Origin of the sequence: Dryocola boscaweniae, from assembly GCF_025215095.1 — a bacterium.
GTDB classification, from domain to species: domain Bacteria; phylum Pseudomonadota; class Gammaproteobacteria; order Enterobacterales; family Enterobacteriaceae; genus Dryocola; species Dryocola boscaweniae.
Window position 1 is genome coordinate 1 of sequence record NZ_JALHAP010000068.1, and the last position, 57671, is coordinate 57671.

Here is a 57671-nt window from a genome sequence, read left to right on the forward strand (position 1 = left end):
GTCGTAGCGTGAAACGAGATCAAGAGCCTGTCCAATATGCATAAAAAAATCCGGAAACGGGTGAGCATTTCCGGATTCTTACACAGCCACAGGATCGGTCAACCGATCCTTAACTGATCGGCATTACGCCTCCGGGCGGCGTTTTTTTTTGGAATCCGAGCCGAAAAATTCAAAATATTCTTTTATTTAATTTAATTTCCCGGCCAGGGGTGTCGCTCTTGGTTAATAACGACGATTTAGTACCCTCATTCAGAATCAAGGAGATTCACCATGGCATTATCTATTTTCACCAGCGCGTCATCGATGGCTTCCACCAACGCCCTGAATAAGTCCAACAGCATGCTGTCCACGGCGATGGAACGTCTGGGCACCGGCAAGCGCATCAACTCCGCAGCCGACGATGCAGCAGGCCTGCAGATTGCTTCCCGCCTGCAGGGCCAGACCAACGGTATGGCGGTAGCACAGCGCAACATCTCTGACGCCACCGCCATGCTGCAGACCGCTGAAGGCGCGTTTGATGAAGTGAGCAACATCATGTACCGCATGAAAGACCTCGCAACGCAGTCTGCGAACGACACCAACACCACCAAAGATCGTGAAGCCATCAATGCTGAACTGACCGAGCTGAACAACGAGCTGAACAACATTATGGGCAACACCTCCTTCGGCGGTGAAAAACTGTTTGGCAGCGTGAGCGGCGGCACTATCACTACCGCATCCGGTAAGCTGGGCAAAGAGATGAACTTCCAGATCGGCTCCAGCAAAGAAGAGAAAATGAGCGTTAACCTAAGCGGCGGTTTGAACAAAGTCGTGGCGTCTATGACCGCCGTTACCACCGGTTCAACCGCCAGCGGCGCGTTTAATATCTCAACGGCCAGCGGCGCGCAGGACCTGATTGGTAAACTGGAAACCGCTCTGTCAGATGTCGGTTCCATCCGCTCCGGCCTGGGTGCCAACATCAACCGTCTGGGCCACACCGCGGCGAACCTTGCGAACATGAAAGACAACACCGAGCTTGCGCTGGGCAACGTTCAGGATGCCGATTTCGCAAGCGAGGCGTCCTCCATGACCCGCAACCAGATGCTGGCGCAAACCAGCATGTCGATGCTGAAACAGTCCAACAGCATGTCCGGGATGGTGATGTCCCTGCTGGGCTAAGCCTTAGCAACGTGATGCACAAAACACCGCTGTAGGGCGGTGTTTTTATTTCTGACCTTCCCCCTTCCTCTTTCCGCAGCCAGCGGAAGTTAAGCTTCCCTGCCGCGGTAAGTATGTTGATTTTATTAATATAAAAAGTTGGCACGCTACTTGCTAATACTCAGGTGTAATTGCTTTTAAGCGTCGCGCCGGTGTGCCTGGAGAATCGATATGTCTGACTTAACTAGCCTTGATCCGCAAACCCTTGCCACCCAACTGGCCGGGTACGACATTCTGGCGATGCAAACCGCGCTGAAAAAGCAAACCAGCAGCCTGCAGTCGCAGCAGAGTGCGCTCACCGCGCTGCGCACAGCCATGACTACGTTCCGTTCCGCTCTGACCGCGCTGAACAAAACGGATAACGGCATGCTGCAAAACACCGCGACGACCAACGTAGACGGAATTGCGACGGTAACCGCGAATTCATCAGCGCAAAAAGGCAGCTACAGCATTTTTGTTGAGCAACTGGCGTCGCAGCATCAGATGGCCTACGACAATTTGTCCGATGCGGATATCAAGAACGCCACCGGCACCATGAGCATCACCATTAACGGTGAGTCAGTGGATATCGAAATGGACGATCTGGAAAGTCTCTCCGATTTGACCAGCGCCATTAATAACTCCGAAGACAATCCTGGCGTCACCGCATCATTAATCCGTACTGACGGAAACGTCAGCCTGATGTTCAGCAGCGATGAAACCGGCGCGAAAAACGTGGTTGAAATTGATGCCAGCAAAATGGACGGCGCAAGCGCCGACAAATTCGCGGCGGCTAATCAGGAAGTGATTACCCAGGCGGCGGATGCCGTTTTTCGACTGGGCGATAGCACAAAACAGTACACCAACAGCAGCAATACCCTCGATAAGTTGATTGACGGCGTCACCATTGAGCTGACCAAAAAGCAGGAAGAAGGGGATGCGCCGCTGCGTATCAATGTCGGCACGGACAGCACGGCAACTAAAGAGCAGGTACAGAGCTTCGTTGACGCCTATAACGCCATGCGCAGCTCGCTGGGCACCCTGACGGCCAGCGGCAGCGATGGATCTGATCGCGGCGCCTTTGCGGGCGATGCCGGCATTGCTGCTCTGGATCGCGAACTGAATGACGTGTTGCGCACCCAGTTTGGCGGCAAAGACATGACCGCTTTTGGGATAACCGCGGATAAAGACGGCAACCTGACCGTCGACAGCGAGAAGCTGGATGATGCGTTGAAGGCCGATCCGGCTGCGTTGACCACGCTGTTTAACGGCAACGACGGGCTTATCAAAAAGATGGATAAGTCGATGGATAAGTACCTCAACTCAACCAACGGCCTGTTGAAAGGGCGCCAGGAAACGCTTGACCGTCAGCAGAGCGAGATTGACAGCAAAACGGACAAAATTAATACGCGTTATGAAACCTCGTACAACCGCTATCTCAAGCAGTTTACGCAGTTGCAATCCATCATGACGCAGATGAATAACACCATGAGTATGTTTGGCTTAGCCTAAAGGAAAATAACGTTTTATGTATGGTTCTGAACAGGATGGCTTCGGCCAGTATCAGCAGTCGGATTTGGCCATTCAGGCAGCCGCCGCCAGTCCTCATCAACTGGTGCTGATGCTTTTCAACGGCTTAATGGATGAGCTGGTGCGAGCGAAAAGCCATATCGCCGCGAAACGCTACGAGCGCAAGGTGCAGAGCATCAATAAATGCATCGACATCCTGAACGCGCTCACCAGCGCGCTGGACTATGAGAAGGGCGGCGAGCTGGCGTTAAGCCTGGCCAATCTCTACGACTATTGCGTTTATCGCCTGTATGACGCAAGCCACAAGCTGTCCGTGGATTACATCACCGAGGTGGAGAATATTCTCGGCAACTTACAGGAAGGCTGGGAAAAAATGGGGCGGCAAAATGGATGATCTTCAGATCATTCAGTATCTGGGCCGCGCCCTGTCGCAGGCGGCCAGTCAAAGAGACTGGCCGCAGGTGCAGGAAGTGGATAAGCAGATAGCCGCCCTGTTAAGCGCTTTGCAAGGTAAACCACTGGCCGATGAAAAACGCGCCGCGCTCAAATCGCTGCAGCAGATCCATCATCAGGTCAACAAACTCTGCCAGCAGCAGAGCGATGAGCTGGAGCGGAAAATGGCGCTTGGGCGTCGTAATCGCGAAGGCGCCGTTGCGTATGCCGCATTTATGGACGATGAGGATTTACGCTGATGGATATTCCAGCCTCAGGCGCGGCATTAGCGCTTAGTTCGACGGGCGCAACCTCTGCTTCAGGCTCGCCGGTTATCGCTAATTTACCTGCGCAATCAACCAACAAAGAACAGATAGCGCAGGGGACGCAGGCGAGCGAACCTGCTCCGGTTGATCGGCAAACGGCATTTAACGATGCGTTGCTCACCATTATCAACGGCCTTCTGCAAGGGCAGGGGAAAGAAGGCAAGCCGCTGGTGGTGGCAGGCGTAGCCGAAGACAAAAGCGACGACAAGCAAGATGAAGATACGAGCGCGACGCCGTCGGATTTAAGTGCGGCGCCACAGCAAATACTGGATGCCTTGTTGCTGGCAAGCCAGCAGCCGATGAAACCGGTAACGATGAACAATACACCCTCGCAATCCGGCGAAGCGCTGCTGATGAACCACCGTTCCGGGGGCGGCGTCGCGCCATTTGCCGCAGCGGCGCAGCCCCAGAGCGCGATGCCCGCGCCTGTGGCGGTAAACGAGCCGGCCGCGCAGCCGCTTCCGGCGTTAACCCGGGGAATGCAAAGCGTCATGCCGCAGCCGCTGGTGACAACGCTCAATGAAGGCGTTGCGGCATTGCCGACGGTCGCTTCGGGACAACACGCCACGGTATCAAACACCGATAAAGCCGCGTCATTTCAGACGCAGCTTGCAACGGTGAAGCTTGAGGGCGGCGACGATCGCCTTGCACAACAACTGCATGCGGCGCTTGGCGAACGTTTGCAGGTACAGGTGAAAAACCAAATCCAGCACGCCACCATCCGCCTTGATCCGCCTGACATGGGAAAAATCGATATTTCTGTGCAGATCGAAAATGGCCGCATGCAGGTGCATATCAACGCAAGCCAGGGCGAGGTTTATCGCGCGCTCCAGCAGGTAAGTAACGACTTACGTCAGAGCTTAACGGAACAGAACTTTGTCCAGGTGAACGTGCAGGTTTCCTCGCAGTCGGGCCAGCAGGGCGGGAAAGAGCAGCAGTTCGCCGATTCACATGCCGCCGTGCTGGCCGCGGCTGAACCAGAAAGTGATCCGCAACAGACAGACCGTCGCGAAGATGACTCCGTATTACTGACCGTTTAACGCAAAGAATATTATGACTGTAAAAACTTTTTCTTTAGCCCTGGTCATCGCCCTAGTGGCTGCGCTTTTCGCCGCCGGGCTGACCATTGTCGGCACGCACCTTCTCAACAATAAAGAGGGTGTCAGCGCTTTCACCGACATTTTCAATTCCACCGATGAAAGCGTGGTGGAGTTCGTTGAAATCAAAAATGTCATTATCACGCTGAAAAGCGACAGCAGAAAAGAACGCTATCTGCTGCTTGAGCTGGCGCTGACAACCGACAGTCCGCAAAACGCTAAACGCACCGAAGACATGATCCCCGCTATTCGCGGCGCGACCGTAAGCCTGCTTTCAGATATGAATTACGACGCGGTTCGCAGTATGAGCGTTAACGAACTGCGTGAAAAATTACTCGTTGCCTACTCGGCCCGTTTCAAAAGCCTGAACAGCAGCATGCCTTTTAAAGACGCGATCATCAGCAAGATGGTCTTTCAGTAAGTAGCCAAAACGATTGAACGAGATGATGGATTTTATTGCTGACGATGCGCTGACGCCGGCTGAGGAAGCGCGTTACATCAACGCTTACCTGCCGTTAGTGCATCGGGTCGTCAAGCAGCTAGCTTATCAGACCAGCAGCGTGATGGATAAAGAGGACATGGAGCAAATCGCTCTGATGGGCCTGCTTTCCTCGTTGCGCCGCTACGGGCATCCGGATGAACAATTCGCGGCCTATGCGGTGCATCGCATACGCGGCGCCATTCTTGATGAGTTGCGCCAGCTTGACTGGCGGCCGCGTCGCCTGCGGCAGAAAACCCACAAACTCAATGACGCCATTCGCGAGATTGCTCGTGAACTGGGGAAAACGCCCAACTTTGAGGACCTGGCCGCGCGCCTGGAGATAAGCGCCGATGAGTATCAGGAATACCTGCTGCTCGACTGCGCGAAGTCGATGGAAAGCCTCGATGAGCTACTTGGCAGCGAAAACTACGCGGGGGCTTTAAACAGCCGTCCGCTGGAAGAAGAAGTGATGGCCAGCCGAACTTTGCGCAGCGCACTGGCAAGTCTGGACGAGCGTGAACAGTTAATTCTGACGCTCTACTACCAGCATGAAATGAGCTTAAAAGAGATAGCCCTGGTACTGGAAATAACCGAAGCCAGGGTCTGTCAGCTCAACAAGAAAATCGCGCAAAAGATACAGAGTTTTTTTTAGGTTGGAACCCCATGCAGAAATTATTAGGTCTGATTATTATTTTTGGCTGTGTTATTGGCGGCTTCATTATGTCCGGTGGACGTCTGGCATCATTCTGGCAACCCGGTGAAATCGTTATTATTTTAGGCGCGGGCATCGGCGCGATGGTGCTGGCGAACCCGAAGGCGGTGCTGGTGGAAATGTACCGTCAGTTTCGCGGCGTGTTGCGTAAAAACGAGCATACCGATGAGTACCAGCGTCAGATTTTGATGCTGCTTTATGAGCTGCTGGAGCTGGTGCAGGACGGCGGGCTCAAAGTGCTGGATGAGCATATTGAAGTGCCTGAAAGCAGCCCGTTGTTCCAGAAGTATCCGCTGATCCTGCGCGATAAAGCGTTGATTACCTTTATCTCTGATAACTTCCGCCTGATGGCGATGGGCAAGATCAACGAACACGAACTCGAAGGCATTCTGGAGCAGGAGCTGGTGGCGATGGAAGAAGATCTGCTGCTGCCGTCCAGTTCTTTGCAGCGTACCGCAGAAGCGATGCCGGGCTTTGGTATCTGTGCGGCGGTGCTGGGCATTATCATCACCATGCAGTCCATCGACGGCTCTATTGCCGTGATCGGCGTGAAGGTGGCGGCGGCCCTGGTGGGAACATTCCTTGGCGTATTTATTTGTTACTGCCTGATGGACCCGGTGGCAAATGCTATGCAACAGCGCACCAAGAAACAAATGGCCGTGCTGGAATGCGTGCGTACCGTGCTGGTCAACCATGTCGCGGGCAAACCTACGCTGCTGGCGGTGGATGCCGGACGCAAAATGCTGCCGATTGATAGCAAGCCGACTTTCGCCACGCTAGATGGCTGGGTGAATCAAATGGCGGGTGAAATCTGATGCGCGGCAAACCTAAAGGCCATACCACCATTATCAAACGCTCATCGCGCAAGAGCCATGATGCGGTTCATGGCGGCGCCTGGAAGGTGGCCTTTGCCGACTTTACGCTCGCGATGATGGCGCTGTTTATGGTGCTGTGGATCATGGGATCGGTAACGGAAGAAGAGCGTAAAGAAGTGGTTTCGCTGCTTAACGGCGAGTCTATTTTTGATGGCCACAGCATCACACCCGTCACGCAGCCGGACGGTTCTGGCGGGCAAACTTCCGTTCTTGCAGGCAAACCCGAGTCTGCAGAACATGATGATTCGGCCATCAAAAAAGACCTGGAGGCGTTAAAGGAGCTTTCCGCCGCGGCGGCAAAAAGTGAAAACCTTAAAGACGTGAACCTACGCTCGGAGCAGGAAATTGAAGACCTGGCGCGCGTTATCATGAAAATCACTTCGGCTTACGATGCCCAGTCCAATTTGCAGATTGAAATTGTGCCGCAGGGGTTGCGCATTCTGGTGCAGGACGACCAGAAACGCGAAATGTTTCAGCGCAGCAGCGCGGTGCTGACGCCGTTCTTTAAACGTCTGCTCGGCGAGTTTGCGGGCGCGCTGAATTCCATCGACAACAAAATCATTATCACCGGGCATACCGATGCCACGCGCTTTCGCGACCAGGAATTGTACAACAACTGGAACCTTTCCGGGGAACGCGCCATGCAGGCGCGCAAAGTCCTGACCAAAGGCGGCCTCGAAGCGGGCAAAATTTTGCAGGTCAGCGGCATGGCCGATCAGATGCTGCTCGACCCGGCACATCCGCTGAGCTCGGCCAACCGCCGCATTGAAATTATGGTGCTGACGCATTCCGCCAGCGAATCGCTCTATCAGTTCTTCGGCCAGCACGGTGAGAAAATCATTAAGCCGTTAGCCGAAAAAATTACCCAGGCTGCCCCTGCGCGCAGCCATTAGCGTTTAGTTCAACTTCAGGTAACCCGTTTTGTTCGCTTTTTTACGCCCTGTATTTATCTCTTTGTTGCCGCCTGCACCCGTTTTCTCCCGGTGCATGGCGGGATTTTTTATTCTGCTGCTTTTGAGTTTTTCTGTTAGCGCCTCCCCCGTTAAGAAAAACAAAAAGCCGATTAAAAATCGGACGGTTGCTACACAGCCGCAGAATAAAGAAGCCCGCGATCGGATGCTTAATCGCGCGAAGCTCCTCGCAAAAAAGAAAAAAAGCCTGAAAGTTGTGCCGCTAACGCCTGAGCAGAAGCGTCGCGAAGCGGCCCAAAAACTTGCCCTGCGTCAGCAAAATCGCCAGCAACTGGCAATGCATAGCCGCTGGAAACCGGGTTATTTCGGCAGCTCCGACAGGTTATTGCTGTTACAAACCGAAGAGCTGATGGCCGAAATGGTTAGTCCGCGCGTCGAATCAACTCTGCACAAAGTCGTCCATCGTCTTAAGCAACAGCTTGGTAAACCCTATGTCTGGGGCGGGCAAACTCCTTCCCAGGGCTTCGACTGCAGCGGCCTGATTTACTATGTCTACAATCAGCTACTGAGCCGTAAACTGCCACGCACCGCCAACGGCATGTTCCAGGACCGCGGGCTTAAGCATGTGCCTAAAGAAGCGTTACGCCGTGGCGATCTGATATTTTTCCAGATTAAATCACGCGATAAAGCCGATCACGTTGGGGTGTATTTAGGAGAAGGGCAATTTATTGAGGCGCCGCGCACCGGTCTGAATATTCGCATCAGCCAGTTCGAAGACGACTACTGGCAGGATCATTATCTGGGAGCCAAAAGGGTTATTACGGAAGAGTCGGTTTTATAATCCACCGATACCAAAATCAGGGTGAACGGGAATTCCGCCGTTCACCCATATGCATGGCTAATTATGTTATGTGTCTGCGGCACATTCGCTGCGCAAGGGGCGGGCCTTAACGATGGAATTCGCCGGCCGCCTCCGGCTGAAACTCTAACCCCAGCACTTCGAGATGGGTCTGGTTACCGTTCGGCAACGTCCAGTCAATGGAATCTCCTACGCGCAACCCCAGCAGTGCAGCACCTACCGGCGCCATCACGGACAGTTGGTTATCGCTGTCCGTCAGACTGGCTGGGTAAACCAGCGTGCGCACGTGCACTTCTGCGGATGTCAGATCGCGGAATTTTACGCGGCTGTTCATGGTGACCACATCCGCAGGGATGTTTTCCGGGCTGCACATCTCGGCACGGTCCAGCTCTGCGTTCAGCGCCTGCGCCACCGGAAGGGTAGCGTACTGCGGCTGTTCCAGCAGGCGGTCGAGACGCTCGGCATCGAGGTCGTTAATGATGATGGCAGGTCTGGACATAATTCTCTCCGTGTAAAAAACAGGCACTCATGTGCGTGGCTTAGAAACCGTACAAAGAAAAACCCTCACCGTAAACGGTGAGGGTCGAGACTGATGACAAACCTCCCGGCGTCACAAACTAAAGGAGGTCGTCATTTAAAAAACAAGGAAAATCACTTCGTTGATTTTCGGCTGATCAACCACAAAGAAGGAAAAACCACGCTTTTTCCTTCTTTGTCAAAAAACTGAACCCTCACCGTAAACGATGAGGGTCTGGTCTTTACCGATGATACTTAGCTTAACCCCTGGTTAAAAGTGACCGGGGTCACAAACATCTACCACCAGGTGATTACAGGATGATACTGCCTGCCAGCGCAAACAGGAAGGCGATAGTGCCGATTAGGGTTTCCATTACCGTCCAGGTTTTCAGCGTGGTCTTCTCGTCCATCTCAAGGAAGCGGCCCACCAGCCAGAAGCCGGAGTCGTTAACGTGAGACAGTACGGTCGCGCCGCCGGCAATCGCGATGACGATAAAGCACAGATCGAACTGGCTCAGGCCGGTCGTCGCGGCAACCATCGGTGAAACCAGCGCGGCGGTAGTTGTCAGCGCAACCGTGGCAGAACCCTGGGCTACACGCAGAGCGGTAGAGATAACAAAGGCGGCAACGATAACCGGCATACCCGTATTGGACAGTACGCCCGCCAGCGCATCGCCAATGCCGCTTGCACGCAGAACGCCGCCGAACATACCGCCCGCGCCGGTCACCAGGATAATGCCGCAGATCGGGCCGAGCGCGCCGTCGCACACTTTTTCCAGGTGCTTGCGAGTATGGTTGCGGCTAAAGACCATCAGCGCAAAGAAGACGGTGATCAGCAGCGCGATAGGGGTTTTACCCAGCATACGCAGTAACTGAACGACGGTATTATCGGCGCTTACCCAGCCCAGAACAGTCGCGGTGTTCAGGCCAGTGTCGAGGAAGATCAGCACCAGCGGCATCAGCAGGATAGACAACACCATGCCAAACGACGGCGGCTGATGGTTAGGATCGGCTTCTACCGAGCCCAGGAAAGACGAAGGCAGCGGAATATTGAATTTTTTACCCGCGTACAGGCCGTACAGATAGGCGCCTAAATACCAGGTCGGCAGCGCGATAATCAGACCAACGACCACCAGCAGGCCGATGTTAGCGCCCAGCAGTTCACTGGCGGCAACCGGCCCTGGATGTGGTGGAACCAGCGCGTGCATAACGGCAAAAGCACCCGCTGCCGGGAAGGCGTATTTCAGCGTGGAACCGCCAAACTGTTTCGCCACGCTGAAGATTATCGGCAGCATTACTACCAGTCCGGCGTCAAAGAAGATTGGGAAGCCGAACAGTAACGACGCAATACCCAGAGCGAAAGGCGCGCGTTGCGGGCCAAATTTACCGATGAGCGTATCCGCCAGCACCTTCGCCCCGCCGGAAATTTCCAGCAGGCGGCCAATCATCGCGCCAAGACCGACCAGCAGAGCAACGCCCGCCAGCGTGCCGCCAAAACCGGTCAGCAGCGTCGGCACAACTTTATCAAACGGCACGCCGGTGACCAGGGCCACGGCAATGCTCACCAGAGTTAAAGCTAAAAAAGCATGCACCTTAAAGCGCATGATAAGTAAGAGCAGGAGAATGACTGCACAGGCTGCGATTCCCAGCAGAGTTCCTGCGCCGTAACTAGCTGTCATTTCGGTCATAATAATTATCCTCGGGCCGAATCTTCAGGTGAAAAGCTATTAAGCATAATTCACGCCTTTTCTGATACCGGTAACATGATATCGGTAACATTGCCGATTCGGGAACGGGGCCAGTCGTATTTGTTAACATTTTGCGAGCAGGGTCAAACAATCGAAATAAACCGCCCGGAATGAGATCCAGCGAATTGCTCATCGTAAATAAACCTGCCAGGCGACAGATTTGCATTACCCTTTATGGGCACATCTCGCTTGCGTGCTAACCGCGGTTTTCACCTGTTCAGGAGATATCATGAGCCATTACGACAAACTCACGTTAAAAGACGGCAGCTCGCTCTATTTTAAAGACTGGGGCGAAGGGCAGCCGGTGGTTTTCAGCCACGGCTGGCCGTTAACGGCAGATGCTTTTGAAGATCAGATGTTTTTTCTTGGGCAGAACGGCTTTCGGGTCATTGCCCACGACAGGCGCGGGCATGGCCGCTCATCCCAGACCTGGGAAGGCAATCACATGGATCAGTACGCTGACGATTTAGCGGAGCTGACGGCGCACCTGAACCTGAAAGATGCGGTGCATGTCGGGCATTCCACCGGCGGCGGAGAAGTGGCGCGCTACATAGGTCGCCACGGCACCAGCCGTGTGGCAAAAGCGGTTTTGATCGCAGCCGTCCCGCCGATTATGATCAAAACGGACTTTAATCCGAACGGTGTACCTGAAGATGTGTTTGACGGTATCCGTGAAGGCGTGCGCGCCAGGCGCGCAGATTTTTTCAAAGAGCTGACGATGGCGTTTTATGGCTACAACCGCCCCGGGGCGAAAATCTCCGAAGGCGTCAGAGAAAGCTTTGTTGCGCAGGGCATGCAGGGCGGCATCAAAGCGCTATATGACTGCATCAAAGCATTCTCGGAAACCGATCTGCGTGAAGATTTGAAGAAAATGACCATTCCCACGCTTGTTATCCACGGCGACGACGACCAGATAGTCCCGTTCGAAACCTGCGGGAAAGCCACGGCTCGGATGCTGCCGGACTCACAGTTCAACGTTTACGAGGGCGGCTCCCACGGGATTTGCACCACCGAGAAAGATCGTATAAATGCTGATTTGCTGGCGTTTTTGCAAAGCTAATAAAAAGGCGGGTAACCCAGGCTTGCCCGCCTTTTTATCACAGGTCCTTACCCGCCACCGGCAGCATAATCTCCCGTAAAATCTCATAACGCTGCTGCGGCGAAAGCCAGACCGCACCCAGCAGCTTCCGTTTTTTACCTTCCCGTTCAAACTGTGCTTTTAGCTCTAACAGATAGCGTTTAGTTGTGCTCATGATGACCTCCTCAGGCGATACAAAAAGCCTAACTTCATAAACACGGAACAAAAACTGAAGTCATGGTTTTTATACTTCAGTATTTATTCGGCTACATAGCGCGTTCCGGCCAAAAGCGAAAGAAAAAAGGTATATCCGTGCAGTAGCTCCAGATTTTGCACAAAGATTAGGCTGCAAGCTTGCCGCTGGGTCAGATCGTTAACTAACGTTTTGGATGGCATGGTTATTTTTACGCCACCCTTGGTTACGTCTGACAGAAGAGGACAAAATGAAAAAGCTGACGTTAAGTCTTATTACCTTAGCGCTTGCGGGCGTCACCAACGCCGCGCTCGCCGATACCCTGCGTATGGAATGCCCGATTTCGCCCGGCGGTAAGGAATACTGCAACTACGTCAAAGACCGTTTCGAAAAGCAGACCAACAACAAGCTGGAATTTATCGAATTCCCGGCGGCCTCTGACGAAAAACTGGCGCTGCTCCAGCAGTTGTTCGCCGCCAAAGATGAAAAAGCGGTGGATTTGTTCCAGTCCGACACCATCTGGGTGGGGCTGCTTGATAAGCAAACGCTGGATTTAACCGACGCGGTTGGGGATATGAAAGACGACTTCTTCCCCGGCCCGTGGGCGAACGACACGGTGAACGGGAAAGTGAAAGCGATCCCGGCTTATCTGGATACCGGCGTGCTTTATTACCGCAAAGATCTGCTGGAAAAATACAACGAACAGCCGCCGAAAACCTGGGAAGACCTGACGCGCATCGCCACTAAAGTTCAGGAAGAAGAGCGCAAGGCCGGACATAAGAACTTCTGGGGGATGATCTTCCAGGGTAAATCGTATGAAGGGTTAACCTGTAACGCGCTGGAGTGGATTGATTCCTACGGCGGCGGCACCTTTATCGACGAAAAAGGGAACGTGACCGTAAACAATCCTAAGGCCGCAGCGGCGCTGGATATGGTCGCGGGCTGGATTGGCAAAATCACGCCGAAGGGAGCGCTTGGCTATAAAGAAGAAGAGTCCCGCGCCGTGTTCCAGAACGGCGACGCGCTGTTTATGCGCAACTGGCCTTATGCTTATCTGCTCTCGCAGGGCGCGGACAGCCCTCTGAAAGGCAAAGTGGGCGTGGCCCCGCTGCCTGCCGGGCCGGATGGCAAATCTGCCAACGCCCTGGGCGGCTGGCAATGGTCAGTTAACGCCAATACCAAAAACAAAGATGCGGCTATCGCCTTGCTGAAAATCCTCACCGACGCCGATTCGCAAAAAATGCAGTTGAAATACCTTGGCTTCGCTCCGACGCGTTCCGCGCTGTATGAAGACAAGGCCGTGCTGGAAACCGCGCCGCATCTGACGATGTTCAAAGAGATCTTCGCCAATGCGGTGCCACGCCCGGCCACGGTGACCAAAAGCCAGTATCCGCGCGTCTCGAACGCTATTTTTAACGTGACCTTCAAAGTGCTCAACGGCGCCAGCGACGGGAAAGCTGCCGTTGCGGATCTGCAAAAACGCCTGGAACGCGTGAAAGGTAAGGACTGGCGCTAATTGGCACATCTCGGCTATCAACAGCGGCGCCGCCGTATCGCATGGATACTGGTGGCTCCCGCACTTGTCTTACTTGCACTGGCGGCGGGCTGGCCGCTGGTGCGTACCTTCTTTTTCAGCTTCACCAATGCGATGCTCGATAACCCGTCCGAGTATGAAATGGTGGGGCTTGCGAACTACTACGCCAGTAACGGCGGCGATAGCAGCGGCGTGCTGGTTGATTCGCTCTGGTGGCAGGCGGTGGGCAACACGCTGTGGTTTACCGTGATGTCGGTTGGCCTTGAGCTATTGTTCGGCATGCTGCTGGCGCTGCTGATGAACCAGAAGTTTCGCGGCCAGGGGCTGGTGCGCACCGCTATCCTGGTGCCCTGGGCTATTCCGACCATTGTAAGCGCCAAAATGTGGGGCTGGATGTTCCACGATCAGTACGGCGTGGTGAACGATCTGCTGGCGAAAATCTTTGGCTACCAGGCGCATCTGGCGTGGATTGCCGAGCCGTCGCTTTCCATGTGGGCGGTAGTGATCGCCGACGTCTGGAAAACCACGCCGTTTATGGCGCTGATGCTGCTGGCGGCGCTGCAGCTTATCCCTAACGATCTCTACGAGGCGGCGCGGGTGGATGGCGCGAGCGCGTGGCAAAGATTCAAGCGAATCACCCTGCCGCTGATCATGCCCGCAATGGTTGTGGCGCTGATTTTCCGCGTGATGGACGCCATGCGCATCTTCGATCTGATCTTCGTGCTGACCTCCAACAGCGAGGCGACGATGTCCGTTTCCGGCTATGCGCGCGAGCAGATCGTCTCCTATCAGGACATGGGCGTGGGATCGGCGGCGTCGGTGCTGGTGTTTATGATGGTGGCGGGCATTGCCGCCTGCTTTATCCGCGTCTCACGCTTAAACGAGAAGGAGAAGCGGTGATGAAAACCACTCGTCGACAGCGTAAGTTCGCGCAAAATCTGGTGATTTATGCCGGAGCGACTTTTGCCGTGCTGTTTTGCGTGTTTCCGTTTTATTACGCGATCGTGACCTCGTTGCGCACCGGTCAGGAGCTGTTTTTGCCGGCTTATTTGCCCAGCGGTTACCACTGGCACAACTACGTGGTGGCGCTGGTGGATAACGGCATCGCCCGCAGCCTGCTGAACTCCGTGCTGGTGGCGACGATTACCGTTGGTATTTGTCTGCTGGTTTCCATCACGGCTTCTTTTGCGCTGGCGCGCGTACAGTTTCGTGGCCGTAAGTTTCTGCTGTTCACCATTCTATGCGTTTCGATGTTTCCGCAGGTTGCGGTACTTACCGGCATGTTTGAGCTGGTGCGTTTCCTTGGGCTGTACGATTCGCTCGGCGCGCTCATTCTTTCATACACCACGTTTTCGCTGCCGTTTACCGTCTGGGTACTAACCACTTTTATGAAGTCGATTCCGGTAGAACTGGAGGAGGCCGCGATTGTGGACGGGGCGAAAACCTGGACCATTATCCGGCGTGTCTTCGCCCCGATTCTTGCGCCTGCGCTGGTCACCACCGGGCTGCTTGCGTTTATCGGCGCGTGGAATGAATTCATGTTCGCGCTGACGTTCATTATTTCCGGGGATAAACGCACCGTGCCGGTGGCGATAAGCATGTTCAGCGGCGCATCAACGTTTGAACTGCCCTGGGGCAGCATTATGGCGGCCTCGGTGGTGGTGACGCTGCCGATAATCGTGCTGGTGCTTATCTTCCAGAAACGTATCGTCAGCGGCCTGACCAGCGGAGCGATTAAGGGATAACTATGGGGCAACTGGTACTCGATAAAATTCATAAGCGCTATGGCACCTCATCAGAGGTGATTAAGCCGCTGGATTTGGTTGTTAACAACGGGGAATTTGTGGTGGTTGTGGGGCCGTCCGGCTGCGGCAAATCCACGCTGTTGCGCATGGTGGCCGGGCTTGAAGAAATCAGCGGCGGCGAAATGCGCATCGACGGCGTGTGCGTTAATGACGATTCCCCGTCCGAACGCGGCATCGGCATGGTTTTCCAGTCCTATGCGCTCTATCCGCATATGACGGTATATCAAAATATGGCTTTCGCGCTGGAAATGGCGAAGCTGCCGGAGAAGGACATCGACGAAAAAGTACGTGAAAGCGCGCGTATTTTGCAACTGGAGCAATTGCTGGACAGAAGGCCGAAGGATCTTTCCGGCGGTCAGCGGCAGCGCGTAGCGATTGGCCGGGCGATTGTGCGCGAGCCGAGCCTGTTTTTGTTCGACGAACCGCTGTCGAATCTGGACGCCTCCTTGCGCGTGCAGATGCGCATGGAAATCGCCGCGTTGCACAAGCGTATCAACGCCACCATTCTTTACGTCACCCACGATCAGGTTGAAGCCATGACGCTTGCGGACAGGATTGTGGTGCTCAACCAGGGGCAAATCGAACAGGTGGGCACCCCGCTTGATCTTTACGATCGCCCGGCGAACGTCTTTGTGGCGCAGTTTATCGGTTCGCCAAAAATGAATTTGATTCCAGGCGTGCTGGCGCACGGCAGCGAGCAACGCAGCGAGGTGATGCTTGAGAACCGTCAGCAAATCAGTCTGCCGATAGCCAGCCACGGAGACGGGCAAGCCGTACGGCTGGGTATTCGTCCGGAACATATCCAGCTTACCGAGCTCGCCCACGCGGATGTCGAGGGCGAAGTGCTGTTTGTGGAACATATGGGCAATGAAACGCTGCTCTATGTCAATAGCGGTTACGGTAGCGAACCGTTAGTGATGCGCCATACTGAAAGACTCGAAATTAAACCCGACCAGCGTATCGGCCTGCGTTTACCGCCGGAGAGCTGCTATTTGTTTGATGGCGAGGGGCGGGCTTTTATGCGTCTTTAAAAGGTGGATGGCGCTGCGCTTATCCACCCTGCGAATGCACGCAGACGTAGGTCGGGTAAGCGTAGCGTCACCCGACAAAAAGGAGGGAACAGGTGGAAAAAAAATGGTGGCATAACGCGGTGGTGTACCAGATCTATCCGCGCAGCTTTATGGACAGCAACGGCGACGGCATCGGCGATCTCGCGGGCATCATCAGCAAACTCGATTACCTTCAACAGCTCGGTATTAATTTAATCTGGCTCTCGCCGGTTTACCGCTCGCCGATGGACGACAACGGTTACGACATCTCCGACTACGAAGACATTGCCGCCGAGTTTGGCACGATGGCGGAGATGGAAGAGCTGATCCGCCAGGCGAAACAGCGTGATATCCACATTCTGATGGATCTCGTGGTTAACCACACATCCGATGAACATCCCTGGTTTATCGAAGCATTAAAATTCCCGAATAACCCGTATCGCGACTTCTATATCTGGCGCAAACCGGCGGCAGACGGCGGCCCGCCGAATGATTTTCGTTCCTACTTTGGCGGCAGCGGCTGGGCGTATGACGAGGCCAGCGGCGAGTATTATCTGCATCAGTTCTCTAAAAGACAGCCGGATCTCAACTGGGAAAACCCCCGCGTACACGAAGAAGTTCACGCCATGATGAACCGCTGGCTGGACAAAGGGATCGGCGGTTTCCGCATGGATGTTATCGATTTGATCGGTAAAGAGGTGGATAAGCAGGTAATGGCGAACGGCAAAAATCTGCACATGCTTATTCGCCAGATGAACCGCGCAACGTTCGGCAAAGGGGATTACGTGACGGTAGGCGAAGCCTGGAGCGCCTCGCCGCAGGATGCGCTGCTCTACAGCGCGAGCGATCGTGAAGAGCTGTCGATGGTTTTCCAGTTCGACCATATCAAGCAGTTCTGGGATGAACACGCCGGCAAATGGCGCAGCAAGCCGTTTGTGCTGGCAAACTTCAAGGCGGTTATCGAAAAATGGCAAACGGCGCTGGCCGACCGCGGCTGGAATTCGCTGTTCTGGAGCAACCACGACCTGCCGCGCGCCGTGTCGAAATTTGGCGATGAAGGCGAGTTCCGCGAAGCCTCCGCCAAAATGCTGGGCACCGCGCTGCATTGCCTGAAGGGCACGCCTTATATCTACCAGGGCGAAGAAATCGGCATGACCAACGTGCGCTACACCACCATTGATGAGTACCGCGATATCGAAAGCCTGAATCTCTATAGAGAGCGCCTGTCGGGCGGGGTTAGCCACGATGAGATGATGACCGGGATTCACGCTAACGGGCGGGATAATGCGCGCACGCCGATGCAGTGGGACGATAGCCCGAACGCCGGGTTCACCACCGGTATGCCGTGGATTACGGTCAACCCCAACTACCGTGAAATTAACGTCGCCGCAGCGCTGGCCGAGCCGGATTCTATTCTCTGGCATTACCAGAAGCTGGTGGCGCTGCGTAAGCAATATCCGATTCTGGTTTACGGAGATTTCAGGCCAATCCTGAAAGAGCATCCGCAGGTATTCGCCTGGCTAAGAACGCTTGGTGAAGAACAATTGCTTGTGGTGAACAACTTTACCCGTGAGCACCTCACGCTTGATATTCCGCAGGCTATGCAGGCCTGGCACGGCGAGTGTCTTATCAGCAATTACGCGCCGCGCAATCAGTTGGCGGTAAGCCTTGAGCTACAACCTTATGAATCCTTTGCTTTATTAATCGGGAGGTAACGATGGCGAACTGGTGGAAGGAGGCGGTGGCCTACCAGATTTATCCGCGCAGTTTTAAAGACAGCAACGGTGATGGCATTGGCGATCTGAACGGCATCACCGAAAAACTCGATTACCTGGAAGACCTCGGCATCGATCTGATTTGGATCTGCCCGATGTACAAATCGCCTAACGATGATAACGGCTACGATATCAGCGATTATCAGCAGATTATGGCCGAGTTTGGCACCATGGAGGACTTCGACAGGCTGCTGGCAGGCGTTCATGAACGCGGTATGCGGCTGATTATCGATCTGGTGGTGAATCACACTTCCGACGAGCACCCGTGGTTTCTTGAGTCCCGCTCCTCGCGCGACAACCCAAAACGCGACTGGTATATCTGGCGCGATGGCAGAAACGGTGCGGAACCTAACAACTGGGAAGGGATATTTAAAGGCTCGGCCTGGGAGTTCGATCCGCTAACCGAACAATATTTCCTGCATCTGTTCACCTGTCGCCAGCCCGATCTTAACTGGGAAAATCACGACATGCGCGCAGCGGTTTACGACATGATGCGCTGGTGGCTGGATAAAGGCATCGACGGCTTCCGTATCGACGCTATCGCCCATATGAAAAAAGAGCCGCGGCTTGCCGATGTGCCTAACCCGGACAAGCTGCGCTATGCGCCGTCAATGAAAAGCCATCTGAATTACGACGGGCTGCTGGATTACGTGGATGACATGAGCCGCAACGTGCTCAAACATTACGATATCGTCACCGTTGGCGAGATGAACGGCCTGTTCGCGGATCGCGCCGAGGAGTGGGTAGGCGAGCATCGCAACAGGCTGAGCATGGTTTTCCAGTTTGAACACGTGCGCCTGTGGGAACCGGAAGAGGGCTTGCGGCCGGAACCTGCCGTGCTGAAGAAAATCTTCACCGCCTGGCAGGAGGCGCTGGAAGGAAAAGGCTGGAACGCGCTGTATGTCGAAAATCACGATCTGACGCGTATTACCTCGCGCTGGGGCGATACCGAACACCACTGGCGGGAAAGCGCCACCTGTATCGCCGCGCTCTATTTCCTGATGCAGGGCACGCCGTTTATCTATCAGGGCCAGGAAATCGGCATGACCAACACCCGTTTTGGCGGGATAGAAGATTTTGATGACGTGTCAGCGAAAAATATGTGGCGTGAATTAGCAGCCCAGGGCAGAAGCGAAGAGGAGATTATCGCCTTTCTGACCAATACCGGGCGCGATAATTCCCGTACGCCGATGCAGTGGAATACCTGGCCCAACGCAGGCTTTAGCGATGGCGAGCCCTGGTTCCAGGTCAATGCCAACTACGAAATGATCAACGTCGCCACCCAGCAGCAGGATCCTAATTCGGTGCTGAACTTCTACCGTGCGCTGATCCAGTTGCGCAGGCAGGAGCGAACGCTGATTTACGGGCGCTACGCGCTGGAGCTGCCGCAGCACGAACAGATTTACGCCTATCGTCGCGAGCTTGCTGAAGACACGTTTTTAGTGCTGTGCAATATGTCATCCAAAGCCGCCAACTGGTCGGAAATTGAGTTGTCGCTTAAAGGGGCGCATTGCGTATTAGGTAATTATCCGCAGGTGGATGAGGATTATCGGCTGCACGCCTGGGAGACCCGGGTTTATAGATTCTAAGGAGCAGGGCGGGTAAGCGTAAGCGCCACCCGCCAAATCCCTATTCTTTAATCAAATCCACATCAATCTTCGCCACAATTTTTCTCAGCGCGGCGGGCGCGCCAGGCGTTGCCATCGGGCGGTGAAGTTCGCCGGGGAAAAGAATCACCAGCTCGCCTGGCAGCAGTTTAATTAGCGTTTCGCAGCCCATGCCCTTGAAGAAGCCGATGTCGTTTTGCTCATCGAACTCGCCGTCCGGCTGTTGCTGCTGCTCAAGCGTTGCCGCGCCGATTAACTCTTCGCCTTCAAGTAGGATATGCACGTCGATGTAGCGGGCGTGTAATTCCGGGCGCTGCTCTTCCAGCGGTTTGGTTTTGCCGTCAAAAACTGAGAAATAGATCAGTTCGCCTTCAATGGGATATTTACCGTTGGCAAGCTGCTGCGGTTTATTGGCGATAATTGCCTGTAGCGCGTGGCGAATAACCTGCGGATAAACCGGGTTGTGCGCCGCATGGTTTAATTTGTCGATAATCATTGGCTCTTCCTCAGACCGCAACCAGCATGCCGCCATCTACAAACAGCAGATGACCGTTGACGAAGTTCGACGCTTTGCTGGAGAGAAACACGGCGGCGCCAATCAGTTCCTGCGGGTCGCCCCAGCGTGCGGCGGGAGTGCGTTTGCATAGCCACTGCGTGAAGGCTTCGTCTTCGACCAGCGTTTTGGTCATGTCGGTTTTGAAATAGCCCGGCGCGATGCCGTTGACCTGAATATTGTAACGGGCAAGCTCCACGCACATGCCGCGGGTAAGCATTTTTACCGCGCCTTTCGCCGCGGCGTACGGCGTGATGGTGTCGCGTCCCAGTTCGCTTTGCATGGAGCAAATATTAATGATTTTACCGGCCTCGCGTTTCACCATGCGTCGCGCGACGGACTGCGAAACTAAAAATACAGCGGTCTGATTAACGGCGATAATATCGTTCCATTCATTAACCGGAAATTCGGTAAACGGATGGCGGCGTTGAATGCCGGCGTTATTAATCAGGACATCAATCGGGCCAATTTCCCGTTCGATATTTTCAATTGCTGATTCTACGGCTTCCGGGTCGGTAACATTAAAAGCGGATGTCCATGCGGTATAGCCGCAATCGCGTAATTTCATTGCCGCATGCTCGGCGCGCTCGGCGGTAATATCGTTGATAATAATTTCCGCGCCCTGTTCGGCAAGACCCTGGGCTAATAAAAATCCAATGCCCTGCGCGGAGCCGGTAATTAATACGCGCTTATCATCGAGCGTAAATAAGTTATTCATATTGGGATTCCAGTATTTGTTGCGTGGTAATCAATGCCTCCTATCAAAGCGGTTCGGGCGGTTCAAAACTGTGAAGCAGATCACTATGAATCGTGTTACGCCCGTATGATACCTGGAGTGTGAAGCGCAGCGGCTTTTCTTTTGTCGGCGTTGCGGGGCATAATCCTTTTTCCGCGTGGTTATCAGGAAAGTCAGATGAAGTACCAGCGCATTACCCTGCAGGATATCGCCGCCCTGGCCGGGGTTACGAAAATGACCGTCAGCCGCTATTTGCGCACGCCGGATAAGGTCGCCCCGGAAACCGCCGCCCGCATTGCCGAAGTGATGGCGGAAGTCAATTATGTGCCGGACCCGGAAAACCGGGCGCTGGCAAGCAATATGCAGCCGCGTATCGGGGTGATTATTCCCTCCTTTAATAACCAGATTTTTGCCGATTTACTGGCGGGCATCGAATCTGTAACAACGCGTGCGGGCTACCAGACGCTGGTGGTTAACTATGATTACGACCGCGAGCGTGAAGAAGAGCAAATCGCCACTGTGCTGGGCTTTAACGTCGCGGGATTAATCCTGACCGAAACGGTGCATACGCTACGCGCCGAAAAGTATTTAACCGCCGCCGCTATTCCGGTTGCGGAAGTGATGGATCTGGTGGCGGACAGCGGGCGCATTAACGTCGGCTTTGATAATTTCCGCGCCGGTTTCGATATGACCAATATGCTGATCGCCAGCGGCAAAAAGCGCATCATCTATTTTGGTTCAATGGCCGACGTGCGGGATATCAAACGTTATGAAGGCTATCGCAAAGCCATGGCGGACGCGGCTCTTATGGACGGACGGCTGTTGCCGAACAAGGTTTCGTCTGTCAGCGTGGGCACCGGCATGATGGCGATGGCGCGTCAGATGTACCCGGATATGGACGGCATTCTTTGCACTAATGATGACCTTGCCGCTGGCGTTTTGCAGGAGTGCCTGACCGAAAATATCCGCGTGCCGGAACAGGTTGGCATTGCCGGATTCCACGGGCTGGAGATCGGCCAGGTTACGGCGCCCAAGCTTGCAAGCGTGGTCACGCCACGCTTTGAAATGGGGAAGGTAGCCACTGAGATTTTGCTCAAGAAAATCAATAAGCAACCCACCATTGAACAGGTCGATTTGCACTATCGTTTGTCGCTTGGCGGTACGCTATAGCCCGCAAAGTGCTGAAGCGATCACGCTAACGGTAACAGAGTTTTCTAACATAAATTCACGTGACCTGTGTCGCAAAACCCTGCGCTTAAAACGGTTTTGATGTTAAGCAGAAATTTTGACTTAGCTGACTTAACCGGGGGAACCATGTCACAACCTGCCCAACACGTCTTACTTATTGCTCCTGTGATGGATGCGCTCCAGCAACGGCTTGACGCGCAATACAGCGTTCATCGCCTTTATCAGCAGCCGGATGCCGCGGCCTGGCTTGCGGAAAACGGCAAGCAGATTGGTGCCGTGGTGACGCGCGGCGATATTGGCGTCACCACCGCCGTGCTGGAAAATCTGCCGCAGGTTGGAGTTATCGCTATTTTCGGCGTTGGCACCGATGCGGTGGACCTTGAATATGCGCGCCGCCGTGAAATTGCGGTGACGATAACCGCCGGCGCGTTAACCGACGACGTTGCCGATTTAGCCTTTGGACTATTGCTCAGCAGCGCCCGTAAGCTCTGCCTGGGCGACCGCTTTGTACGCGAAGGACGCTGGTTACAGGAAAGCCTGCCGCTGGCAACGCAGGTTAGCCGCAAACGCATCGGGATTTTCGGCATGGGCAACATTGGCCGCGCCATTGCCCGCCGCGCAGCCGGGTTTGATATGGAAATCTATTACACTGACCGCAAGGCTGACGCGGCGCTGCCGTACCAGTGGTGCGAAGACGTGCTCAGCCTTGCGGAAAACAGCGACTTTTTCATTGTTGCCGTTTCAGGCGGAAAGGAAAGCCTGGGAATAGTGAACCGCCAGGTTTTCCAGGCGTTGCCTGGCCATGCGCTGGTGATCAACATCGCCCGCGGCAGCATTATCAACGAGCAGGATTTAATTGCCGCTTTGCAAAATGGCGATATTGCCGGAGCCGGGCTTGATGTTTTCGCCCAGGAGCCGCAGGTGCCTGCAGAATTTATCGCAATGGATAACGTGGTATTACAACCGCACGTTGCCAGCGCCACGCACGAAACCCGTCAGCGCATGAGTAATATCGTTTTCGAAAACGTTGAAGCTTATTTCAACCATAAACACCTGCCGCACCGTATTAATTAATTTACCGGCGCCCTTTATTAAAAAGGGCAATGACTTTTATTGTCATGGAAAAATACCATGGAAAAGAAAATTCCCGGCACTCGTTGGTGGCGCGTGGTCGCGCCTATTTTAATCGCCTGTATTATTTCCTTTATGGACCGGGTGAATATTAGTTTTGCGCTGCCCGGCGGTATGGAAGCCGATTTAGCTATTACCAGCCAGATGGCTGGCCTCACCAGTGGGATATTTTTTATCGGTTATCTGTTTTTGCAGATCCCCGGCGGGCGGGTTGCCGTTAACGGCAGCGGTAAAAAGTTTATCGCCTGGTCGCTGGTGGCCTGGGCCGTGGTGTCCATTGCTACGGGATTTGTGACTAACCATTATCAGGTGCTGGTGCTGCGTTTTGTGCTCGGCGTTGCCGAAGGCGGCATGCTGCCGGTGGTGCTAACGATGATCAGCAACTGGTTCCCGGAACGTGAAATCGGCCGGGCCAACGCCTTTGTGATGATGTTTGCGCCCATTGGCGGCATGGTTACGGCACCGATTTCCGGGGCGATTATTCAGGGCCTGGACTGGCGCTGGCTGTTTATCATCGAAGGGCTGCTGTCCATTGTGGTGCTGGCGGTATGGTGGGGGCTGATAAGCGATCGGCCGCAGGAAGCGCGCTGGCTGCCGGCGGATGAACGTGAATATCTGCTGGCGGAGCTGGAAAGCGACCGCCAGGCGCGCAGCCTGAAGCAGCCGGTGAGCAAAGCGCCGTTGCGCGATGTGTTCCGTAACAGCGGATTGATGAAGCTGGTGGCGCTGAACTTCTTCTATCAGACGGGGGATTACGGCTATACGCTGTGGCTGCCCACTATCCTGAAGAATCTGACCGGCGCGAACATGGCTGGCGTCGGGCTGCTGGCAATTTTACCGTTTGTGGCGACGATTATCGGCATCTACGTCATTTCAATGCTCAGCGATAAAACTGGCAAACGCCGTCGGTGGGTAATGATTTCACTGCTGTGTTTTGCGGCCGCGCTGCTGGCCTCGGTCGTGCTGCGCCACAATATCGTGGCTGCCTATATCGCGCTGGTGGTGTGCGGATTCTTCCTGAAGGCGGCGACCAGCCCCTTCTGGTCTATTCCGGGTCGTATCGCTTCGCCGGAAGTAGCCGGCGGGGCGCGTGGCGTGATTAATGGTCTGGGAAATCTGGGTGGTTTTTGCGGGCCATGGCTTGTAGGGATGATGATTTATCTTTACGGGCAAAACGTAGCGGTTTGCGCGCTGGCAGGCTCGCTGGTGATTGCCGCCCTGATTACCTTAACGCTGCCGAAAAACTGCGATCTGACGCCGGAAAATACCCCTAAGTCAGCCGCAGATGAGGCTCGCGTTGCCGGATAATCAGTAACCCACAGAATCCAGGCGGAACTGCTTAGCGCAGTTGCCTGGATTTTTTTGTGTGGCGAAAGAGGCGTGGCTTAAGGGATCGTTAATTTTTGCCGCCTCAAGCGTTATCTGCATTTCTGTCAGGTACGCCGGATTGCCGTTACAGGTTAGCTTTACCGATTTGACCGCGTCGCTTCCCCAGCTTTTATCCAGCGCCTTATTGAACGCTTTACGCGTGACGACTTTACCGTAGTTTTCTGCCAGGAAGGCGCCAAAAGCGCTTTGTTTAAATTCGCTGTTAAGACGCACCATGGCGCCGAAGTAAGCGTTCGGGTCAAAGCCGAAACAGGCGCCGTGCTTTGCAAACTCATAGCGCTCCAGACATGACTGGCCGCCCGCGCCCGGCATCACGCCAGAAAGTTTTGCTGCGATATCGGCCGATAAGCCCGGAGCCGGCGCGCTGCATTTTTGCGAACCGCGGGCTTCGGCCATATTGGGAACAGGACGGGTGGCGCAGCCGTAGCGCATCCAGCGTTTGTTATCCACGCCGCGTGAGGAAACGGATTTTGGCAGTCCGGGCCACAGGCCGTGCACCGTGAGAAACGCTCGCTTATCCGCCTGTTCGCGCTGGAGTTTGCATTCGCCGGGCTCTTTTCGATTGCGCTCATGCATGTTCTGGCAAAAACCGGTCTGCCAGGAAAGCGCCAGCACGTAGGTGTCGAAATCGCCGTATTGTTTGGGTTGCAGGGGGTCGGCGTGGGCAAGCAGGCTGGTTGCAAGCGTGGTGGTCAGAATAAGCGCGTTTTGCCACATAATGAGGTTCCGTCGGGTGATAATTTCCAGAAAGGAGCTTATTAAAGCATAAAAAAAGCGCCTCACAGAGACGCTTTGTTTTGACTATCGGCACGTTACGGCGCCAGGGCGGCGGACGGCACCAGAATCTCGGTGGCGATAATCACCACTAACAGCCCTACGCCAATAGGCACAGAGGTGCGCTTAACCACTTCGAACGGGGAGATTTTCGCCATCCCCGCCACCGCCACCACGACGCCTGAAACCGGGGAAATGGTGCGGCCCAGGTTAGACGCCTGCAGCATCGGGATGGCCAGATAGGCCGGGTTGATGCCGGAGGAATGAGCCAGTTTCGGGATCATCTCAACGAAGGCATAGAACGGCGCGTTGCCGGAGCCGGTGGTCATCGCCGCCAGCATGGTCAGAATCACCAGAACCAGCATCAGGATAATGCTTGCGGAGCCGAACGACGTGGCAATGGAGATCAGGCTCTGAATAAAGCCGATGGTGCTAAGCCCTTGTGCAAAGACGCCTGCCGCAACCAGCAGCATCACCACGTTAGCAAAGGCATCGGCCATGCCGCGATAGCAGACCTCAAGTCCTGAGAAGACGCTTTGCGTGTTGAAACTGCGGAAAAACTCAATGAGCGCCGCCAGCAGAATGCAGATAACCAGAATGGTAATGATGTGCAGTTGCGGGCCCCATTTGCCGTCAAAAATCAGCACGCCGATGATTGGCGTGAAGGGAAGGATGGCGTAGAAAGAGGGCGCGGTGGTCTGGATTTCGCTGACGTCGAGCATTTCGTGGCTGACGTGCTCTTTTTTATCCAGGTAGCGCTGCCAGAAGAAGTGGGCAATCGCCATGGCGATAATGGCGGCGACGGAAATAGGCACGGTGGTTTTAAAGGCAAAATCCACCAGCGACATTTCCGCGGCTTTGGCGGCCAGCACCACATCGCCGGAAGTCGGGGAAAGAATAATCGCCGCCGGAGAGGCGCAAATTGCCGCCGCCGCGCCACGACTGATGCCTACGTTTACCATGACCGGGAACAGCGTTGCCATTAACAGTACGCCGAGGCCGGTAGCCGAAGACACGGCCAGCGACATCAGACACGCCACAAAATAGGCGGCAATCATTAAAATATACGGTGAATTAATAAACTTAAGCGGTTTTGACGCGAGTTTTACCACCATGTCGTTTGCGCCGATATGCGTCATGTAGGAAGCAAATCCACATAACATCATAATCATCATGCCAAGGTCGCCGCCGCGGCTCATCAGCAGGATTTTTACGTATTCAACAATATCTGTCGCGGTATAACCGGTACTTTCAGCGCCGGCAGGTAATACCTGATGGCCCATTAAGGCGCTGACAATCAGTAATAATAAGCCACCGACGAATAATACTCCGGTGGCGGAGTAGCCTTTGATGATGTAGCGGGCTACGCCAACAATAACCACAACCCCAATAAGTAATTCCAGAAAAGTAAGCATAATGTCCCCCGTTGCGCCAGCCGCGGTTTGCCGGGCCTGAACGCAACCGAATGCCTGAAAAATAAACAATAGTGACCTTTGCAGTATTCTGCAAAGCGGTAAAAATGTGCCTGAGTGGTTAACGTGCTTTCCTGATGAGCGTCAACTTTAAGACACTCTGCTCATAAGATGTGACGCTTTTGCAAGCAGCCCGGCAATTATGACATTTACTTATTGATTGTGGTTATGAATTTCTCTTCCGGGTAGCGAATTAATTAACCGTTTGGTAGTCATAAAATTAAATTTATATTACCGGTTTGTTAATTAACGCGCCGAACGTAAAGCATGCTAAAAAACCTTTAAAATATAAAGGGCTCGTGCTTATACTGCCGACACGTTTATTTCGGGGTGTGTATGTTGCAATCCACTTTCTGGTCGACAAGCCGTTTACGCTTTTTCAGAAAGCATCTTTTGATGCTGCTGTTGGCGTTTGGCTGGCTTTTCGTCAACAGCCAGGTGGCGGTGGCTTCGCACGATTGCCCGATAGACGTCAGCGCTCAGGCGGCGAGCGTTCAGCATAGCGAACATATGCTGATGGCGGACGAACACCCGTCGATGGCGAAAATCAGCGGGCCGCTTTGCGGGAAGCACTGCATTCCTGATGTGATGCAAAAAGACAACGGTCACAGCGATATGGCGGCGCTTCCGGTGTCCAACACGCTGGCGCTGATTGTGCCTGATTGCACGCCTGCCGCGCAGTCCGTTTCCACGCTGACTCCTCCTGCAACCGGCCCTCCGGCCACCATTCGGTTTTGTCGTTTTAGAGAATAGCTCCAGCACTGTCACGGTTTCCGGGCGCTTTAGCCCATTCCTTTTCTGTGTTCTGGAGATTTTTTATGTCTACGATTTTAGCTCGCCTCTTTGCAGCTATCGCGCTGTCTGCTTCTGTGGCGAATGCCGCCGCCCACGATATGTCTTTGCACCACGAAATGCCTGCCGCTGAGGTGTATCAAAGCCACGGCGTGATAAAAAAAGTGGCTGCCGATTCCCTTTCTATTGCCCACAAACCCGTTCCTGCGCTGAGCTGGCCTGCGATGACGATGACTTTTAGTCTTCCGGCGCAAGGTACATTGCCGCCGTTAAAAGCGGGCGATACGGTTGATTTCACCTTCAGCCAGCAGGCTGACGGCTACCAGCTTACCTCGGTTACGCCGACTAAATAATCGAGGATATGATGAAACAACCTTTCCTGAGCCTGTGGCTCGGTGGGGTGCTGTTTGCTGCGTCCGTTTTCGCCGTCAGCGCGGCAGAATTTAGCCTGCAACAGACCCTGAGCGCCGCCGAGCATTACTCCGCTGAACTCTCAGCGAACCGTAACCAAAGCAATGCGTTAAATGCGATGGCGGATTCCGCGCGCGAATTACCCGATCCGAAACTGAAATTTGGCATTGAAAATGTCCCGGTGCAGGGCAGCAACGGACACCGCTTTACCCGCGAAGGTATGACCATGCAGCGCATCGGCATCATGCAGGATTACGTAAGCCGCGAGAAACGCGACCGCAAAGCCGAAACCATCCTTGCCCAGTCCGCCAGCAGCCAGGCTAAAGCCGAAGTGATTCGCGCCACGCTTCAACGGGCGACGGCCCAGGCTTGGCTTGATTTAGCGCTTTCAACTAAAGCGCTGGAGGCCGCCCGCAAACTGGTGGCTGAAACCGAGCGCCAGGTCGGCGTGCAGAAAGCAACCGTCGCAAGCGGCAGCTCGCCTGCTTCAGGCGTGGTGGATATCCGCATGGCGCTATTGGCAATGAAGGACAAAGCGACCCTTGCCGGGCGCGACGTCACGCTTGCGCAAACTCGCCTGCTGCAGCTAACCGGCGAGCAGATTGATGCGGTAAGCGGCGCCTTGCCTCGCTATCAGCGTTTGCCTGCCGACCCGTCGTTACTTGAACAGAGCGTGACGGAACATCCGGAGGTGATTGAAGCGGCGCGTGAATCAGACGTTGCGAAAGCGCGATCCGCCCAGTTTGCCGTCGCGGCAAAACCGGACGTGGGCGTTGAAGTTTATTACGCACATCGCGCGGATGATTACGACGATATGGCGGGCGTGATGTTCACCGTCGATCTGCCGATGTTCAAATCGCAACGCCAGGATAAAGATTATTCCGCTGAGGTTTCCCGTTCGATGGAGGCCAACGACCGGCTGGCACTGGCTAAACGCGAGCATGTGGCGCTGGTGCGCAGCCTCGTGGCGGAATATCAGTCCGCGCAAACTCTCTGGCTGCGTCAACGGGAAGAAATTCTGCCCTTGCAGCGCCAGCGCCTTTCGCTGCTTGAAGCGCAATATCGTTCGGGGCAGTCCACGCTTGCCGAACTTCTTGAGGCACGCCGCACGCTGCTGGACACCGAGCTGGCCGCTAATAACGCCGAGAAAGCCGTAGCCCAGGCCTGGGCCGCCATCCGCTATCTGAAGCCGCAGGAAAACACGCTATGAAAATTTCACTTCAACTTACCCTGCTGGCGGTGGCGATTAGCGTTGCGGCAGGCGCCGGTTATTATGCCGGAAAACAAAACCATGCAGCTCCGGCGGCTGGCGTGCAGCCGGAACGCAAGGTGCTTTACTGGTACGATCCGATGACGCCCGGGCAGCGCTTTGACAAGCCGGGTAAATCACCTTTTATGGATATGGATCTGGTGCCGCGCTATGCCGATGAAGCAGCAGATGAAGGTGGGGTGAACGTCAGCGCTCGTCAGCAGCAAAATTTGGGTATTAAAACCGCAAGCGTTGAGCGAAAAAGTTTGAGCTATCAGTTCGATGCTTTCGCCACGGTGGCGACGGATGAGCGCAGCGTGCAGGTTATTCCCGCCAGCGCGAACGGCGTGGTCGAAAAGCTGTTTGTGAAGGCTCCGCAGCAGTTTGTGAAAAAAGGCGAGGCGCTGGCGCAGCTTTGGATCCCCGACTGGACAGCGGCCCAGCAGGAATATCTGGCAGTGCGCAAACTGGGCGATAGCGCGCTAAATGCCGCAGCGCGGGAACGGCTGCAACTGCAATTTATGCCTGCGGAAGTCATTCGCCAGGTTGAACGCAGCGGTAAACCACAAACGCGAATTACCGTGCGGGCTAGGCAGACGGGGTACATCAACAAGCTTGATACGCGCGAAGGCGCGCAGGTTACAGCCACCGCGCCGCTGTTCGAGATAGCAAGCCTTGAGACGGTTTGGGTTGTTATCGACTATCCGCAGTCGCAGGCCCGGGCGCTTCAGGCGGGCAGCGAGATTATCGCTCAATCCGACAGTTGGCCGGGCGAAACGTTCCACGGGCGCGTCAGCGAAGTGCTGCCGAATATGGAAACCACGACGCGCACGCTTAAGGCGCGCATCGTGCTGAATAATCTGGACGCAAAGCTAAAGCCGGGCATGTACCTCAACGTGAAGCTGGTTAATGAGCAACCGCGAGCGGCGGTGCTGGCGATTCCTGAGGAAGCGTTAATCGAAACCGGGAGCGAAAGCCGTGTGCTGGTGGCGACGGGTGAAGGGTACTTTAGCCCGGTAAATGTGGTAGCGGGAAATGTCGAAAACGGCTGGGTTGAAATTAAAAAGGGATTAAAAGAGGGCGATAAAGTGGTGACCTCCGGCCAGTTCCTGATTGATTCCGAGGCCAGCCTGCGCAGCGCGCTGCCGCAGGAAGAACCTGTCACCGCGCAGAAAAAGGAGTATCAGGGTGAAGGCGTGGTGAAATCCGTTGGCGATGAAGCGGTGACGCTCTCTCATAAACCCATTCCGGCGCTGAATTGGGGAGCGATGACCATGGACTTTGCTTTGCAATCTCCCGCGGATGCGCAAAGTGTGAAAGTGGGCGATGAGGTGATGTTTAGCTTCACGCTGGATGAAGAAGAGGGCGCGGTCATTACCCATCTGATGCCGATGGCGGGGAGGATGAAATGATTGCCGCAGTGATTCGCTGGTCGCTTAAAAATCGCCTCTTAGTGCTGCTGGCCGCATTAGGGCTTGCAGCATGGGGACTGTGGTCTTTGCAGCGCGCGCCGCTTGATGCGCTGCCCGATCTTTCCGACGTGCAGGTTATCGTTCGTGTCAGCTATCCGGGAAAAGCGCCGCAGGTGGTGGAAGATCAGGTGACTTATCCGCTTACCACCACCATGCTTTCTGTGCCCGGCGCGAAAACGGTGCGCGGGTTCTCGATGTTTGGCGACTCTTACGTTTACGTCCTGTTTGACGATGGCACCGATCCTTACTGGGCTCGTTCACGCGTGCTGGAGTATTTAAGTCAGGTGCAGTCGCAGCTTCCCCCTGAGGCAAAAGCTTCTTTAGGGCCGGATGCGACGGGGGTGGGCTGGGTTTACGAATATGCGCTGGTGGACAGAACCGGTAAACATAGCCTGGCGGATTTGCGGGCGTTACAGGACTGGACGCTGAAGTTTGAACTGAAAACCGTGCCGAACGTTTCCGAAGTGGCAAGCGTGGGCGGCATGGTTCGCCAGTATCAGATTGTGCTCGACCCGCAGCGTATGCGTGCCTTAAATATCACCCACGATCGGGTTATTAGCGCCGTGCAAAGCGCAAATCAGGAAGGCGGCGGGTCGGTTATTGAGATGGGCGAAGCCGAATATATGGTGCGCACGGCGGGCTATCTGAAGAATCTGGATGATTTTAAACAGATTGTCATTGCCACACGCGAAGGCGTGCCGGTGCTGCTTGCCGATGTGGCGACGCTGCGTCTGGGGCCGGAAATGCGCCGTGGAGTGGCGGAATTTAACGGCGAAGGAGAGGTTGCGGGCGGCATTATCGTCATGCGCTATGGCAAAAATGCGCTTGAGACGATCAACGCGGTGAAAGAGAAGCTCATGCAGCTTAAGGGAAGCCTGCCTGCGGGAGTGGAGATTGTGCCGGTATACGATCGCTCACATCTGATTGAAAACGCGATTGAAACCCTCTCACATAAGCTCCTCGAAGAGTTTATCGTCGTCGCTATAATTTGTACGCTGTTTTTGTTCCACTTCCGCTCGGCGCTGGTGGCGATAATCACCCTGCCGCTTGGCATTCTTGGCGCGTTTATCGTTATGCATTATCAGGGGGTAAACGCCAATATTATGTCGCTTGGCGGGATCGCTATTGCTATCGGCGCAATGGTGGATGCAGCGATCGTGATGATAGAAAATATGCATAAGGTGCTGGAACAGTGGCGGCATGACAATCCCGATAAGCAACCGGGGAGCGCCGATTACTGGCGAATCTCAGAGCAGGCGGCGGTGGAAGTGGGCCCTGCGCTCTTTTGTAGTTTGCTGATTATCACCCTGTCATTTATTCCGGTGTTTTCGCTGGAGGCGCAGGAAGGACGTATGTTCTCGCCGCTGGCGTTTACCAAAACCTACGCCATGGCGGTTGCCGCCGGGCTTGGGATTACGCTGGTGCCGGTGCTGATGGGGTATTTTATCCGCGGGAAGATCCCGGATGAGAAAGCTAATCCCCTCAACCGCTGGTTGATTGCGGCCTACGAGCCGTTGCTTGATAACGTTCTCGCGCGCCCTAAAACGACGCTTGTTTTGGCCGGTGCGTTACTGGTCGCAACCTTGTGGCCATTAAGTCGCCTGGGAAGCGAGTTTATGCCGGCGCTGGACGAAGGCGATCTTCTTTATATGCCCTCAACGCTACCGGGTATTTCGGCTCGTGAGGCGGGGCGGCTTTTGCAACAAACCGACCGGCTGATTAAGACCGTGCCGGAAGTGGAAACCGTCTTTGGTAAAGCCGGCCGGGCAGAAACCGCGACGGACCCGGCGCCGCTGACGATGATTGAAACAACAATCCGCTTCAAACCACGCGACCAGTGGCGAGCCGGCATGACCATGGACAAACTGGTGAGCGAGCTGGATAGCGTGGTGAAAGTGCCGGGTATCGCAAACGTTTGGGTGCCGCCGATTCGCAATCGTCTGGATATGCTGGCGACAGGAATTAAAAGTCCTGTGGGCATCAAGGTGAACGGCAACAATATAGCGGCGATTGAGCAGGTAGCCGGACAAATCGAACGAGTGGTGAAGCAGGTGCCTGGCGTGACTTCCGCTCTTGCAGAGCGGCTGGCTGGCGGGCGCTATGTGGACATTAATATCGACAGGCGGAAAGCGGCCAGGTTCGGCGTCTCCGTTACAGAGCTGCAGTCGCTGGTGGCAACGGTGATTGGCGGGCAAAACATCGGCGAGACGATAGAAGGAAGGGAGCGTTACCCTGTTAATGTGCGTTACCCGCGCGAGCTGCGCGACAACGTGCAAAAGCTGCGTGATATGCCGGTTGTGACAGCGAACGGCAGCCAGATTGCGCTTTCTGAACTGGCCGATATTACGATTACCGACGGCCCGCCAATGCTGAAAAGTGAGAACGCGCGTTTATCCAACTGGATTTACGTTGATTTGCGCGGACGCGATCTGAAATCGGCAGTAGAAGAGATGCAGAAAGTTGTCTCTGAGCAGGTGAAGTTACCGCAAGGTGTGTCGTTATCCTGGTCGGGACAATTTGAATATCTTGAACGCGCGACGGAGAAATTAAAAATCGTTTTACCCTTTACGTTGCTGATCATTTTCGTGCTGCTTTATGTGACATTTTCTCGAGTTAGCGACGCATTATTAATTATGGGGACATTACCGTTTTCATTAATAGGCGGGGTCTGGCTGCTCTATTTACTGGGGTATAATTTATCCGTTGCCGGCGCCGTTGGGTTTATTGCATTAGCCGGAGTGGCGGCTGAATTTGGCGTTATTATGGTGCTTTATTTAAATCATGCTCTCGCTAAGCATAAGGCGTCCAGTCCTGAAGGAGGGAACGCCATGCTGATGCGGGCGATTCACGAAGGTGCGGTGCTGCGTGTGCGGCCAAAAGTCATGACGGTGGCGACTATCATGGCTGGTCTGCTGCCGATTATGTGGGGGGATGGCACCGGATCGGAAGTTATGCGACGGATTGCAGTGCCGATGATTGGCGGTATGATAACCGCGCCTTTGCTCTCTATGCTGGTGATTCCGGCGCTATATGTCTTACTGAAAAAAGAAAAGTAAGATATTTCTCAACCCTCTGTCATAAATGAAATGTTGCAGGGGGTTGACTTTAATGCGCGGTATTTGTTAAGCAAAAAATATGGCGTTGAAATATATTTACAATACAGCGGTGATTTTAAGAATAACCTACCGTCCCATTTAGATTCTATTAAATTAAACTTTGTTAGGCTTTGTATTGAATCTTAATGTGGTATGTCATTGTGAATTTGAACAATAATTTATTGGTTTTAATTTTATTAATTACGTCTCTGGCGGCGCCCGCAAGTTTTGCGGCAGAACAGGGATTTTTCAGCAAAACCTGGGATACTTTTTCTTCCAATGTTTCAGAGACCTGGAGCAATCCTGAGCATTATGATCTCTATGTGCCGGCGGTGACCTGGCATGCGCGCTTTGCCTACGATAAAGAGAAAACCGATCGGTATAACGAACGCCCGTGGGGCGGCGGCTTTGGTCAATCCCGCTGGGATGATAAGGGAAACTGGCACGGCATCTATCTGATGGCCTTCAAGGATTCCTACAATAAGTGGGAACCTATCGGCGGTTACGGCTGGGAAAAAACCTGGCGTCCGTTAACGAATGAGAATTTTCATCTGGGGTTAGGGTACACCGTGGGCGCTACAGCGCGTGATAACTGGAAGTATATTCCCATCCCGGTTTTGCTGCCTTTGGCCTCAGTAGGTTATGGCCCGGCAACCTTCCAGATGACCTGGATCCCCGGGACTTATAACAACGGTAATGTCTACTTTGCCTGGCTGCGTTTTCAGTTCTGAAGCCGGTTTTGATGCGCTCAAAATCGCCTGTTTTTCATATCCTTTTAAAAACAAAGGGTAATCTGCAATTGATAAAAAAATTAGCGACTTTTGTCACTTTTTCTCATTTGGGTACTGGACAAAACGCACCACAATTGTTGTACTGATGCGCGACACAGCATTTGTGTCTATTTTTCATGTAAAGGTAATTTTGATGTCTAAGATTAAAGGTAACGTTAAGTGGTTTAATGAGTCCAAAGGCTTTGGTTTCATTACTCCGGAAGATGGCAGCAAAGACGTGTTCGTACACTTCTCTGCAATCCAGAGCAATGGTTTCAAAACCCTGGCTGAAGGCCAGCGCGTTGAGTTTGAAATCACTAACGGTGCCAAAGGCCCTTCTGCTGCAAACGTAATGGCTATCTAAGTCGCTACAGGCAGAATTTAAAAACCCGCCAAGGCGGGTTTTTTTTCGTCTGTCGGCCGGGCCATTAATTGTATTTTCAAAAAACTCGTCACTTACATATTTCAGTGATTTGCCGCAACGGAAACCAGCCAGAATGCAAGCGCGGTCATCATAAATGAGCCAAGCAGGTTGAGCAGTACGTTCAGGCCAGCCCATGCAAGGCGGCCATCCTGCAGCAAAAAGACAACTTCTGCCGAAAACGTGGAAAACGTGGTTAAACCGCCGCAAAAACCGGTGGTGATAAGCAGCTTCCAGAAAGGATCAATATGGGTAAGACGGCTAAAGAGGGCCAGTCCCATACCGATAATAAAGGCGCCCAGAAGGTTTGCCGTCAGCGTACCAACAGGTATCGCGCCGTGAACGGGATTGAGCTTCAGGCTTAAAAACCAGCGTACCACGCTGCCCGTTCCACCCCCGATAAATACCGCTAACAGAATCTGCAACACAACGCTTTCCCGTACTTAAGATCTCAGAAGCTAGGAGTGTAGCGCTCGCACAATTTGTTTTACACCCGATATACTGAAATTAATCATCATGGGCCGGGGAAATGGGAATGAAAGTCGCGGTGGGGCAGTTTGCGGTAGGTAATGTCTGGCAGGATAATGCACGCACATGCGTAGGGCTAATGGCGCAGGCGGCTTCAAACGGCGCTAAGCTTTTGGTATTGCCGGAGGCCGTTTTGGCCCGGGATGACAAAGATCCTGATATGTCGGTAAATTCTGCTCAGGAAGCCAACGGTGAATATCTGCATGTGCTTCTTGAGGAAAGCCGCAAAAATGCGCTGACCACGGTGTTGACTTTGCATATCCGCACGACCGCAGGAAGAGCGGCTAATACGCTTCTGGTGCTGCGTGCCGGCGCGGTTATTAGTCGCTACCAGAAAATCCATCTTTACGATGCTTTCAGTATGCAGGAGTCGCGGTTAGTGGATGCAGGAAATCAGCTTGCGCCAGTGATTGACGTGGCGGGGATGAAAGTGGGTTTACTCACCTGTTACGATCTGCGTTTCCCGGAAATGGCGCTGAGCCTGGCTTTAGCCGGAGCCGAAGTGCTTGTTTTACCCGCGGCCTGGCTGCGTGGCCCACATAAAGAGCTGCACTGGTCGACATTATTGGCTGCGCGTGCGCTCGATACCACCTGTTATGTGGTAGCATCCGGCGAATGTGGCAACAGAAACATTGGGCAAAGTAAGGTTATCGATCCGCTTGGCGTGACTATCGCAGGCGCGGCGCAAGCGCCCGCTTTGATTTATGCGGAGCTTGAGAGTGAACGTGTTTCAGCCGTGCGGGCTATGTTGCCGGTACTTAAGAATCGCCGCTTCGCAGCGCCCCGGCTGTTCTGATGTTTTTTTAAACAGGGCTTGATTCACCTTGTTACAGATTGCTATTGTGTCGCACGGGCAAATATCCGTTAATTAGCTCAGATTATTTTTCGCCGTCTACACGGCACGCATGACTTAAGAAGGTAGGTATGGGAGAGATTAGCATCACCAAGCTGCTGGTAATCGGCGCACTGATTGTATTGTTATTTGGTACCAGGAAGTTGCGCTCGTTAGGCGGCGATCTCGGCGCGGCTATTAAAGGCTTTAAAAAAGCCATGAACGATGACGAAAGCAGCGCTAAGCCAGCCTCCGGCACCGAAGCCCCGGCGGAACGTATTTCACATAAAGACTGATTTCGCAGTGCTTAACACCGCCATAGCGATAAAAAAACCGGCTCACAGAGGCCGGTTTTTTATTATGCTGCAGAATATATGTAACTTTTTGTAACGCTGTTATTTCACTTCCATGCCTTTGGCCTGCAGGTCCGCATGATAAGAAGAGCGGACAAACGGGCCGCAGGCTGCATGGGTAAAGCCCATAGCCAGCGCTTCGGCTTTCATCTCTTCGAATTCATGCGGGCTCACGTAGCGCTGCACCGGCAGGTGGTGGCGGCTTGGCTGCAGGTATTGCCCCAGCGTCAGCATGGTTACGCCATGGCGGCGCAAATCACGCATTACTTCGATAATTTCCTGGTTAGTTTCACCCAGGCCAACCATCAAACCCGATTTTGTCGGGATGTCCGGATGCGCTTCTTTGAAGCGTTCCAGCAGTTTCAGCGACCAGTTATAGTCAGCCCCTGGACGGACTTTGCGATAAATACGCGGCACGTTTTCCAGGTTATGGTTGAACACGTCTGGCGGCGTTGCGGTAAGGATCTCTAAAGCGCGATCCATGCGGCCGCGGAAGTCCGGCACCAGCGTCTCGATTTTAATGGTCGGGTTTTTCTCGCGGATAGCGGAAATACAGTCGGCGAAGTGCTGCGCACCGCCATCACGTAAGTCATCACGATCCACGGATGTAATAACAACGTAGCGCAATGCCATATCGGCAATGGTTTGCGCCAGTTTGACGGGCTCGTTGGTATCCGGCGCGACAGGACGACCATGGGCAACATCACAGAATGGGCAACGGCGAGTACAGATTGCGCCAAGGATCATAAAGGTTGCGGTGCCGTGGTTAAAGCACTCGGCCAGGTTCGGGCAGGAGGCTTCTTCGCACACGGAGTGCAGACCGTTTTTACGCATCGCCGCTTTAATACCCTGAATACGGGTAGAGTCAGATGGAAGTTTGATCTTCATCCATTCTGGCTTTCTTAACAGCTCCTGGCGCTCTGTCACCACGTTTTTAACCGGGATCAGAGCCATTTTATCGGCGTCGCGGTACTTGACGCCGCGTTCCATTACAATGGGTTTACTCATATGGTGCGTGTTCCAGTTGCGGATAACGAAGTCAGTCTGTTTGAATTCAAGTTAGTGTTTTATTTATCAACTATTTTTGAATTGCGTCCCGGAGTATAGCATCACTGATGGGGATAAATCAGCCAGGACGCGCAGTAAATGGGGAAAGAATTGTAAATGAGCTGTTGTTTTGTGTGCTTTAAAGGTTAACGCATGGCTAAAACACTTCCTGGCGGTGGATGAGTAGGACAGGAAGTCAGATACTGACAAAACGAGCGCGGCCTGCGGAGAATTAATCAGTCTTGTATATATTCAAACTGAGGGTTATTCAGAAGCTCAATTAATTTAGCCACCAGGCGCGGCTGAATATCCGCTACCGTCATTCCCGGCTTGAGGTCCTTTACCTGGGTCATCTCAAGGCCTGCGTAGCCACAAGGGTTGATACGCAAAAACGGCGAGAGATCCATGTCGATGTTTAGCGCCAGACCGTGGAACGAGCAGCCTTTACGGATCCTGAGACCCAGCGAACAAATTTTACGGCCCGCAACGTAAACTCCCGGCGCATCGGCACGCGGGTAGGCTTCAATGCCAATATCCGCAAGAGTATTAACGACGGTTTGCTCAAGTATGGTGACTAACTCACGCACCCCAAGCTTCCTGCGCCGCAAGTCCAACAAGACATACATTACCTGCTGACCCGGGCCGTGATAGGTCACCTGACCTCCACGGTCGCTCTGGATAACGGGAATATCGCCCGCGACCAATACGTGCTCCGCTTTTCCGGCCTGGCCCTGGGTAAATACACGCAGGTGTTCTACCAGCCAGATTTCATCAGGGGTTGTTTCATCGCGCGTGTCGGTAAAGTCGTGCATCGCCTGTGATACAGGCTCATAAGCCTTAAGGCCGAGCTGGCGAATCAGAATGGTTTCTTGAGACAAAATACTGTCCCCGGCAGGTAATGAAAGGTGGGCGGATTATATCACAGCAATGAAAACACCCGGCCGGGGCCGGGTGAGAAATTACAGCACCATACGAACGATTTCGATATTGCCCAGCTCTTCGTACAGGGTTTCTACCTGTTCGATATGGGTAGCGGTGATAGTGATGGAAACTGAATGATAGTTGCCTTTGCTGCTTGGTTTGACCTGCGGCGTGTAGTCGCCAGGCGCGTGGCGCTGCACCACCTCAACGACCAGATCAACCAGCTCCGGCTTCGCCAGTCCCATTACTTTGTAAGTAAATGGCGTAGGGAATTCGAGCAGTTCTTTAAGATTGGTTTTCATGGTAGCTCCAGCGTTACGGCAATAAAATAATAACTCCCGCCGGTGAGGGCGGGAGTTGCATTGATGCATATGCAATGATGAACAGTATATGGGGTCGTAATTCACACTTTCAAGCGTTCAATTATTAACCGAACCAGTGGTGGAACATCAGTTTGATGTAGTCGATGATTCGACTAAAGAAATTCCCTTCCGGCATTTCCTGCAGCACTACCAGCGGGCGCTGCTCAATGGTTTTACCATCAAGCTGGAAATTAATGGTGCCGACAACCTGGTTTTTCTGCAGCGGGGCGTGCAGTTCAGGCGTGTTCAGCACATAGCTGGCTTTCAGGTCTTTCATACGGCCGCGTGGGATGGTGAGATAAACGTCTTTATCCACGCCGAGAGAGGCGCGGTCGTTATCGCCAAACCAGGCTGGCTCAGAAGAAAACTCTTTCCCGGCTTTCAGCGGAGAAACGGTTTCAAAGAAGCGGAAGCCCCAGGTCAGCAGCTTTTTACTTTCAGTTTCGCGGCCTTTATAGGTGTGCCCACCCATAACTGCGGAAATCAAACGCATCTGCCCTTCGGTTGCCGAGGCGACCAGGTTGTAACCTGCGGAATTAGTATGACCGGTTTTGATGCCGTCAACGTTCAGGCTTTTATCCCACAGCAGACCGTTACGGTTCATCTGACGGATATTATTGAAAGTAAATTCTTTTTCTTTATAGATGCTGTATTCGTTCGGCACGTCGCGGATCAGCGCCTGGCCAATTAACGCCATATCGCGTGCGGAACTGAACTGTCCGTCAGCGTCCAGGCCATGAACGGTCTGGAAATGGGTGTTCTTCAGGCCGAGGGCGGAAACATAGCTGTTCATCAGGCCAACGAAGGCGTCCTGGCTACCGGCGACAAAATCGGCCATCGCCACGCAGGCATCGTTACCGGACTGCAGGTTAATCCCGCGAATCAGTTGAGATACCGGCACCTGCATGCCAGGTTTGAGGAACATCAGCGATGAGCCCTTAAAGACCGGATTGCCGGTCGCCCAGGCATCGTTACCCACGGTAACCACCGCGTTTTCATCGAACTTACCTGCTTTCATCGCCTGACCAATCACATAGCTGGTCATCATTTTTGTGAGACTGGCCGGATCGCGGCGGGCGTCAGCGTTGGATTCAGCCAGCACTTTCCCTGAGTTGTAATCAATCAGGATGTACGCTTCCGCATCAATCTGCGGGACGCCCGGGATCATTGTTTTAATATTCAGGTCGTCAGCTTGAGCACAAGCCAAAGCACTAAGGGTAAGGGCCGTAGAGAGCGCGAGGCGCTTAACAAAACGTACAGGAAGGGCTGTATTCATGATAAGAACAACGACATCCGTGATGGAATTAAAAAAGTGCCTTACTATAACAAAAGCGATTTTTACTGGCATCCGTCTTTGCGCATGATTTGTTAATGGGCTTTACACAAATTTACGCGCTGCGGATACCAGCAAGTTTCACTTACATAGCAGGTGCGTTTGTAATAAATGACTGCTGCTGGGCTTCGCTCATCAGACGTTGTTGCAACGCTGCGGCTTCGCTGCGGCTGCCAAAGGGTCCAAGCTGCACGCGGTAAACAGCGCCGTTGCTTGAAACGGCGCCCGGTACATTGAACTGCTGGCTGAGTTTCTGCTGCCACTGCGTCGCGCGTGTCTGGTCGCTCACCGCGCCTACCTGGACTACATAGCGTCCTGAAGCCGCGGCTGGCGCTTCGGTCTGCACGTTGCCCTGTACAGAACCTGGCGCGGTAACCGGAGCCGTTGCTGTGGCCGGAACCGCGGTCTGCTGAACAGGAGCTTCTGCCGCAGGCGCTGGAGCGGGTTCATCGGTTTCAATAACGCCTGGCGCAAGCGGTGTTGCGGCGCCAAGGAAACCGCTGCTGTTTACCGGCGCACCGGTTGTATCGTCGCTTTGCAGCGAAGCATTGCTGATGGCTCGAACATCATTTTGCGGCACATCCGCAGGAGCGGATGAAGCGCTTCCCATCCCGGTGTTTAAATCTGGACGAGCGGGCAGGGCATAGGTTTGTTTAGCAATGGTGGTGCAGGCGGTGCCAAGACCTGACATTGTTCCGTCCTGGGCGACCAGAATCGGGTCGATTCGTACTTTAGTGTTGTTCGACGTGTTGAGCCTTTCCGCAGAGGCACGGGAAAGCGAAATCACACGATCGTTGCCGTACGGGCCACGGTCGTTAATACGCACCACAATCATACGGCCGTTTGCGAGGTTAGTTATGCGCGCGTAACTTGGGATCGGCAGCGTCGGATGCGCAGCCGTCAGCGCCATGGCATCAAAGGGTTCACCTGAGGCAGTCAGGTTGCTTCCAGGTTCAGCATCATAAATAGCCGCCAGGCCCGCCTGGCTAAAGTTGGCCGGATTCTGAACGATTTTGTAGCTTTTGCCGTTATTTTCGTAATCCTGATTCACCGAAGGATTCAACGGTTCGTAGCGCGGTTCAGCGCCGCTAATTTCTACCACCGGACCATTGCAGACTGCCGGTTGCGGCTGCTGATTTACCTGCGGTTGTTCGTCGTCACCGGACGAACAGCCAGCCAGAATGGCGGCTGCTACAAAAATCCCTGGCCAATGCTTAACCATTGCGCACCTCGTTACACGCTTTTCGACAACATCTTCCTGTGGGTATGGATCGACATTACGATACCAAACCCGGCCATCAGTACTATCAGGGCCGAGCCCCCGTAACTCACCAGCGGCAACGGCACGCCGACCACCGGTAAGATACCACTAACCATGCCAATATTAACAAATACATATACGAATAATATCAGCATAAACCCGCCTGCTATAACGCGGCCGAAGGTGGTTTGCGCCCGCGCGGCAATAATTAATCCGCGCATAATAAGCAGCAGGTAAAGCGCAAGCAGGACGAGTACCCCGACCAGACCTAACTCTTCAGCCAGAACGGCAAAAATAAAGTCGGTATGACGTTCCGGAAGAAACTCAAGCTGCGATTGCGTACCGTGCAGCCATCCTTTGCCCCGCAGGCCGCCGGAGCCAATTGCGATCTTGGACTGAATAATATGATAGCCCGCTCCGAGCGGATCTGTTTCCGGATCAAGCAGCATCATTACGCGCGCACGCTGATAATCATGCATCAGGAAGAACCAGAGAATCGGGATAAACGCCGCGAGCAGAAGCACGGCAACGCCAATCAGACGCCAGCTCATGCCGGAAAGGAACAGGACGAATAGGCCCGAAGCCGCAACCAGAATCGAGGTCCCGAGGTCCGGCTGCGCCGCAACCAGCAGCGTCGGCATAAAGATCAGTATCAGTGCGATACCGGTATTTTTCAGCGTCGGCGGGCAGACGTCACGATTAATAAAGCGGGCGACCATCAACGGGACGGCTATTTTGGCAATCTCTGACGGTTGGAAGCGCACGATGCCCAAATCCAGCCAGCGCTGCGCGCCTTTAGAAATTGCGCCAAAGGCATCAACCGCGACAAGCAAAATAATACAGACGATATACAGATACGGTGCCCAGCCTTCATAGACGCGGGGCGGGATCTGCGCCATGACAATCATCGCCATCAGTCCCATCAGGATCTGGCCGATTTTACGCTCCATCATCCCCGTATCCTGGCCGCTGGCGCTCCAGACAACCAGCGCGCTGAAAATCAGCAGCGCCAGAATGGTGACCAGGAAAATCGGGTCGATATGGATTTTGTCCCAGATCGACTTTTTATTCGGATTATCAGTCATGATTATTGATCCTCAGAGCCGGGAGCGGCAGGCGCCTCAACCGGCAAATCCGTGTTGTTATCCCCTAACATCAGGTGGTCGAGGATTTGACGCATAATCGTACCAACCGCAGGACCGACGCCGCCGTTCTCCAGAATGATGGTTACGGCATATTGCGGATGCTCGTATGGCGCGAAAGCGGTCATTAATTTGTGATCGCGCAAACGTTCGGCAATCTTATGCGCGTTATAGGTTTCGTTGGCTTTAAGGCCAAACACCTGCGCGGTACCGGATTTCGCAGCGGCTTTGTACGGGGCATTAGCAAAATATTTGTGCGCCGTACCGTTTGGACGGTTGGCGACCCCGTACATGCCGTCTTTGGCTATTTCCCAGTATCCTGAGTGTATATCGCCGACGGGCGGCTGAACCGGCTGCGTCCAGGGAACCTGCTTGCCGTTTTCGGCGGTGCTCATCAGCAGATGAGGGACGCGTACGATGCCATCGTTAATCAGGATCATCATCGCCTTGCTCATTTGAATCGGCGTGGCTGTCCAGTAACCCTGCCCGATGCCGACAGGAATGGTATCGCCCTGGTACCATGGTTTTTTAAACCGCTTCTGCTTCCACTCTCGCGTAGGCATATTGCCCGAGCGCTCTTCGGAAAGGTCGATACCCGTGAAGTGCCCGTAACCAAACTTACCCATCCACTCGGAGATGCGGTCGATGCCCATGTCGTATGCGACCTGATAGAAGAAGGTATCCGCGGATTCTTCGAGTGATTTGGTGACGTTCAGACGGCCGTGGCCCCACTTTTTCCAGTCGCGATAGCGCTTCTCGGAGCCCGGAAGCTGCCACCAGCCTGGGTCAAACAGCGAGGTATTGCGGTTGATAACGCCCGCGCTCAGCGCGGACACGGCCATATAAGGTTTAACCGTCGAAGCTGGCGGATAAACGCCTTGCGTCGCACGGTTAATCAGCGGCGTGTTCGGGTCGTTAAGCAGCCCCGAGTAATCTTTTGTAGAAATACCGTCTACGAACAGGTTCGGGTTATAGCTCGGCATGGAAACCAGCGCCATAATGCCGCCGGTGCGCGGGTCTGTTACCACCACCGCAGCACGGCTGCCTGCCAGCAAGGTTTCAATATAATTCTGTAATTTCAGGTCGATAGTCAGGTAAATATCGTGCCCGGCCTGAGGCGGCACCTCTTTGAGCTGACGAATAACGCGGCCTCGGTTGTTCACTTCAACCTCTTCATAGCCGGTTTGCCCATGAAGCACTTCTTCGTAATAGCGCTCGATACCCAGCTTGCCGATATCATGCGTAGCGGCATAGTTGGCGAGTTTGCCGTCTTTGTCGAGGCGCTCAACGTCTTTGTCGTTGATTTTTGATACGTAGCCAATGACGTGAGTCAGCGCTGAACCATACGGATAGTAGCGGCGTTTATAGCCTTTCACTTCCACGCCCGGAAAGCGATATTGGTTCACGGCAAAACGGGCGACCTGCACTTCGGTCAGGTTCGTTTTTACCGGAATGGAGGTGAAGCGGTGCGAACGGGCGCGTTCTTTTTTGAAATTAGCGATATCATCATCTGTGAGATCGACGACCGTGCGCAGCGCTTCAAGCGTGGCCTGCACGTTATCAACCTTCTCTGGCATCATTTCGACCTGGTAGATGGTGCGGTTCAGCGCCAGCGGCGTGCCGTTACGGTCATAGATAATTCCGCGGCTTGGCGGAATCGGCACCAGTTTGATGCGGTTTTCATTTGAGCGGGTCTGGTAGTCGGTAAAACGGACGATTTGCAGATTATAGAGGTTGGCGACAAGTACGCCAGTCAACAGCAAAATACCGACAAAAGCGACCAGCGCCCGGCGCACAAAGAGCGCAGACTCAGCCGAATAGTCGCGAAAAGAGTTCTGTAATTTCATCCGTAGGTTTGTTTTACCAGGGTCGATGTTTACTCACGGTGATAAGGATGATTGGTCGTTATGCTCCACGCACGATAAAGGCTTTCCGCCACCAAAACCCGCACTAGCGGGTGGGGAAGGGTCAGCGTGGAAAGCGACCAACTCTGTTCCGCGGCAGCTTTACAAGCCGGAGCCAGTCCTTCCGGGCCGCCAATTAACAAGCTGACATCACGGCCATCCTGCTTCCAGCGCTCAAGCTGGGTGGCAAGATGCGGGGTATCCCATGGCTGGCCCGGGATATCCAGAGTAACGATGCGGTTGCCTTTGCCGGCTGCCGCCAACATCATTTCGCCTTCTTTTTCGAGGATGCGTTTGATATCAGCGTTTTTGCTGCGTTTTCCTGCCGGGATCTCTACGAGTTCAAACGGCATGTCTTTAGGAAAACGACGCAGGTACTCGGTAAAACCGGTTTGTACCCAGTCAGGCATTTTAGTTCCGACCGCCACCAGTTGCAGCTTCACTCATTAACTCCAGAGTTTTTCCAGTTCGTACAACTGACGGCTTTCTTCTTGCATTACGTGGACGATAACTTCGCCCAGGTCAACCACTACCCAGTCGGTTGCATTGATGCCTTTTACGCCCAACGCGTCCAGACCCTCTTTACGAACGGACTCGACGACATGTTCAGCGATGGACATAACGTGGCGATTGGATGTGCCGGTGCAGATGACCATGCAATCGGTGATGCTTGATTTACCCTGAACATCAATTGCGATGATGTCCTGGCCTTTGAGGTCGTCGATTTTATCGACGATGAAATCCTGGAGTGCTTTACCCTGCAAGTGTTCCCCCTGGGAGAATAAAAGTGTTCGATGTGGCCCGTAACAAAAGCCATTATACCTGAGAGGCTGGCTGAGCTTGCCGAAAATTGGCGGCGAGGCGCTAAAAGTGGGCTATCATCCCACCGGACGGCCTGGTTTGCATCGCCATTTTTGTAAAACTATTTTCGAAAAGTCATGCTTACGGGCAGGAAATTATGGCAGCGGAGCATAACAGCCTGAGGTGCAGTGTCAATGGCTGACAACTTTAACTCTCAAGGGGTTTTGTCAGCGCCGGATATTCCGCGCGGCTATTGAGCGTTTTTAGCGTGACAAAGCCGCTGTGAATCTCCAACGCGCTCCATGTTCCTTGCTCAATAACGAAGTGCCAAAGCGAGGCGGGCGGCATATTTAGCAAAGTAGCGATGAGTAAGCTCAGCACGCCCTGATGGCTCACTATCAGAATGTTCCCGTCTTTATCCTGCGAAGTTTTTATTGCATCGCTGAATTCGCTGACTCTTTGAACAAACCGTTGAAAACCTTCGCCGTTGGTAGGGATGACATTTTGCCAGTCGCTGCACCAGGCCGCGTAGTTTTCCGCATCGTCACGCTGCAAATCATTATGATGGCGCATTTCCCAGTCGCCAAAATTCATCTCGTTCAAACGCGGCTCAGCGATCGCAGGGATATCGCGCTGTTGAAGAATCAGCCTGGTCGTATGTTGCGCCCGACCAAGTTCGCTACAAAGCACTTTATCGAAAGCGACGCCTCGCAGCATTTGCCCAACGGCCAGCGCCTGGTTTACGCCCAGCTCCGTGAGTGCCGTTTCCGAAATACCGCTATACACGCCATCGAGGTTTGCTCTGGTTTGTCCGTGGCGCACTAACCATAATTTCATCTCTTCTCCACACGCTGGCTAATTACATATTTATACGCTGCGCAAGGCGCTTAACGATAGAGATTATGACGATGAATAAATTGCAGAACAGGGGCAGGAACGAATTCGTCGCACGGCAGGTTTTGCTCCAGCCGTTGGCGAATGGCGGTAGCGGAAATGTCATACAGCGGCGTTTGCGCCAGATAAATCTTCCCGGCGGGTGCGGCGTGCAACTCTTCTACTGAAGTTGTGCTGTGGTTGTCTAACCAGCGCTGTTGCCCGGCGGTATCCATCGAAACCGTATAACCTGGACGCTGGCAAACCAGCAAATGGCACAGGTCGAGCAGGCATTCCCAGCGATGCCAGCGCTGCAGGCTCAGCAGTGAATCCTGGCCAATAATAAAAGCCAGTGGCTGCTGCGAGCCTTGTTCACGGCGCACCTGCTCCAGCGTTTCAACGGTATACGACGGTGTGGAACGCTCCAGCTCGCGTGTGTCCAGCCTGAAAAGCGGGTTATCGGCGATCGCGAGTTCCACCATAGCCTTGCGCTGCTGGCTGTTAGCCTCAGGCTGGGGGCGATGCGGCGGAACGTTGTTTGGCATGATGGTAATCTGATGGAGCGCCACCTTTTTTGCCAGCGCTTCTACTGGCTTCAGGTGCCCGTAATGAATAGGGTCAAATGTTCCGCCATAGATTGCACAGAGCGGAAGGGGTGAGCTAACCATCAATAAAGATTTCCGGCAGGGCCTTGTGACAGAGCAGTAAAGAAAGGCCTTCCAGCTCAGCCCAGACTGACTGCCCATAATCCTGCTTTAGCGTCAGTTCAATCTGGCTCAGCAGGCGTACGGCCTGATAAAGCTGCTCTGCAGACAGGCGGTTCAGGGCTTCGGTAATTAACGCCCGACGATTTTGCCAGACTCGTTGCTGGTCGAATAGCGTGCGCAAAGGCGTGCGCGCGGACTGGCGTTTGAGGTTCACTAGCTGTATCAATTCTCGCTGAATGGTACGCAGCAGAATAACCGGCTCGCTTGCTTCAAGCCTAAGCTGCTGCAAAATATGCAGGGCTCGCTTATTTTTTCCGGCAAGAATGGCATCAACCCAGTGAAACGGCGTGAAATGTGCCGCATCGCTTACCGCTTGCTCAACGCGTGGCAGCGTTAATTTCCCGTCCGGCCAGATAAGCGACAGCCGCTCCAGCGCCTGGGAGAGGGCAAGCAGATTGCCTTCGTAGCAGTAACAAAGTAGCTGGTTTGCCGCATCGTCCAGTGCGAGATTCATCTGTTTTGCCCGCAGCGAGACCCAGCGCGGAAGCTGCGCTTGTTCTGGTGTCTGGCAGGTCACCATCACGCTGCATTCCGCAAGCCGGGCATACCAGGCGGCATTTTCTTGCGCTTTGGTGAGTTTATTTCCGCGAACCAGCAGCAGTATATCGTCGTGCAGCAAGCCGGTAAGCGTTTCCAGGTTGCTGTTAATAGCCGCGTTCGGGCCGTTATCAGGAAGCTGAAGAAGAAGGGTCTGGCGGCTGGCGAAAAGGCTCAGCGCCTGACAAATTGAGAACAGGTCCTGCCAGTCTGTACTGGCATCAATCTGTACCGTGTGATGTTCTTCAAAGCCGTGAGCTGCGGCGGTCTGGCGCACCGCATCCTGACTTTCCTGCAACAATAAAGGATCGTTGCCAAGCAGCAAATACGCCGCGCGCAGCCCTTCATTAAGCTGCGCGCGGAGTTGTTCAGGATACAGCCGAATCATTGGCTACCGGAAGTTGTCGGAAGCGTAGTGGAAACGCGTCCTGAGGTCGTTTCGGTGCTGGCCGGAGCGCTGCCGGTTGCGTTTTCCTGAGCTTCTTTTGTTTCCGCAACGTCTGCTGCGTGAACAGAAAGCAGCTTACGAATCAGTTGTTGCGCCGCGCTTGCGTACATCTCTTTGACAAGCAGATCCTGCTCGGCATCTTTCGCCAGCGCAGTCAGCGGGTTATCAAAGAATGATTTATACACTTTTGCGCTGATCGGATAGATGTCATGGCCTGGAATTAAAACCTGAGCCCTGACTGTCATCACCATCTGGTATTCCGCCGTACGACCATCCTGGAAGATAGACGCGGTGTCTTTACCTACGGAACTCCCCAGCACGCGAAGCGAAGGAATATCTTTGCGAACGCCGGTTTTCGTATCCTCAACGATGGTTACGCCGTTCAGTCGTAGCTGAGAGCGGATTTCACGCGTTAACGGCCCGTTAGGGTCGCTGGAGTTAAGAATCAACGTTTTTAGCTGATCGGGTACCTGCGTGCTGCCACGCAGGTGAAATCCACATCCGGCGGTGACCAGCACCGCCAAAGTAACTAACAAGGTGACAAAGGGATGTCGCACGGTTCCTCCTGCGCTTAGCCCACAACCAGGTTCAGCAGTTTACCCGGTACGTAAATCACTTTACGCACGGTTACGCCTTCGAGATATTTCGCTACCAGGTGCTCCTGGCCCGCACGCTCACGGACCTGTGCCTCTGTAGCATCAGCCGGAACGGTGATTTTGCCACGCACTTTGCCGTTAACTTGCACGACAACCAGCAAAGAGTCTTCCACCATCGCTTTTTCGTCAGCCTGCGGCCACGGCGCGTTATCGATATCGCCTTCACCGCCCAGCGACTGCCACATATTGAAGCAGATGTGCGGCGTGAACGGATAAAGCATGCGTACAATGGCCAGCAGCGCCTCGTTCATTAACGCACGATCCTGCGTGTCTTCCTGTGGCGCTTTCGCCAGTTTGTTCATCAGTTCCATAATCGCGGCGATCGCGGTATTGAAGGTCTGACGACGACCAATATCATCGGTCACTTTTGCGATAGTTTTGTGAACATCGCGACGCAGGGCTTTTTGATCTTCGCTTAATGCTGCGACATCCAGCGCAGGAGCGGCACCGCGACTGGTGTGCTCGTAAGCCAGTCTCCAGACGCGTTTCAGGAAGCGGTTAGCCCCCTCAACGCCGGATTCCTGCCACTCAAGCGTCATGTCTGCCGGCGACGCGAACATCATAAACAGACGAACGGTATCTGCGCCGTAGCGCTCAACCATCACCTGCGGGTCGATGCCGTTGTTTTTCGACTTCGACATTTTGCTCATGCCAGCATAGACCAGTTCGTGGCCCTGCGCGTCAGAGGCTTTGATAATGCGGCCTTTCTCGTCACGCTCAACGATAGCATCCGTCGGGGAGACCCAGTTACGTTCACCGTTCACGCCGGTGTAGTAAAAGGCATCTGCCAGCACCATGCCCTGACACAGCAACTGTTTAGCCGGTTCGTTAGACGTCACCATGCCCGCGTCACGCATCAGTTTGTGGAAGAAGCGGAAGTAGAGCAGGTGCATGATGGCGTGTTCAATGCCGCCAATATAGATATCCACCGGCAGCCAGTAGTTAGCCGCTTTAGAATCGAGCATCCCTTTGTCGTACTGCGGGCAGGTATAACGCGCGTAGTACCAGGAGGACTCCATAAAGGTGTCGAAGGTGTCGGTTTCACGCAGCGCAGGTTTGCCGTCAACGGTAGTTTTCGCCCACTCAGGATCGGCTTTGATTGGGCTGGTGATACCGTCCATCACCACGTCTTCCGGCAGGATAACCGGCAGTTGATCTTCCGGCGTCGGCATCACGGTGCCGTCTTCCAGCGTGACCATTGGAATTGGCGCGCCCCAGTAACGCTGACGGGAAACACCCCAGTCGCGCAGTCGATAATTTACTTTACGCTCGCCCACGCCTTTAGCTGTCAGTTTATCTGCAATCGCATTAAACGCGTTCTGGAAGTCCAGACCGTCAAATTCGCCTGAGTTGAACAGCGTGCCTTTCTCGGTCATTGCTTGCGCGGACAGATCGGGCTCGCTGCCGTCCGCGTTCAGAATAACTGGTTTGATTTGCAGACTATATTTGGTCGCAAATTCCCAGTCGCGCTGGTCGTGACCCGGAACCGCCATCACCGCGCCAGTGCCGTATTCCATCAGAACGAAGTTAGCCACCCAGACAGGTACAGCTTCGCCGGTCAGCGGATGAATAGCGTTGATGCCCGTCGCGACGCCTTTTTTCTCCATGGTTGCCATTTCAGCTTCAGCAACTTTGGTGTTACGGCACTCTTCGATGAATTCAGCCAGAGCTGGATTGTTAGCCGCAGCCTGCTGAGCCAGCGGATGACCCGCCGCAACCGCCAGATAGGTTACACCCATAAAGGTGTCCGGGCGGGTGGTATAAACCGTCAGTTTTTCCGCGCTGTTTTCCACGTCGAAAGTGATTTCCACACCTTCAGAGCGGCCAATCCAGTTACGCTGCATGGTTTTGACCTGATCGGGCCAGTGGTCCAGCGTATCCAGATCGTTAAGCAGTTCGTCTGCATAGGCGGTGATTTTGATAAACCACTGTGGGATCTCTTTACGCTCAACTTTGGTATCGCAGCGCCAGCAGCAACCGTCGATAACCTGTTCGTTCGCAAGAACGGTCTGGTCATTCGGGCACCAGTTAACGGCGGAGGTTTTCTTATAAACCAGCCCTTTGTTGTACAACTGGGTGAAGAACTGCTGTTCCCAACGGTAATATTCCGGGGTACAGGTTGCCAGCTCGCGACTCCAGTCATAGCCAAAGCCCAGCGTTTTGAGCTGGTTCTTCATGTAATTGATGTTGTCGTAAGTCCACGGCGCAGGCGCGGTGTTGTTTTTGACCGCGGCACCTTCTGCAGGCAGACCGAACGCATCCCAGCCGATTGGCTGCAGGACGTTTTTACCCAGCATGCGCTGGTAGCGTGCGATAACGTCGCCGATGGTGTAGTTGCGGACGTGGCCCATATGTAGTCGGCCAGAAGGATAGGGGAGCATTGACAGGCAGTAGTACTTCTCTTTGCCTTCATCTTCGGTAACTTCAAAAGTACGCTTCTCTTGCCAGTGAAGCTGTACGTTGGATTCTATCTCTTCCGGGCGGTATTGCTCTTGCATGGCAGCCAGTGGTCCTGTAATGAAAGACAGCTACAAGTTGTAGCCTGTAACGTATTAGGTTTCAGATCCGCATAGCATAGCTGATAAGACAGCGGCAAAACAGCCTTTCGACACCCCTCGTGACCATTTCTCGTTTGCAGTTTTTTAACGGGCCTGTGGGCAATCTAACAAAGCGATGCCTGATTAAGGTCTACTATTAGAGCAGGTTACATAGCCATGAATGCTGGAATCTCTTCAAGGAGGCAGACAGACGATGAACAAGGTTGCTCAATTTTACCGTGAACTGGTGGCCTCGCTTACCGAACGGTTACGCAATGGGGAGCGCGATATTGATGAACTGGTCGCCAGCGCGCGCAAACGCATGAACGAAACCGGGGATCTGACCCGTACTGAGGTTGATGAAGTCACGCGTGCGGTTCGTCGCGATTTAGAAGAGTTTGCCCGCAGCTACAACGAAAGCCAGGACGAATTCACCGACAGCGTTTTTATGCGCGTCATTAAAGAGAGCCTCTGGCAGGAGCTGGCGGATATTACGGATAAAACGCAGTTGGAGTGGCGGGAGGTCTTCCAGGATCTCAACCATCACGGCGTTTATCACAGCGGTGAAGTTGTCGGTTTAGGCAATCTGGTCTGTGAGAACTGTCATTTCCATCTGGCCGTTTATACGCCAGATGTCCTGCCGGTTTGCCCGAAATGCGGACACAATCAGTTTCACCGTCGGCCATTTGAGCCGTGAAATAAAAGAGCCTTCTGTTCAGAAGGCTCTTCATCGTTTTATGCAGGGTTAGTGCAGTATTTTCGCCAGGAAATCTTTGGCCCGCTCTGACTGCGGGTTGTTAAAGAAATCTTCTTTATTTGAATCTTCAACAATTTTTCCTTCGTCCATAAAGATCACGCGATTTGCCACTTTACGGGCAAACCCCATCTCGTGAGTCACCACCATCATCGTCATTCCTTCCTGCGCCAGCTCGACCATAACGTCCAGCACTTCGTTGATCATTTCCGGATCGAGCGCTGAAGTGGGTTCATCGAACAGCATGGCTACCGGGTCCATGCATAGCGCGCGCGCGATAGCCACGCGCTGTTGTTGGCCGCCCGAGAGCTGAGCTGGATATTTATCGGCATGGGCAGTCAGGCCGACGCGTTCAAGCAGCTTAAGGCCTTTTTTACGCGATTCTTCTTTATTGCGTTTAAGGACTTTTACCTGCGCAAGCGTCAGGTTCTCAATGATAGACAGATGTGGAAACAGCTCGAAGTGTTGAAACACCATGCCAACGTGCGAGCGCAACTCGGCAAGGTTGGTTTTTTTACTGTTCACCTGGGTGCCGTTAACCACAATCTCGCCTTTTTGCACCGGTTCCAGGCCATTAACGGTTTTAATCAGCGTGGATTTGCCCGAACCAGAAGGTCCGCAAACTACAACCACTTCGCCTTTTTTAACTTCCGTTGAGCAGTCGGTTAGCACCTGAAAGTGGCCATACCATTTAGAAACGTTTTTCAGGGAAATCATTACACTGTCCTTTTCTTCAAGTAGCTGACCAACAGCGAAGCGCTAAGGCTAATAACAAAATAGACCAGGCCGGCAAACAGGATCATTTCCACCTGGGTTCCGTCACGCTCGCCAATGGTTGAGGCGGTACGGAAGAAGTCGGCAAGGCTTAAAACATACACCAGCGAGGTATCCTGGAACAGCACGATACCCTGAGTTAACAGCAAGGGCACCATGGCGCGGAACGCCTGCGGCAGGATGATTAATTTCATCGACTGCCAGTGGGTCATACCCAGCGCCAGCGCGGCGTTAGACTGCCCGCGGGACACGCTCTGAATACCGGCGCGAATAATCTCAGAATAATAAGCGGCTTCGAACATAGAGAACGCGACCATCGCGGAGATTAAGCGGATATCGGTCTGGGGAGAAAGCCCCAGAACTTTTTGCAGGAAGCCTGGCACTACCAGATAGAACCACAGCAGCACCATAACCAGCGGCACGGAGCGGAAAACGTTAACGTAGGCGCTGGCGAACCAGGATATCGGTTTAATCGGCGACAGGCGCATGACGGCAAGCAGCGTGCCCCATACGATGCCAAAAATAACGGCGGTTACGGTGATTTTCAGGGTGATAATCAGCCCCTGAATCAGGTAAGGCATAGCCGGAAGGATTGAGGTCCAGTCAAAATCGTACATTATTTGCCTCCCATATTGCCCGGCAGGCGTACTTTACGTTCTACCACGTACATCACCAGCATAATCACGGCGTTAATCAGCACGTAGGCCAGGGTAATTGCCGTAAATGATTCATAAGCGTGCGCCGAGTAATCCAGAAGTTTACCCGCCTGAGCGGCCATATCGACCAGGCCGATGGTGGATGCGATGGCCGAGTTTTTCACCAGGTTCATCATTTCAGAGGTCATCGGCGGTACTATCACGCGATAAGCGTTTGGCAGCAGGACATAGCGGTATGCCTGCGGCAGCGTCAGACCCATTGCCAGCGCGGCATTTTTCTGCCCGCGAGGTAACGACTGGATTGCGGCACGGACCTGCTCACAGACGCGCGCGGCGGTGAACAACCCAAGACAAATCATCGACGACAGGAAGAACTGTACGTTCGGATCCAGTTCTGATTTAAACCACATGCCGAGATTTTCCGGCAGCAATTCCGGCACCACTAAGTACCAGGTAAAGAACTGAACAATCAGCGGCACATTACGGAACAGTTCAACGTAGAGCGTACCTGCACCTGAAAGCCAGCGGTTAGGAACGGTGCGAAGAATGCCAAAAAGGGAACCGACGAGAAATGCGATGATCCACGCGGTGACAGAAAGGGCGACGGTGACCTGGAAGCCATTCCAGATCCAGCCCAAATAGGTGGTGTTGCCGAACGGGGCGGGCTGTAGAAAGATTCCCCAGTTCCAGTCTATAGACATAACGTACTCCGAGAAAAAAATGAGGGTAGCAGCGCTACCCTCGAAGATTGATGTGAAGCCTGTACCCTGTTCAGGTCTTTGCCTGGGTTTATCGGGTACTTTCACGCCGGATGGGGAACGACCATCCGACGCATAGTCTGTCCGGGCTTCAGTTCGTCAATCGGGAGGGCAGGTCACCCTGGCCCCTTAGTTCTAATTAGTTTAGTGCTTTATCGTTAGGTTCTTTGAACAGCGCTTTCATGTCGTCAGACAGAGCGAAGTTCATGTTGATGTTTTTCGGTGGGATTGGGTTCATAAACCATTTATCAAACCACTTGGCCGCTTCACCTGAGGTTTGCGCTTTCGCAATGGTGTCATCCATCAGCTTTTTGAATTCCGGATCGTCTTTACGCAGCATACAACCGTAAGCTTCACGAGATTGCGGAGTGCCGACGATTTCCCAGTTGTCCTGTTTCTTCGCTTTAGCACGTTCGCCAGCCAGCAGAGCATCGTCCATCATAAAGGCAACCGCGCGGCCGCTTTCCAGCGTACGGAAGGAGTCGCCGTGATCTTTAGCGCTGATGATACGCATATCCATTTTCTTCTCTTCGTTCAGCTTATGCAGCAGAACTTCGGACGTTGTGCCGGAAGTGACGACAACCGCTTTGCCTTTCAGGTCAGCGAAGTCCTTAATCGGGCCGCCTTTTTTCACCAGCAGACGAGTACCTACAACGAAAATGGTGTCTGAGAAAGCAGCTTGTTTCTGGCGTTCCAGGTTGTTGGTAGTAGAACCGCATTCAAAATCGAAGGTGCCGTTTTGCAGCAGCGGAATACGGTTTTGCGAGGTAATAGGAATAAGTTTTACCTGCAGATCCGGTTTGTTGAGCTGTTTTTTCACGGCTTCAACGATGGCGTTGGAATAATCCTGGGAATAACCGACAACTTTCTGCTGATTATCGTAATAGGAGAACGGGACGGAAGATTCACGGTGGCCGACGACAATCACACCGTTAGCTTTGATTTTATCCAGTGTGCCTTGCTGTGCGCCGCCCGCTGGCGCTGCGGCAGGTTTAGCGTCTTCGGCGTGCGCGATTCCGGCACTCATTCCCATAACCAACAAAGCTGCGGCAAGTTTTCTCAATTGCATTTCCAACTCCTTAATCTTAGTGCCGGAAACGGCACCGATACCCGATGTGTGTGTTGTGTTTTGTAATTGTGTGGCGATAAAAACGGGCGAATCTTCGCCTTTTGTTAACATTTAACCTAGCTGAATGTAAAGATATTGCTATGCAAATGTTTATTTTTGCGAAGCGTGCCGCACCGTTTAAAGGCAAAAATCTGCCATTGCACCAGAATGGTGCCTGTAATGTCATAAAATGGTGCAGCGTTAATTGGCGTTTTGTTATGACTTCGCTGTTTCGCTTTTTTTCTGTAATAACAAAGCAATTGATGTGCCAGAAATGAAAAAGGCCAGCAGAATTGCTGGCCTTTGAGAGGGGATTACGATTTCTTACGGCTGCGTAAGCTTATCAGTACGGCGCAGAAGCCAAAGATCAGGGTAATTATCCACAACGGCCAGTTGCCAAACCGGGCATAAGGCGTCAGGCCTGTGGTTGGGGTGACTTTAGCTTCAAGCACTTCGCGCGTGAACTGAGGGATCATGGCTTCTACCTCGCCGCTGGCGCTAATCACGGCGGTTACGCCGTTATTGGTGCTGCGCAACAGCGGACGGCCCAGCTCCAGAGAACGCATACGCGCCATCTGGAAGTGCTGCCATGGGCCGATTGATTTACCAAACCACGCATCGTTAGAGATAGTGAGCAGGAAATCCGTGTCCGGACGGAAGTTATCGCGCACCTGTTCGCCAAGAATAATTTCATAGCAAATAGCCGGCGTCAGTTTGATGCCGTTAGCCTGCAACTGCGGCTGTAAATATGGCCCGCGGCTGAAGGATGACATTGGTAAATCAAAGAAGGGCGCGAGCGGACGTAAAATTGATTCCAGCGGCACAAATTCGCCAAACGGCACAAGATGGTTCTTATTGTAACGATCTGCGCTGTTGTAATTGTACGGATTACCTTCCCCAAGGGTGATGATGGTGTTGTAGGTATCGTAACGATTTTGCTTATTGAGTCGGGCGTCCACAATACCGGTGATCATCGCGCTGTGTTTAGAGCGCAGCAGATCGTCCATCATGGTCAGGAACGGCTGTTGGTTAATTTCAAGGTCGGGAATGGCTGATTCAGGCCAGATGATTAGCTGGGCTTTGCCCATCTGCGGCTGAGTTTTATCAAGATAGATTTTCAGCGTGTTAACCAACTGGTCCTGATCCCATTTCAGGGATTGAGGTATATCCCCCTGAACCATAGCGATATCAACGGCGCGCTCTTTTTCTGGCTGGAACCATTGAACGGAACGCAGCGGCCATGAAAGCAGCAGCAGGGCGGCTGCGATAACGGCAGGGCGCCAGTTGCGTTCATGCAGAGCCAGGACAATCAGGCCGCTGATTATCATCAGCAGGAAAGTGACTGCTTCGACGCCCAGAATCGGCGCTATGCCTTTGAGCGGGCCGTCAATCTGGCTGTAGCCGAACTGCAACCACGGGAAGCCCGTCAGCACCCAACCACGCAAAAATTCGCTAAATTGCCAAAGCGCCGGGGCGGCAATCGCCACGCGCCACCAGGTTGTTTTTGGCCACAGCTTGCTCAGTAAACCTGCAAACAGGCCGGTATAGAGCGACAGATAAGCGGCGAGAAGAACCACGAGGAAGACGTTAACCGGGCCCGGCATACCGCCAAACTGCGCGATACTGACGTAAACCCAGTTAATGCCGCTGCCAAACAGGCCCAGCCCCCAGAAAAAGCCGATCCAGGCACTTTGAATTGCCCGCCGATTGAGCGTCAGCCCCTGCAGACCTGCCAGAGAAACGATGGCGGCGGGCCAGAAATCATAAGGGGAAAAGGCCAGCGTCCCGCAGGCGCCAAAAAACAGCGCCAGCAGTAGACGCACGCGCTGGCGTTGTAATAGTAAGGCAATAGCCATTTTTAAATTATTCTTCCAGTTTCGGTTGCGGCGAATCGTCCGGAATTCTGACGTGAACCTGAATGATACGGCGGCTGTCGGCCATGGCGACCTTGAACTGGTAACCATCTATTTCAATGATTTCGCCGCGAGCGGGCAGATGTCCAAACGCCTGCATCACCAGACCGCCAATCGTATCCACTTCATCATCATTGAAATGGGTATCAAAGGTGTCGTTAAAATCTTCGATAGAGGCCAGCGCACGCACCGTCCAGGTGTGGCGGCTAAGCTGACGGAAATCGCTGTCTTCCTCATCGTCGTATTCGT

General features: G+C 53.7%; 58 protein-coding genes (1 of these 58 running past the window's edge). 30 read left to right on the forward strand and 28 right to left on the reverse strand.

What is annotated here, in order from left to right:
• The first annotated feature begins 270 nt into the window (after positions 1–270).
• The 10 genes from MUA00_RS02370 (at position 271) to MUA00_RS02415 (ending at position 8381) form a co-directional block, all read left to right on the forward strand.
• The gene (locus tag MUA00_RS02370) at positions 271–1158 is read left to right on the forward strand and encodes a flagellin N-terminal helical domain-containing protein (RefSeq protein ID WP_271121622.1); all 888 of its coding nucleotides are present in this window, start codon (positions 271–273) and stop codon (positions 1156–1158) included.
• Between the two features lie 210 nt (positions 1159–1368).
• On the forward strand, positions 1369–2688 hold the full coding sequence (fliD, locus tag MUA00_RS02375; RefSeq protein WP_271121621.1) for a flagellar filament capping protein FliD: 1320 nt from the start codon (positions 1369–1371) through the stop codon (positions 2686–2688).
• Between the two features lie 16 nt (positions 2689–2704).
• Entirely contained in the window at positions 2705–3100 is a 396-nt protein-coding gene (fliS, locus tag MUA00_RS02380) for a flagellar export chaperone FliS (RefSeq protein ID WP_271121620.1), read from the forward strand.
• Positions 3093–3398 carry a flagellar protein FliT gene (gene fliT, locus MUA00_RS02385; protein WP_271121619.1) on the forward strand — a complete coding sequence of 102 codons (306 nt, stop codon included), beginning with the start codon at positions 3093–3095 and terminating at the stop codon, positions 3396–3398. Before fliS ends, fliT begins: the two co-directional genes overlap by 8 nt.
• Entirely contained in the window at positions 3398–4504 is a 1107-nt protein-coding gene (locus MUA00_RS02390; protein ID WP_271121618.1) for a flagellar hook-length control protein FliK, read from the forward strand. The genes fliT and MUA00_RS02390 overlap by 1 nt, the downstream gene beginning before the upstream one ends.
• Before the next feature lie 13 nt (positions 4505–4517).
• A complete protein-coding gene (locus tag MUA00_RS02395; RefSeq protein ID WP_271121617.1) occupies positions 4518–4982 on the forward strand; it encodes a flagellar basal body-associated FliL family protein in 465 nt (154 codons plus the stop codon).
• 22 nt (positions 4983–5004) lie between these two features.
• The gene (locus tag MUA00_RS02400) at positions 5005–5694 is read left to right on the forward strand and encodes a FliA/WhiG family RNA polymerase sigma factor (protein ID WP_271121616.1); all 690 of its coding nucleotides are present in this window, start codon (positions 5005–5007) and stop codon (positions 5692–5694) included.
• Positions 5695–5705: 11 nt separating this feature from the next.
• Complete coding sequence (gene motA / locus MUA00_RS02405; RefSeq protein ID WP_271121615.1) at positions 5706–6569, forward strand: flagellar motor stator protein MotA; 864 nt, start codon at positions 5706–5708, stop codon at positions 6567–6569.
• Entirely contained in the window at positions 6569–7522 is a 954-nt protein-coding gene (gene lafU, locus MUA00_RS02410) for a putative lateral flagellar export/assembly protein LafU (protein ID WP_271121614.1), read from the forward strand. The genes motA and lafU overlap by 1 nt, the downstream gene beginning before the upstream one ends.
• Positions 7523–7745: 223 nt before the next feature.
• Positions 7746–8381, forward strand: coding sequence for a C40 family peptidase (locus MUA00_RS02415; RefSeq protein ID WP_271121613.1), 636 nt, complete (start codon positions 7746–7748; stop codon positions 8379–8381).
• Positions 8382–8487: 106 nt separating this feature from the next.
• On the opposite strand, the gene rnk is transcribed toward MUA00_RS02415, so the two are convergent.
• Both rnk and MUA00_RS02425 read right to left on the reverse strand, forming a co-directional pair.
• Positions 8488–8898, reverse strand: a complete 411-nt coding sequence (rnk, locus tag MUA00_RS02420) for a nucleoside diphosphate kinase regulator (RefSeq protein WP_271121612.1) — start codon at positions 8896–8898, stop codon at positions 8488–8490.
• A gap of 328 nt (positions 8899–9226) precedes the next feature.
• Complete coding sequence (locus tag MUA00_RS02425) at positions 9227–10603, reverse strand: GntP family permease (protein WP_271121611.1); 1377 nt, start codon at positions 10601–10603, stop codon at positions 9227–9229.
• A 289-nt stretch (positions 10604–10892) separates the two neighbouring features.
• Between MUA00_RS02425 and MUA00_RS02430 the strand changes: the two genes are divergently transcribed.
• Positions 10893–11723 (forward strand): alpha/beta fold hydrolase, encoded by an 831-nt coding sequence (locus MUA00_RS02430; protein WP_271121610.1) that lies wholly within the window; start codon positions 10893–10895, stop codon positions 11721–11723.
• A 37-nt stretch (positions 11724–11760) separates the two neighbouring features.
• Here MUA00_RS02430 and MUA00_RS02435 read toward each other — a convergent pair whose 3' ends face one another.
• Positions 11761–11916: a hypothetical protein gene (locus MUA00_RS02435; protein WP_271121609.1), complete on the reverse strand. Its 156-nt coding sequence runs from the start codon at positions 11914–11916 to the stop codon at positions 11761–11763.
• 268 nt (positions 11917–12184) lie between these two features.
• Between MUA00_RS02435 and MUA00_RS02440 the strand changes: the two genes are divergently transcribed.
• The 6 genes from MUA00_RS02440 to MUA00_RS02465 all read left to right on the forward strand — a co-directional run bounded on the left by MUA00_RS02440 (position 12185) and on the right by MUA00_RS02465 (position 19686).
• Positions 12185–13450 carry an ABC transporter substrate-binding protein gene (locus MUA00_RS02440; protein ID WP_271121608.1) on the forward strand — a complete coding sequence of 422 codons (1266 nt, stop codon included), beginning with the start codon at positions 12185–12187 and terminating at the stop codon, positions 13448–13450.
• A complete protein-coding gene (locus MUA00_RS02445; protein ID WP_271121607.1) occupies positions 13451–14368 on the forward strand; it encodes a carbohydrate ABC transporter permease in 918 nt (305 codons plus the stop codon).
• Positions 14368–15213, forward strand: a complete 846-nt coding sequence (locus MUA00_RS02450) for a carbohydrate ABC transporter permease (RefSeq protein ID WP_271121606.1) — start codon at positions 14368–14370, stop codon at positions 15211–15213. The genes MUA00_RS02445 and MUA00_RS02450 overlap by 1 nt, the downstream gene beginning before the upstream one ends.
• A gap of 2 nt (positions 15214–15215) precedes the next feature.
• The gene (locus MUA00_RS02455; protein WP_271121605.1) at positions 15216–16304 is read left to right on the forward strand and encodes an ABC transporter ATP-binding protein; all 1089 of its coding nucleotides are present in this window, start codon (positions 15216–15218) and stop codon (positions 16302–16304) included.
• A 92-nt stretch (positions 16305–16396) separates the two neighbouring features.
• A complete protein-coding gene (locus MUA00_RS02460; protein WP_271121604.1) occupies positions 16397–18037 on the forward strand; it encodes a glycoside hydrolase family 13 protein in 1641 nt (546 codons plus the stop codon).
• 2 nt (positions 18038–18039) lie between these two features.
• Complete coding sequence (locus tag MUA00_RS02465; protein ID WP_271121603.1) at positions 18040–19686, forward strand: glycoside hydrolase family 13 protein; 1647 nt, start codon at positions 18040–18042, stop codon at positions 19684–19686.
• Positions 19687–19726: 40 nt separating this feature from the next.
• Here MUA00_RS02465 and MUA00_RS02470 read toward each other — a convergent pair whose 3' ends face one another.
• Positions 19727–20200, reverse strand: a complete 474-nt coding sequence (locus MUA00_RS02470) for a YhcH/YjgK/YiaL family protein (RefSeq protein WP_271121602.1) — start codon at positions 20198–20200, stop codon at positions 19727–19729.
• Between the two features lie 10 nt (positions 20201–20210).
• Positions 20211–20975, reverse strand: coding sequence for a gluconate 5-dehydrogenase (idnO, locus tag MUA00_RS02475; RefSeq protein WP_271121601.1), 765 nt, complete (start codon positions 20973–20975; stop codon positions 20211–20213).
• A 195-nt stretch (positions 20976–21170) separates the two neighbouring features.
• On the opposite strand from idnO, the gene MUA00_RS02480 reads away from it, so the two are divergent.
• From MUA00_RS02480 to MUA00_RS02490, 3 genes are all read left to right on the forward strand, one after another.
• Entirely contained in the window at positions 21171–22163 is a 993-nt protein-coding gene (locus MUA00_RS02480; protein ID WP_271121600.1) for a LacI family DNA-binding transcriptional regulator, read from the forward strand.
• 144 nt (positions 22164–22307) lie between these two features.
• Positions 22308–23255, forward strand: a complete 948-nt coding sequence (locus MUA00_RS02485) for a 2-hydroxyacid dehydrogenase (RefSeq protein WP_271121599.1) — start codon at positions 22308–22310, stop codon at positions 23253–23255.
• A gap of 57 nt (positions 23256–23312) precedes the next feature.
• Positions 23313–24620, forward strand: a complete 1308-nt coding sequence (locus MUA00_RS02490) for an MFS transporter (protein WP_271121598.1) — start codon at positions 23313–23315, stop codon at positions 24618–24620.
• Here MUA00_RS02490 and rna read toward each other — a convergent pair whose 3' ends face one another.
• The gene (gene rna / locus MUA00_RS02495) at positions 24621–25418 is read right to left on the reverse strand and encodes a ribonuclease I (RefSeq protein ID WP_271121597.1); all 798 of its coding nucleotides are present in this window, start codon (positions 25416–25418) and stop codon (positions 24621–24623) included.
• Between the two features lie 95 nt (positions 25419–25513).
• Positions 25514–26890 carry an anaerobic C4-dicarboxylate transporter DcuC gene (dcuC, locus tag MUA00_RS02500; protein ID WP_271121596.1) on the reverse strand — a complete coding sequence of 459 codons (1377 nt, stop codon included), beginning with the start codon at positions 26888–26890 and terminating at the stop codon, positions 25514–25516.
• A 393-nt stretch (positions 26891–27283) separates the two neighbouring features.
• On the opposite strand from dcuC, the gene MUA00_RS02505 reads away from it, so the two are divergent.
• From MUA00_RS02505 to cspE, 7 genes are all read left to right on the forward strand, one after another.
• Positions 27284–27700, forward strand: a complete 417-nt coding sequence (locus tag MUA00_RS02505) for a DUF2946 domain-containing protein (protein WP_271121595.1) — start codon at positions 27284–27286, stop codon at positions 27698–27700.
• 65 nt (positions 27701–27765) lie between these two features.
• Positions 27766–28092, forward strand: coding sequence for a copper-binding protein (locus MUA00_RS02510; RefSeq protein ID WP_271121594.1), 327 nt, complete (start codon positions 27766–27768; stop codon positions 28090–28092).
• Between the two features lie 11 nt (positions 28093–28103).
• Positions 28104–29360 carry a TolC family protein gene (locus MUA00_RS02515; protein ID WP_271121624.1) on the forward strand — a complete coding sequence of 419 codons (1257 nt, stop codon included), beginning with the start codon at positions 28104–28106 and terminating at the stop codon, positions 29358–29360.
• Positions 29357–30811 (forward strand): efflux RND transporter periplasmic adaptor subunit, encoded by a 1455-nt coding sequence (locus MUA00_RS02520; RefSeq protein ID WP_271121593.1) that lies wholly within the window; start codon positions 29357–29359, stop codon positions 30809–30811. The genes MUA00_RS02515 and MUA00_RS02520 overlap by 4 nt, the downstream gene beginning before the upstream one ends.
• The gene (locus MUA00_RS02525) at positions 30808–33927 is read left to right on the forward strand and encodes an efflux RND transporter permease subunit (protein ID WP_271121592.1); all 3120 of its coding nucleotides are present in this window, start codon (positions 30808–30810) and stop codon (positions 33925–33927) included. Before MUA00_RS02520 ends, MUA00_RS02525 begins: the two co-directional genes overlap by 4 nt.
• Before the next feature lie 200 nt (positions 33928–34127).
• Positions 34128–34697 (forward strand): lipid IV(A) palmitoyltransferase PagP, encoded by a 570-nt coding sequence (pagP, locus tag MUA00_RS02530; protein WP_271121591.1) that lies wholly within the window; start codon positions 34128–34130, stop codon positions 34695–34697.
• Positions 34698–34890: 193 nt separating this feature from the next.
• Complete coding sequence (gene cspE, locus MUA00_RS02535) at positions 34891–35100, forward strand: transcription antiterminator/RNA stability regulator CspE (RefSeq protein WP_012542460.1); 210 nt, start codon at positions 34891–34893, stop codon at positions 35098–35100.
• Between the two features lie 101 nt (positions 35101–35201).
• On the opposite strand, the gene crcB is transcribed toward cspE, so the two are convergent.
• A complete protein-coding gene (gene crcB / locus MUA00_RS02540; RefSeq protein ID WP_271121590.1) occupies positions 35202–35585 on the reverse strand; it encodes a fluoride efflux transporter CrcB in 384 nt (127 codons plus the stop codon).
• A gap of 107 nt (positions 35586–35692) precedes the next feature.
• Here crcB and MUA00_RS02545 point away from each other — a divergent pair, with 107 nt between their 5' ends.
• Together MUA00_RS02545 and tatE are read left to right on the forward strand one after the other, a co-directional pair.
• On the forward strand, positions 35693–36481 hold the full coding sequence (locus tag MUA00_RS02545; protein ID WP_271121589.1) for a deaminated glutathione amidase: 789 nt from the start codon (positions 35693–35695) through the stop codon (positions 36479–36481).
• A 128-nt stretch (positions 36482–36609) separates the two neighbouring features.
• Entirely contained in the window at positions 36610–36813 is a 204-nt protein-coding gene (gene tatE / locus MUA00_RS02550; protein ID WP_271121588.1) for a twin-arginine translocase subunit TatE, read from the forward strand.
• A gap of 99 nt (positions 36814–36912) precedes the next feature.
• Here tatE and lipA read toward each other — a convergent pair whose 3' ends face one another.
• The 14 genes from lipA to leuS form a co-directional block, all read right to left on the reverse strand.
• The gene (gene lipA / locus MUA00_RS02555) at positions 36913–37878 is read right to left on the reverse strand and encodes a lipoyl synthase (RefSeq protein WP_271121587.1); all 966 of its coding nucleotides are present in this window, start codon (positions 37876–37878) and stop codon (positions 36913–36915) included.
• A 275-nt stretch (positions 37879–38153) separates the two neighbouring features.
• The gene (gene lipB / locus MUA00_RS02560; protein WP_271121586.1) at positions 38154–38795 is read right to left on the reverse strand and encodes a lipoyl(octanoyl) transferase LipB; all 642 of its coding nucleotides are present in this window, start codon (positions 38793–38795) and stop codon (positions 38154–38156) included.
• A gap of 81 nt (positions 38796–38876) precedes the next feature.
• Positions 38877–39140 (reverse strand): DUF493 family protein YbeD, encoded by a 264-nt coding sequence (gene ybeD / locus MUA00_RS02565; protein ID WP_121267153.1) that lies wholly within the window; start codon positions 39138–39140, stop codon positions 38877–38879.
• A gap of 124 nt (positions 39141–39264) precedes the next feature.
• Positions 39265–40476, reverse strand: coding sequence for a D-alanyl-D-alanine carboxypeptidase DacA (gene dacA, locus MUA00_RS02570; RefSeq protein ID WP_271121585.1), 1212 nt, complete (start codon positions 40474–40476; stop codon positions 39265–39267).
• Positions 40477–40618: 142 nt separating this feature from the next.
• The gene (rlpA, locus tag MUA00_RS02575) at positions 40619–41755 is read right to left on the reverse strand and encodes an endolytic peptidoglycan transglycosylase RlpA (protein ID WP_271121584.1); all 1137 of its coding nucleotides are present in this window, start codon (positions 41753–41755) and stop codon (positions 40619–40621) included.
• An 11-nt stretch (positions 41756–41766) separates the two neighbouring features.
• A complete protein-coding gene (gene mrdB, locus MUA00_RS02580) occupies positions 41767–42879 on the reverse strand; it encodes a peptidoglycan glycosyltransferase MrdB (RefSeq protein ID WP_271121583.1) in 1113 nt (370 codons plus the stop codon).
• Between the two features lie 2 nt (positions 42880–42881).
• Positions 42882–44783: a peptidoglycan DD-transpeptidase MrdA gene (mrdA, locus tag MUA00_RS02585; RefSeq protein WP_271121582.1), complete on the reverse strand. Its 1902-nt coding sequence runs from the start codon at positions 44781–44783 to the stop codon at positions 42882–42884.
• A 29-nt stretch (positions 44784–44812) separates the two neighbouring features.
• On the reverse strand, positions 44813–45283 hold the full coding sequence (gene rlmH / locus MUA00_RS02590; protein ID WP_202303760.1) for a 23S rRNA (pseudouridine(1915)-N(3))-methyltransferase RlmH: 471 nt from the start codon (positions 45281–45283) through the stop codon (positions 44813–44815).
• Between the two features lie 3 nt (positions 45284–45286).
• Positions 45287–45604 carry a ribosome silencing factor gene (gene rsfS, locus MUA00_RS02595; protein WP_271121581.1) on the reverse strand — a complete coding sequence of 106 codons (318 nt, stop codon included), beginning with the start codon at positions 45602–45604 and terminating at the stop codon, positions 45287–45289.
• Positions 45605–45848: 244 nt separating this feature from the next.
• On the reverse strand, positions 45849–46478 hold the full coding sequence (locus tag MUA00_RS02600) for an adenosylcobalamin/alpha-ribazole phosphatase (RefSeq protein ID WP_271121580.1): 630 nt from the start codon (positions 46476–46478) through the stop codon (positions 45849–45851).
• Between the two features lie 50 nt (positions 46479–46528).
• Positions 46529–47182 carry a nicotinate-nucleotide adenylyltransferase gene (gene nadD, locus MUA00_RS02605; RefSeq protein WP_271121579.1) on the reverse strand — a complete coding sequence of 218 codons (654 nt, stop codon included), beginning with the start codon at positions 47180–47182 and terminating at the stop codon, positions 46529–46531.
• Entirely contained in the window at positions 47175–48206 is a 1032-nt protein-coding gene (gene holA / locus MUA00_RS02610; protein ID WP_271121578.1) for a DNA polymerase III subunit delta, read from the reverse strand. The genes nadD and holA overlap by 8 nt, the downstream gene beginning before the upstream one ends.
• Positions 48203–48823 carry an LPS assembly lipoprotein LptE gene (lptE, locus tag MUA00_RS02615; protein ID WP_271121577.1) on the reverse strand — a complete coding sequence of 207 codons (621 nt, stop codon included), beginning with the start codon at positions 48821–48823 and terminating at the stop codon, positions 48203–48205. The genes holA and lptE overlap by 4 nt, the downstream gene beginning before the upstream one ends.
• 14 nt (positions 48824–48837) lie before the next feature.
• Positions 48838–51420: a leucine--tRNA ligase gene (leuS, locus tag MUA00_RS02620; RefSeq protein ID WP_271121576.1), complete on the reverse strand. Its 2583-nt coding sequence runs from the start codon at positions 51418–51420 to the stop codon at positions 48838–48840.
• A gap of 253 nt (positions 51421–51673) precedes the next feature.
• Here leuS and MUA00_RS02625 point away from each other — a divergent pair, with 253 nt between their 5' ends.
• The gene (locus tag MUA00_RS02625) at positions 51674–52156 is read left to right on the forward strand and encodes a zinc ribbon-containing protein (RefSeq protein WP_271121575.1); all 483 of its coding nucleotides are present in this window, start codon (positions 51674–51676) and stop codon (positions 52154–52156) included.
• 48 nt (positions 52157–52204) lie between these two features.
• Here MUA00_RS02625 and MUA00_RS02630 read toward each other — a convergent pair whose 3' ends face one another.
• The 6 genes from MUA00_RS02630 to corC form a co-directional block, all read right to left on the reverse strand.
• Positions 52205–52930 carry an amino acid ABC transporter ATP-binding protein gene (locus MUA00_RS02630; RefSeq protein WP_271121574.1) on the reverse strand — a complete coding sequence of 242 codons (726 nt, stop codon included), beginning with the start codon at positions 52928–52930 and terminating at the stop codon, positions 52205–52207.
• Entirely contained in the window at positions 52930–53604 is a 675-nt protein-coding gene (gene gltK / locus MUA00_RS02635; protein ID WP_271121573.1) for a glutamate/aspartate ABC transporter permease GltK, read from the reverse strand. Before gltK ends, MUA00_RS02630 begins: the two co-directional genes overlap by 1 nt.
• Positions 53604–54344 carry an amino acid ABC transporter permease gene (locus tag MUA00_RS02640; protein WP_271121572.1) on the reverse strand — a complete coding sequence of 247 codons (741 nt, stop codon included), beginning with the start codon at positions 54342–54344 and terminating at the stop codon, positions 53604–53606. Before MUA00_RS02640 ends, gltK begins: the two co-directional genes overlap by 1 nt.
• A 196-nt stretch (positions 54345–54540) precedes the next feature.
• On the reverse strand, positions 54541–55470 hold the full coding sequence (locus MUA00_RS02645; protein WP_271121571.1) for an amino acid ABC transporter substrate-binding protein: 930 nt from the start codon (positions 55468–55470) through the stop codon (positions 54541–54543).
• Positions 55471–55823: 353 nt separating this feature from the next.
• On the reverse strand, positions 55824–57365 hold the full coding sequence (lnt, locus tag MUA00_RS02650; protein ID WP_271121570.1) for an apolipoprotein N-acyltransferase: 1542 nt from the start codon (positions 57363–57365) through the stop codon (positions 55824–55826).
• A 7-nt stretch (positions 57366–57372) separates the two neighbouring features.
• Positions 57373–57671, reverse strand: partial view of a CNNM family magnesium/cobalt transport protein CorC gene (corC, locus tag MUA00_RS02655; RefSeq protein WP_271121569.1) — the 3' end only. It continues 580 nt past the right edge of the window; only the last 299 of its 879 coding nucleotides appear in the window; its start codon lies off the right edge, out of view; it ends in the stop codon at positions 57373–57375.

Coding starts and splice junctions, on each gene's coding strand:
- MUA00_RS02370 (WP_271121622.1), top strand. CDS start 271: ATGGCATTATCTATTTTCACCAGCGCGTCATCGATGGCTTCCACCAAC.
- fliD (WP_271121621.1), top strand. CDS start 1,369: ATGTCTGACTTAACTAGCCTTGATCCGCAAACCCTTGCCACCCAACTG.
- fliS (WP_271121620.1), top strand. CDS start 2,705: ATGTATGGTTCTGAACAGGATGGCTTCGGCCAGTATCAGCAGTCGGAT.
- fliT (WP_271121619.1), top strand. CDS start 3,093: ATGGATGATCTTCAGATCATTCAGTATCTGGGCCGCGCCCTGTCGCAG.
- MUA00_RS02390 (WP_271121618.1), top strand. CDS start 3,398: ATGGATATTCCAGCCTCAGGCGCGGCATTAGCGCTTAGTTCGACGGGC.
- MUA00_RS02395 (WP_271121617.1), top strand. CDS start 4,518: ATGACTGTAAAAACTTTTTCTTTAGCCCTGGTCATCGCCCTAGTGGCT.
- MUA00_RS02400 (WP_271121616.1), top strand. CDS start 5,005: ATGATGGATTTTATTGCTGACGATGCGCTGACGCCGGCTGAGGAAGCG.
- motA (WP_271121615.1), top strand. CDS start 5,706: ATGCAGAAATTATTAGGTCTGATTATTATTTTTGGCTGTGTTATTGGC.
- lafU (WP_271121614.1), top strand. CDS start 6,569: ATGCGCGGCAAACCTAAAGGCCATACCACCATTATCAAACGCTCATCG.
- MUA00_RS02415 (WP_271121613.1), top strand. CDS start 7,746: ATGCTTAATCGCGCGAAGCTCCTCGCAAAAAAGAAAAAAAGCCTGAAA.
- rnk (WP_271121612.1), bottom strand. CDS start 8,898: ATGTCCAGACCTGCCATCATCATTAACGACCTCGATGCCGAGCGTCTC.
- MUA00_RS02425 (WP_271121611.1), bottom strand. CDS start 10,603: ATGACCGAAATGACAGCTAGTTACGGCGCAGGAACTCTGCTGGGAATC.
- MUA00_RS02430 (WP_271121610.1), top strand. CDS start 10,893: ATGAGCCATTACGACAAACTCACGTTAAAAGACGGCAGCTCGCTCTAT.
- MUA00_RS02435 (WP_271121609.1), bottom strand. CDS start 11,916: ATGAGCACAACTAAACGCTATCTGTTAGAGCTAAAAGCACAGTTTGAA.
- MUA00_RS02440 (WP_271121608.1), top strand. CDS start 12,185: ATGAAAAAGCTGACGTTAAGTCTTATTACCTTAGCGCTTGCGGGCGTC.
- MUA00_RS02450 (WP_271121606.1), top strand. CDS start 14,368: ATGAAAACCACTCGTCGACAGCGTAAGTTCGCGCAAAATCTGGTGATT.
- MUA00_RS02455 (WP_271121605.1), top strand. CDS start 15,216: ATGGGGCAACTGGTACTCGATAAAATTCATAAGCGCTATGGCACCTCA.
- MUA00_RS02465 (WP_271121603.1), top strand. CDS start 18,040: ATGGCGAACTGGTGGAAGGAGGCGGTGGCCTACCAGATTTATCCGCGC.
- MUA00_RS02470 (WP_271121602.1), bottom strand. CDS start 20,200: ATGATTATCGACAAATTAAACCATGCGGCGCACAACCCGGTTTATCCG.
- idnO (WP_271121601.1), bottom strand. CDS start 20,975: ATGAATAACTTATTTACGCTCGATGATAAGCGCGTATTAATTACCGGC.
- MUA00_RS02480 (WP_271121600.1), top strand. CDS start 21,171: ATGAAGTACCAGCGCATTACCCTGCAGGATATCGCCGCCCTGGCCGGG.
- MUA00_RS02485 (WP_271121599.1), top strand. CDS start 22,308: ATGTCACAACCTGCCCAACACGTCTTACTTATTGCTCCTGTGATGGAT.
- MUA00_RS02490 (WP_271121598.1), top strand. CDS start 23,313: ATGGAAAAGAAAATTCCCGGCACTCGTTGGTGGCGCGTGGTCGCGCCT.
- rna (WP_271121597.1), bottom strand. CDS start 25,418: ATGTGGCAAAACGCGCTTATTCTGACCACCACGCTTGCAACCAGCCTG.
- dcuC (WP_271121596.1), bottom strand. CDS start 26,890: ATGCTTACTTTTCTGGAATTACTTATTGGGGTTGTGGTTATTGTTGGC.
- MUA00_RS02505 (WP_271121595.1), top strand. CDS start 27,284: ATGTTGCAATCCACTTTCTGGTCGACAAGCCGTTTACGCTTTTTCAGA.
- MUA00_RS02510 (WP_271121594.1), top strand. CDS start 27,766: ATGTCTACGATTTTAGCTCGCCTCTTTGCAGCTATCGCGCTGTCTGCT.
- MUA00_RS02515 (WP_271121624.1), top strand. CDS start 28,104: ATGAAACAACCTTTCCTGAGCCTGTGGCTCGGTGGGGTGCTGTTTGCT.
- MUA00_RS02520 (WP_271121593.1), top strand. CDS start 29,357: ATGAAAATTTCACTTCAACTTACCCTGCTGGCGGTGGCGATTAGCGTT.
- MUA00_RS02525 (WP_271121592.1), top strand. CDS start 30,808: ATGATTGCCGCAGTGATTCGCTGGTCGCTTAAAAATCGCCTCTTAGTG.
- cspE (WP_012542460.1), top strand. CDS start 34,891: ATGTCTAAGATTAAAGGTAACGTTAAGTGGTTTAATGAGTCCAAAGGC.
- MUA00_RS02545 (WP_271121589.1), top strand. CDS start 35,693: ATGAAAGTCGCGGTGGGGCAGTTTGCGGTAGGTAATGTCTGGCAGGAT.
- tatE (WP_271121588.1), top strand. CDS start 36,610: ATGGGAGAGATTAGCATCACCAAGCTGCTGGTAATCGGCGCACTGATT.
- lipA (WP_271121587.1), bottom strand. CDS start 37,878: ATGAGTAAACCCATTGTAATGGAACGCGGCGTCAAGTACCGCGACGCC.
- ybeD (WP_121267153.1), bottom strand. CDS start 39,140: ATGAAAACCAATCTTAAAGAACTGCTCGAATTCCCTACGCCATTTACT.
- dacA (WP_271121585.1), bottom strand. CDS start 40,476: ATGAATACAGCCCTTCCTGTACGTTTTGTTAAGCGCCTCGCGCTCTCT.
- rlpA (WP_271121584.1), bottom strand. CDS start 41,755: ATGGTTAAGCATTGGCCAGGGATTTTTGTAGCAGCCGCCATTCTGGCT.
- mrdB (WP_271121583.1), bottom strand. CDS start 42,879: ATGACTGATAATCCGAATAAAAAGTCGATCTGGGACAAAATCCATATC.
- mrdA (WP_271121582.1), bottom strand. CDS start 44,783: ATGAAATTACAGAACTCTTTTCGCGACTATTCGGCTGAGTCTGCGCTC.
- MUA00_RS02600 (WP_271121580.1), bottom strand. CDS start 46,478: ATGAAATTATGGTTAGTGCGCCACGGACAAACCAGAGCAAACCTCGAT.
- nadD (WP_271121579.1), bottom strand. CDS start 47,182: ATGGTTAGCTCACCCCTTCCGCTCTGTGCAATCTATGGCGGAACATTT.
- holA (WP_271121578.1), bottom strand. CDS start 48,206: ATGATTCGGCTGTATCCTGAACAACTCCGCGCGCAGCTTAATGAAGGG.
- leuS (WP_271121576.1), bottom strand. CDS start 51,420: ATGCAAGAGCAATACCGCCCGGAAGAGATAGAATCCAACGTACAGCTT.
- MUA00_RS02625 (WP_271121575.1), top strand. CDS start 51,674: ATGAACAAGGTTGCTCAATTTTACCGTGAACTGGTGGCCTCGCTTACC.
- MUA00_RS02630 (WP_271121574.1), bottom strand. CDS start 52,930: ATGATTTCCCTGAAAAACGTTTCTAAATGGTATGGCCACTTTCAGGTG.
- gltK (WP_271121573.1), bottom strand. CDS start 53,604: ATGTACGATTTTGACTGGACCTCAATCCTTCCGGCTATGCCTTACCTG.
- MUA00_RS02640 (WP_271121572.1), bottom strand. CDS start 54,344: ATGTCTATAGACTGGAACTGGGGAATCTTTCTACAGCCCGCCCCGTTC.
- MUA00_RS02645 (WP_271121571.1), bottom strand. CDS start 55,470: ATGCAATTGAGAAAACTTGCCGCAGCTTTGTTGGTTATGGGAATGAGT.
- lnt (WP_271121570.1), bottom strand. CDS start 57,365: ATGGCTATTGCCTTACTATTACAACGCCAGCGCGTGCGTCTACTGCTG.